The organism is Microlunatus sagamiharensis (assembly GCF_900105785.1).
GTDB classification, from domain to species: domain Bacteria; phylum Actinomycetota; class Actinomycetes; order Propionibacteriales; family Propionibacteriaceae; genus Microlunatus; species Microlunatus sagamiharensis.
Map to the genome: position 1 here is coordinate 4,051,710 of NZ_LT629799.1, position 55,547 is coordinate 4,107,256.

Below are 55,547 nucleotides of genomic sequence, written 5' to 3' on the forward strand. Positions count from 1 at the left end.
CCGACAGCTCGTGGGGGTAGGAGCGCATCCGCTTCTCGGGGGCGTCGATGTGCACCTGGTGCATGAGCTCCACGGCGCGGGCCCGCGCAGCGGCCTTGTCGAGCCCGGGCTGCGCCCGGCGGATCGACTCGGCCAGCTGGGCCCCGACCGTGGAGATCGGGTTCAGTGCCGTCATCGGGTCCTGGGGGATCAGGCCGACGGCGCGGCCGCGGAGGGCCCCGAGGTGCTTGCGGGTGCCGACCACGTCGTTACCGACGATGCTCGCCGTCCCCGAGATCACGGCCAGGTCGTCCGGCAGGAGACGGAGCAACGACATGGCGGTGGTCGACTTGCCCGAGCCGGACTCGCCGATGATCGTCACCGTCTCGCCCGGCTCGATCCGCAGGCTCACGCCGTCGACGGCCCGCACGATCCCGGCCGGGGTCATCAGCTCGACGACGAGGTCGTCCACCTCCACCACGGCGCTCATGCCTGCGCCGCCTTGGTGCGCCGGGTGCGGTCGCGCAGGCCGTCGCCGAGGAGGTTGACGCCCACGACGAGCAGCGCGATCGCCACGCCGGGAAGCGTGACCAGCCACCAGGTGCCGATGACGAAGAGCTCGCGGCCGTCGGAGATGATCCCGCCCCACGTCGGGTACGGACGCTGGACGCCGGCGCCGAGGAAGCTCAGCGCGCTCTCCAGCAGCACCGCCTGGGCGAGCAGCAGGAGCACGACGACCAGCACCTGCGGGAGGATGTTGGGGATGATGTGCCGCAGGACGATCAGCGGACGACTCAGCCCCAGCACCTGGGCCGCGGCGACGTAGGGCTTCTCGCGCTCCACGAGCACCAGGGCCCGGGTGAGGCGGGCCGGTTCCGGCCACTGGGCGATGGCGATCACCAGCGTGATGACCGGTACCGACGGCCCGAAGAGGGCGACGACGAGCAGCAGCATGAGCAGCAGCGGCAGGGACATCTGCGCCTCGAGGGCGCGAGAGACGAGGACGTCGACCCAGCCGCCGTAGTAGCCGGCGAGCGAGCCCGCCACCACGCCGATCAGTCCCGACAGGACGATCGCGAGCACGCCGATGAGGAGGCTCGTCTGGCCGCCGTGCAGGATCCGTGAGAGCAGGTCGCGCCCGTTCGGGTCGGTGCCCAGCAGGTGCCCGGGGGAGAGCGGCGGCAGGGAGCTGTCCGTGAGGACGCCCTTCACGGGATCGGGCAGCGGGAGGACCCCGGCGAGCAGGACGGGCAGCACCACGACGGCGGCGCAGACCGCCCCGATCCACATCTTGATCGTGCTGTGCCGGGCGCGACGCGCTGCGGCGGAGCCCCGGAGTTGACGGGGCGTGACGGCCGAGGGCCGGCCGAGGTCGGCTGCTGTCAGCTGCTGAGCCATCAGCGGGCTCCCCTTCCCAGACGGACCCGCGGGTCGAGCAGCGGGTAGAGCAGGTCGACCCCGAGCTGGACGACCAGCGCGAGCAGGACGGTGACGAGAACGGTCGCCTGGATCACCGGCAGGTCGCGGCGTTCCAGGGCGTCGACGACGAGCGAACCCACGCCCGGCCACTGGAACACCACCTCGACGATCACGACGCCGTTGAGCATGGCCGCGAAGCGGGTGCCAAGCGCGGTCACGACCGGGATGGCCGAGTTGGCGAAGGCGTAGCGCCACGTGAGCCGCGGTTCGCTCGCCCCGCGGGAGCGGGCGATCGTCACGTACGGGGCGGCGAGGTTGGTGCTCATCTCCCGGCGCACCAGCCGGGAGATGAGGGCGACCTGCAGGATCACGATCGTCGCCGTGGGCAGGATCAGCGAGGACAGCGAGGTGAAGCCCGACGGTGGCAGCACCTGCAGGTTGACCGCGAACACGATCAGGAGCACGAAGCCGATCCAGAAGTCCGGCATCGACTGGCCCGCGATGGTCGCGATGTTGGCCCCCAGCTCGCCCGCCGTGTTGGCCCGACGAGCCATCCAGATGCCGAGCGGGATCGCCAGCAGGGCGGTCACGACGATCGCGGCGACCGCGAGGGTGATCGTGAACGGCAGCCGCTGCATGACGACGTCGAGCGCCGGCTCGCGGAACTGGAACGACTGGCCCACGTCGCCCTGCAGCAGGTGGGACAGGAACGTCCCGTACTGGGTGATCAGAGGCTTGTCGAGGCCGAACTCGGCCCGGATGACGTCGAGCTGGGCCGCCGTCGGGTTCGGCGGGGCGTAGCTCACGGCCGGGTCCCCGGGCGCGAGCCGGAGCAGCAGGAAGACGATCGTCACCGTGACCCAGGCGGTCAGCAGCGTCTGCCCGATCCGTTTCAGCAGGTAGAGGGCCATCGGTCAGTCGGAGACGCGGACCGTCGAGAGGTCGTAGAAGTTGCCCGGCGACAGGTCGAGGGTGGTCACGCGCTTGCGGTGCGCCAGCAGGTTGTTCGGCGTCCAGGCCCACATGGCCGGCCAGAGCGCCCAGATCTTCTCCTGCGCGGTCTTCAGCAGGGCGTCGCGCTTCGCCTGGTCGGCCTCCGAGCCGGCCTGGTCGAGCAGGTCGGTGACCTCGGGGACGACGAAGCCCTGGTAGGTGTCGCGCGTCTTCTCCTTGGCCGCCGTCCCGCCGTACTGCCCGATGAGGTTGGTGATGGCCAGCCCCGTCTGGTTGCCGTAGCCGTTGGCCAGGACGTCCCAGTCGCCGGACTCGCCCCGGCGCCAGCCGTTGATGTCGCCGCCCTTGGGGATCTGCTTGAGCGTGACCTTGACCCCGACCGCGTCGAGCATCTGCCCGACCGCCTCCAGCACGCGCGACGCCCCGGCGAACTCGGAGTCCTCCCAGATGAAGGTCAGGTCGAGGTCCGCGACGCCCTCCGCGGCGAGCATCGACTTCGCCTTGTCCGGGTCGAAGGTGTACTCGCCGGTCTGGGCGTAGCCGCTGAGGGTGGTCGGGACCACGCCGGTCGCCGACGTCACCTGACCAGCCATCAGCGAGCCGATGAGCGAGTCGTGGTCGACCGCGTGGCTCAGCGCCTCACGCACCGCGGGCCTGCTCAGCGGGTGCGACGACGGCTTGCGGAAGTTGTAGAAGAGGTGGATCAGGCGCGTGCCCTTGGTCTGGATGACCTCGATGTCCTGCTTGGTCTGCAGGCTCGCCGCCGACTCCGGGGTGATGGTGTCGATGACGTCGGTCTGGCCCGAGGTGATCGCGATGACCCGCGCGCCCTCGTCCTCCTGGTAGGCCACGTTCACCTCGGCCAGCAGGGCCTTCTCGCCCCAGTAGTTCTCGTTGCGGACCAGCTTGTACGTGCCGGTGCCCGAGTCGGCGGCCGCGACGGTGAAGGGCCCGGAGCCGATGCCCTCGCGCAGCTCCTCCGCCTTGTTCGCCGCGGCCGGGGTGATGAGGATGTTCGACATCAGCGCGTCGAGGGTCACCAGCGGCTTGGCGGTGGTCAGCGTGAAGGAGCGGTCGCCGGTCTTCGTCAGCTTGGGCTGCTCGGAGAACTGCGAGGCCACGTAACCGGCGGACACCTGGAAGTAGAGCTTGAGGGCGGTGTCGACGTCCTCCACGGTCACGGGCGAGTTGTCCGAGTAGTGGATGTCGTCACGCAGCTCGACGGTCCAGGTGGTCGGGCCGGTCTGCTCGAAGGACTTGGCCAGCACGAGCTCGGGCTTGAGGTCCAGCCCGATGCGGGTGAGGGCCTGCCGCACGGCCCGCTGCACGGTGACCGCGGCGTCGTACTGGTTGAGCTTGTTGTCCAGGCTGACCAGGTTGCGGTTCAGCATGATGCTGATCGAGCCGCCGGCGCCCCCGGAGCTCCCGGACGAGGAGGTGCTGCTGCTCTGCGGCCCGGCGCAGGCGGCGAGCGTGGGTCCGAGGGCGACTCCTGCGCCGAGGATCCCGGCCAGCTGCAGCAGCGAACGGCGGGACACGTTGCGCGTGGCGACGGAGACGTCTCCGCCGGCCAGTGAGATGTCGTCAGTCATCGAACTTCCTCCTTGAAGTCTCCGGGCACCCCCGGTCCGAGCGGGCGATGCTCGCGGCGGGACCAGGACTATCACCGTTTGCGCGTTGTGCGCAAGAGGTTGCTGAGAAACTGCGTCAAGCGCGCATGGGGAAGGGGATCGTACGCGTGGCTGGCGGCGCCTCGTCACCCGGGATACAGTGCCCGGGACCTGCCTGAGCAGCGGTTCCTGTCCCTTCGGCACGAGGAGAGCCCCGATGACGTCGGCTCGACGAGGACCTCATGTTCCTGCGCAGATCGCGCAGATCTTCCCGGAAGAAGCCCGTTGATGGGTCGCACCCGGTCGGAGGAGCGGCGCGAGGAGATCCTGGCGCTGGCCCTGTCGCACGGCCTGGCCAGCGTGGACGACCTCTCCGCCCGGATGGGCGTCACCCCCTCGACGATCCGGCGCGACCTCGCCGTCCTGACGTCGCGCGGTCAGCTCGCCCGGACCTACGGCGGCGCGCTCAGCCTCGAGCCGCACCCCGAGTCCTCCCTCCGCCAGCGGCTGGGGGAGGCGCACGAGGCGAAGCGGGCGATCGCGGCGTGGGCGGCCGGGCAGGTGACGGACGGCGAGACGGTGGTCCTCGACGGCGGGTCGACCGCCGCGGCGCTGGCCGAGGAGCTCAGGTCCTTCGAGCGGCTGACCGTGGCGACGATCGGGCTGACGTCGCTCGAGGCGCTGGCCGACGCCGACCACCTCGAGGTGGTGCTGCTCGGAGGGCGGCTGCGGCACCCGAGCCAGAGCTTCGTCGGGCCCGTCACCGAGGCGGCGCTCGACCGGATGAGCTTCGACCGCGCCTTCCTCGGGGCCGACGGGGTGCGTGCCGACCGCGGCATCTGCGAGAAGGACCTGGAGCAGACCCGGCTGAAGGAGCTGATGATGAGCCGGGCCGACCACGTCTACGTCCTCGCCCACGGGGCCAAGCTCGGCCATGCCCCCTTCCACGCGTGGGCGTTGCTCCCCCCGCGCTGGACCCTGGTGACCGACGCGTCGGCCGACGCGGCCCAGCTCCGAGCGTTCGAGGCCGTGGGCGCCGAGTGCGTCGTGGTCGAGGTCGGCGAGCAGGCCGTGCCGGCCTGACCGTCAGGCGCCCGTGACGTCCCTGGCCGCGTGCGTGGCGACGAGCTCGACGACGGAGACGCCCTTCTTCTGCGTGCTGCCGCCGTCGGAGAGGGCGGCGACGAGCAGCGGGTGACCCTCGTGCTCGACGCGGCCGACGCTGGTCACGGCCCACCCGCCGGTCCGCGGCAGCCAGCCGTTCTTCACGAAGGCGTGCGTGTCGCCGCGCGAGTCGGCGGCCGTGACGCCCCAGTCCTGGTCGGTCGCGACCCCGCCCATGAGCGACTGCACGTACTTCCGGGACTCCGCGGTGAGCGGGGAGTCGTCGGTGAACACGACCTGGAGCAGGCGCAGCTGGTCGGCCGTCGTCGTGGTCGTCGCGCCCCAGCGGCCCTGCGTGCCGCCCTTCGTCTGCGTCAGCCCGAAGGTCGTGTTGGCCGCGGCCAGCCCCTTCTCCTTGCCGATGGCCTTCCACAGCGTGGTGGCCGCGCCGTTGCTGCTCTGGCGGATCATCCGGCTCGCGACCTCCTTCTGCCCGCTGGTGAGCCTGCCCTGCTCCTGCAGCAGCAGGGTGGCGAGGATGTCGACCTTGACGATGCTCGCCGTGGCGAAGGCGTGGTCGGTGTCGCCGTACGCGGTGGTGCGCCCGGTCGAGAGGTCGGAGACGACGACGGCCAGGTGCCCGTCCTCGGCCGCGTGCCAGTCGCTGACCGCGTCGGCGACGACGGCGGCGGGTGCGGGCGGCGGGGCGGGTGCCGGAGCGGGCGCCGACGCCGCGACGACAGCCGGGAGCGCCGCGTCCGAGCGGTCGAGCAGCTGCACGACGGTGTTCACGAGGGCCACGGCCAGCATCAGGATGGTGAAGGCGCGCAGGCGCCGGAAGCCCAGCGAGGGCAGCGGGGCTGGCGCGGTCCGGACCGACATGACCGCACCGTAGGACCGAGGACCGACAGGAACCTCGCGGCACGCCGGTGCCTCGAGGGCCGCTGCGCGCTTGGCCGCCCACGTAGGGTGCTGGTCTTCTCTCGGCCGTCTCGTCCGTTGCACGCCCGTAGCCCGGGTCCGGAAGGATGGCGGCATGATCGACCTCGACGTCATCCTCCTCGTGGGTGCCGTCGTGCTGATCGTGGCCATCCTCGCCGCCCGCCTCGGGTCCGGCTTCGGCCTCCCGTCGCTGCTGCTGTTCCTCGGGCTCGGCATGCTGCTGGGCACCGACGGGCCCGGCGGCCTCGCCTTCGACGACGCCGACCTGGCGCACGCGCTCGGCTTCGCCGCGCTGGTGCTGATCCTGGCCGAGGGCGGTCTCACCACCAAGTGGAGCGAGATCAGACCGGTCATCGGCCCGGCCCTGGTGCTGGCGACCATCGGCATCGTCGTCAGCGTCGGCGCCGTCACCGCGTTCGGCTACTACGTCCTCGGCCTCGACATCTGGGTCGCGGTCCTGCTGGGCGCGGTGATCTCGCCGACCGACGCGGCCGCGGTCTTCTCGGTGCTCCGCCGGGTGCCGATCCCGTACCGGATCAGGGGCATGCTCGAGGCCGAGTCCGGCCTGAACGACGCCCCCACCGTCCTGCTCGTCACGCTCGCCAGCGGTCTGGCCGCCGGCCACGAGGCCGAGGGGGGTCCGCTGCTCGTCGGCACGCTGGTCGTGCTCGAGCTGGTCGGCGGCGTGGTGACCGGCGCGGTGATGGGCTGGATCGGCGTGCAGATCCTGCGCCGGGTCGCCCTGCCCTCCTCGGGGCTCTACCCGCTCGCCACGCTCGGCTGGGCCGTGCTCGCGTACGGCATCACCTCGACCGCGCACGCGAGCGGTTTCGCCGCGGTCTACGTCTGCGCGGTGCTGCTCGGCAACGCCCAGCTGCCGCACCGCGCGGCGATGCGCTCCTTCGTCGAGGGGATCGGCTGGATCGCCCAGATCGGGCTGTTCGTGATGCTCGGGCTGCTGGCGACGCCGAGCCGGGTGACCCTCGAGGCCGCGCTGGTCGGGGTGGCGGCCGGGCTCTTCGTGACGTTCGTGGCGCGGCCGCTGTCGGTCTGGGTGAGCCTGCGGTGGTTCAAGGTGCCGCTGCGGGAGCAGGCGTTCCTGTCCTGGGCCGGGCTGCGCGGTGCCGTGCCCATCGTCCTGGCCACGGTCCCGCTCGCGGACGGGATCGACGACGGGCTGTTCTTCTTCGACGTCGTGCTGGTCTTCGTCGTGGTGTTCACCTGCCTGCAGGCGCCGACCCTGCCCTTCCTCGCGCGTCGGCTCGGCCTGATCGACGACCGCGCCGCCCGGGACGTGGAGGTCGAGGCCGCGCCGCTGGACCAGATCGCCGCCGACCTCCTGCAGGTGCGGGTCCCGACGGGCTCGCGGCTGGCGGGGATGGAGGTGAGCGAGCTGAGGCTGCCGGTCAACACGGTCGTCTCGCTGATCATCCGGGACGCCTCGCCCTTCAACCCGGGCTCCGGCGAGCGCATCAAGGTCGGCGACGAGCTGCTGATCGTGACGCCGGCGGCCAGCCGTGCGCTCGCCGAGGAGCGGCTGCACGACCTGGCGCAGGGCGGCCGGCTCGCCCGCTGGCGCCGCGCACGGCCCGCCTCCTCCTGAGCCGCCCGACCGCGGTCCGCGAGACGGGAGCCGTACGGGTCGAGGGTCAGGCGGGCGTCGGGGACGCCGAGACGGTCTCGGGCGCGGGCAGGCAGACGGTGCCGGACTCGACCGCGAGGGTCGTCTTGGCGCTCTTGTTGAACCCGCCGTACTTGTTGCCCACGAGCACGTCGACCGAGTGGTCGGCGCGGCCGTCGGCCCGTACGGTCGCGCCCTTGAAGAAGCGCTTGGTCAGCTGGACCTCGGGGTCGTTCTCCCCGGCGCCGACGATGACGGTCTCGTCGATCTTCTCGATCGTGTTCGCCGTGCCGCTGACCTTGAAGCCCTTGCCCCGCAGCGAGCGGCTGACGTTGGCGGCCAGCCCCCGGCTGTTGCCGCCGTTGAACACCTTCACCGAGACCTGCGAGCTCGCCAGCTGGCCCTTGGGCAGCGTCTGCTGCACGCACGGCGTGGGTGGCGGCGGGGGCACCGGCGCGATGACGTTGGTGTAGCCCCAGTACGCCGCGTACACGAGCGCCGCGAGCAGCACGATGAGGGTCACGGGGGTGCGGATGACCCGGAAGATCCGACCGATCACCGCAGCGAGCTCCTCAAGGTGTCTCGACGAGCGTGCCGCGTCGCACCCCGTCGGGTCGCCGCGCTGGTCCGGTCACCGTGACCGAGGCCTCCCGAGCGGCTGAGCGCGAAGCCTAACCCGCGGCGCGGGCCGTCGGCCCCACCCGCAGAGGTCCCCGTGTCACCGCAGCTCAAGGACCCGGGCGTGCATCGTCTGCCGCTGCTGGAGCGCTGCGCGGAGGGCGCGGTGCAGGCCGTCCTCCAGGTAGTACTCGCCGCGCCAGGACACGACGTGCGCGAAGAGGTCGCCGTAGAAGGTGGAGTCCTCCTCGAGCAGGGCCTCGAGGTCGAGCGTGCGCTTGGTGGTCACCAGCTGGTCCAGACGCACCTGGTGCGGCGCGATGGCCGCCCACTGCTTCTGGACGTAGCTGTGGTCGGGGTAGGGGCGACTGTCCCCGACGCGCTTGAAAATCACGGCGTCAGCGTAGTCAACGAACCTCTCGGGGCGCGAAAGCGCCTCGTTACGATTCGGTCTATGACCTCGGCTCCCGGCTACGTCCCGCCGACCGCGTCGGGGGCGCCCGCAACCCCGGCGCCCGCCACGACGGAGACCGCCGCTCCGCCACCACCACCGCCGCTGAGCGAGGCCGGGCAGGCGATCGCGAAGGGCTACACCTTCGACGAGCCCTCCATCCAGCTCGGCGTGCTGGTGGAGGACGACACCCCCAAGCCGGACGCGCAGGTCCGCATCCCGCTGAGCATGCTGAACCGCCACGGCCTGGTCGCCGGCGCCACCGGTACCGGCAAGACGAAGACCCTGCAGCTCATGGCCGAGCAGATCTCGGCCGCCGGCGTGCCGGTCTTCGCCGCCGACATCAAGGGCGACCTGTCGGGCGTCGCCTCGCCGGGCCAGCCGAGCGACAAGCTCAGCGCCCGTACGGCGAAGCTCGGCCAGGACTGGCACCCGCAGGCGTGCCCGACCGAATTCTTCTCCCTCGGCGGGCAGGGCATCGGCGTCCCGCTGCGGGCGACGATGAGCTCGTTCGGCCCGACGCTGCTGTCGAAGGTGCTCGGCCTCAACGACGTGCAGGAGTCCTCGCTCGGGCTCGTCTTCCACTACGCCGACACCCAGGGCCTGCCGCTGCTCGACCTGAAGGACCTGCGTGCCGTCCTCACCCACCTGACCAGCGACGAGGGCAAGGCCGAGCTGAAGAGCATCGGCGGGCTCAGCGCGGCCACCGTCGGGGTCATCCTGCGCTCGCTGGTCACCTTCTCCGACCAGGGCGCCGACGCCTTCTTCGGCGAGCCGGAGTTCGACACCGCCGACCTCCTGCGCGTGACCGGCGACGGGCGCGGCGTGGTGTCGCTGCTCGAGCTGCCGAACCTCCAGGACCGCCCGGCCGTCTTCTCGACCTTCCTCATGTGGCTGCTCGCGGACCTGTTCCACGACCTGCCCGAGGTCGGCGACGTCGACAAGCCCAAGCTCGTCTTCTTCTTCGACGAGGCGCACCTGCTGTTCGCCGACGCGTCCAAGGCGTTCCTCACCGCGATCGCGCAGACCGTACGGCTCATCCGCTCCAAGGGCGTCGGCATCTTCTTCGTGACGCAGACGCCAAAGGACGTGCCGGACGACGTCCTCGCCCAGCTCGGGTCGCGCGTGCAGCACCAGCTGCGCGCCCACACGCCGAACGACGCCAAGGCGCTCAAGCAGACCGTCGCGACCTTCCCCAGGTCGGGCTACGACCTGGCCGAGGTGCTGCAGCAGCTCGGCATCGGCGAGGCGATCGTCACCGTCATGGACCCCGACGGCGCGCCGACGCCGGTCGCCTGGACGCGGATGATCGCGCCGCAGTCGCTGATGGCACCCACGCCGGAGGACGTGCTCCGCCCGGGGGTGGCGATGTCGTCGCTGATGGGCAAGTACGGCCAGGCGATCGACCGGGACTCGGCGCAGGAGATGCTCGCCCGCAAGCTCGAGGCGGGCGCGGCGGCCGCCGCGGCGGAGCAGCAGCGGGCCGACGAGGCGAAGCGGGCGCAGGAGGCCGCGGAGCAGCAGGCGAAGGACGACGCCCGGGCGCGGACCGAGGCCGAGCGGGCCGAGCGGTCGGCGCGGTCGAGCCAGCCGCGCGCCTCGTCGCGGCGCCAGGAGAAGGGGATGGTCGAGCAGATCGCCGGCTCGACGGTGTTCCGGCAGTTCGCGCGCTCGGCCGGGCGCGAGATCGTGCGCGGCCTGTTCGGGGCGGCGCGCCGGCGCTAGGCCGGGTGCCCCGACGCGTGCGGCCCGGGTCGTCCGAGGTGGACGACCCGGGCCTCCCGGGTGGCGGGCTCAGCGGACCCCGGCGACCAGCCGGGGCAGGCCGACGCGGCGCAGGAGGCCGCGGGGCCGAGTCGGGCCCGGTCGTGGCGGGGCCGCGGACCGGGACGGTTCGGGTCGCTCCGCCGGCCGGACGTCGAGCGCGAGGTGGTCGTACGCGCGCAGGGGCAGGCCGTAGGTGCAGAGGGTGGACACGGGCAGGTGGGACATGGCGGTTCCTCGGGTTGAGGGCGCGCCTGGGCCTCGGTCCGGGCGCGCGGGGACGACCCGGCGCCGGGCGTGCGCCGGCCAGGGTCAGGGGTGGAGGGGCGACCAGGGCGGTCGCGGGTGCACGGTGGGCGTCAGGCGCCCGGGCGGTGCCGGGTCAGTCCCGGCAGGAGCCGAGCAGGGACGCCGGAGCCGTACGGGTGACGTGCGCGTCTCGCGCGGGGGTCATCGGCATGCGGGGTCTCACCTCCTCGTCCTCGGGGTGACGCTCTCGGCGTCGACGAGGACGTTAGGGCGACGCGGCGGTCGGCGGCAACGCAATTAACGCCCCGTCGACGCAGAAGGGAGCGGATCCGGCACCAGGACGGTGCCGGATCCACTCCCTCGTCGCGGTCGGGTGCGGTCCTAGAGGGCGACGCCGAACCAGAAGAGCGCGAACTCGCGGTAGAAGCGCAGGCCGATCGCGGTCAGCACCACGAGGTACCAGACGGCGACCACCGTGACGGTGTACGGGCGCAGCCGCGTGCCCAGCCGTTCGAGCCCGGCGCCGAGGCGGCCGTGCGCCGCGTTGTCGAGCGTGACCGCGACGGTCAGGGGGATCGTCACCGCCCAGACGAGCATGCACCACAGGCAGAGCGCGCCGATGACGTAGAGCGACTGGGTCTGCAGCCAGGTGATGAAGACGGCGGCCAGCAGCACGCCGACCTGCAGCCCGCGGTGGAAGAACCGCGGCAGCGCGACGCCGGAGGTCCGCAGGACGCCCGCGGTCAGCACCACCGAGAAGCCGATGATGCCGAGCAGCGGGTTGGGGAAGCCGAAGAGCGCGCCGGCCCGGGACTCCATGACCGGCCCGCAGGCGATGAACGGGCTGAGGTTGCAGGCCAGCTGCGTGTTCGGGTCCTCGAGCAGGCGGAAGCGGTCGATCGTCAGCACCATCGCCGCCAGCAGCCCGAGGGCGCCGGCGACGACCATGAGCACGCCGACGCCCCGCCCCGAGGAGGGGGCGGGGTCGTCGGCGGTCTCGTCCTCGACCTCCGGGTCGACGAGGGCCGCGCGGGCCTCGCGCTCAGGCACTGGCCAGGGCGTTGACGCGGTCGGTGAGGGCCTGGCCGGAAAGGGTGTCGGTCTGCTGCCCGTTGATGAACATCGTCGGCGTCCCCTTGACCCCGGCCTTGACCGACGCGGCGGTGTTGTCGCCGATCCAGTCGCGGTAGGTCCCGTCGGTGATGCAGCTGCGCGTCGCGTCGCCGGCCCCGCTCGAGGTCGCGAACGAGGCGAACTGGCTCGCGGACCAGCCGTCGGTCTGGGCGCTGTGGTTGGCGTAGAGCGAGGCGTTGAACGCCGGCCAGATGCTCGGGTCGTGGACCGCGACGCACGCGGACGCGCTGCCGGCCTCGGTGCCGTAGTCGGTGACGATCTGGATGTTGTGGTAGGTCACGGCGAGCTTGCCGGAGGCCACGAGGTCGGAGATCGCGGCGTTGTTCGTCGCCTCGAACTCCTGGCAGTGCGGGCAGGAGTAGTCGACCCAGAGGTCCATCGTCACCTTGGCGTCGGTGCTGCCGACGCGGACGCCGTTCGCCGCCTGGCTGCCGCCGATCGCCAGCGGCACCTGGCTCCCGCCGCCGCCGATCGAGGTGGTTCCCGAGAACGACGGGCCGCCGCCGGAGGCGCCGGCCGCCGTCGAGTCGCCGCGACGCCCGACGAGGACGGCGGTGGCGATGATCGCGACGACCACGACGGCCACGCCGCCGATGATCGCGACCTGGGTGAGGGCGCGCCGGCGCTTCGCGCGGGCGAGCGCGGCCTGCTGGGCCGCGCGGGCCTGGCGTCGACGGTCCGAGGCGGCGGGGTCGTGCCGGCCGCCCTGCTTGGTGCTGGCGGTCTTCGCCATCTCAGTCCTCCTGCTGCTTGTTGGCGGCGCTCGCGCGCCGGTTGAGCCGGATCGCCCCGGCGATGACGATCACGCCGGCCACGATCCACGCCCACGACGGGATGAGCGGGTCGCGCCGGGCGGCGTCGGCCGGGGCCGGCGTCGCCGCCGGGGTGCTGGCCGGTGCGCCGGACGGGGTCGCGCCCGCCGAGGCGCCGGTCGCGGCGCCCTCCGCGGTGAAGGCGAAGCGCCCGGAGACCGGGTGCCCGTCGTCGGAGGTGACCCGCCACTCCACGGAGTAACGACCGGCGGGGGCCTGGGGTTGCACGGTCTGGACGACGTCGTCGCCCTGGATCCGCGCGTCGCCGGAGGAGACGGAGCCGTCGGGGCCGGTGACGACCACCTGGAGGCCGAGGTCGACGGGCGGCTCCTCGAAGGTCAGGACGACCTCGGCGGGCGGCTGCGCGAGGGTGGCGCCGTCGGCCGGGTTGCTGGACCGGAGCTCGTCGTGGGCGTACGCGGGCGCCGTCAGCCCGAGGGCGAGGACGAGGCCCGCCCCGAGCGCGGCGAGCAGGCGGCGTCCGGGCGGGGCGGTGCTGGACAGGGTGGAGCGGGGCATGGAGGGGTCCTTCGAGACGTGGCAGTCGGGTGACGCCGGCAGCGGGCTGCGGGCGGAGGCCGGTCCCCGCGGGGACGGCCTGGCTTTGGCTGGGCCGGTCAGGCGAAGGAGAGCGGGGGGCCGCGTGGCGTCTGCGGCCGGGGCGCGCGTCGCAGCAGCGCGCGGACGAGGGCGGTCGTAGCCGGACGCGGCCGGCGACGGCTGGGGCGGGCGAGGGGACCGGTGTACGCGGCCCGGACGGCCCGGACGGCCCAGGCCCAGCACCAGGCCTCGCCGCGGGACAGGAGCCAGGCCGTGCCGAGCGTGGCGACGACGTGCCCGACGAACATCGGCCAGGCGTAGCCCATCGGGCCCATGCCGTGCGTGGGCATGCAGGTCAGCGTCGTCATGGCGTGGTGCGCCGCCTGCACGGGGCTGCACCCGCCGGCGGCGGCCGCGGCCCCGTCGAAGAGCACGTGCAGGGCGACCTGCTGCGGGACCAGGGCGGCCAGCAGCACGGGCAGGCGTACGCGCCGTCGGGTCAGCACCAGCGAGACGAGGCCGAGGACGAAGGCGGCGACGCCCAGCACGCCCGGACCCGGCAGCGAACCACCACCCGACAGGTGCGCGGCCGTGGCCAGCAGCAGCGAACCGCCGCCGAGCAGCCCGACCCGCAGCGCGCGGGCCCGGCCGCTCACTGCTCGGGCTTCCGCTGCGGCGTCCCCGCCTGGCCGGACATCGCCGAGAGCCGGGCGTTGTACGCCTTGAGCTCGGCGTCGTCGTCGCGGTCGGCCTGACGGTCGAGGCGCTTGCTGGTCTGCCGGTCGCTGCGCAGCCAGCCGGCGAGCAGGGCGACGCCCAGCGCGAGGGACGGCAGGTCGCCGGCGCCCCACGCGATCGCGCCGCCGCGCTGCTGGTCGGCGAGGAGGGCGGTGGTGTCGGTGCGGCCGAGCGCGGCCCACCACTCGGGCGCCAGCAGCGCCGAGCCCGACATCAGCGCGATGCCGAAGAAGGCGTGGAAGGCGAGCGTGACGAGCAGGATCAGCAGCCGGAAGGGGTACGGCGGGCGCTTGGGCCCGGGGTCGATCCCGACGAGCGCCCAGATGAAGAGGTAGCCGGTGAGCAGGAAGTGCGCCGTCATGAGCACGTGGCCGGTGTGCGTCGCCAGGGCCAGGCCGAAGAGCGGGGTGTAGTAGAAGACCGTGAGCCCGCCGGTGAAGAGCACGGCGGCGACGACCGGGTTGCCGAGGAAGGTCAGGACCTTGGCGTGCACGAGGCGCAGCAGCACCTCCCGCGGGCCGAAGCTGCGGTCGCGGCGTGCGTCCAGCGCCCGCAGCGCCAGCGTGACCGGCGCGCCGAAGACGAGCAGGAACGGCACGAGCACCATCAGGGCCATGTGCTGCACCATGTGCAGGCTGAAGCCGAGCCGGCCGTAGACGCCCGGGCCGCCGCTGGTCACGTAGACCAGCGCGACGCAGCCCAGCGTCCAGAAGAGGGTCCGCTGCACGGGCCAGCGGTCGCCGCGTCGCATCAGCTTGACCGCGCCGGCCGCGTACAGCCCGACCATGAGCAGCGCGACGACGAGCCAGAGCAGCTCGGGGTAGAAGGCCGTGAGGTAGCGCCCGACGGTGAACGGCGGGGGCTCGGGGTAGCCGAGCAGCGAGGCGACGCGGTCCGTGCCGGACGCCTCGGCGGTCTCGGGGACGGGCGGCGCCGAGCGGGACAGCGCGACGGCCAGGCCGACGGTCGCACCCATGACGACGAGCTCCACCGCGGCGATCCGGGCGAAGGCCGACCGGTCGGTGCCCAGCCGGGGGATGGCCCGGCGGCGGTGCAGGTAGCCGGCGACGCCCAGGAGCCCGAGCGCGACGACCTTGGCGACGACGAGCAGCCCGTACGGCGTGGCCAGGTTGGCGACCGAGCCCACGCGCAGGGCGGCGTTCACGACGCCGGACACGGCGACGAGCACGAAGCAGGCGCCAGCGAGCATCGAGTAGCGCCGGACCACGGCCTCCTGCTGGTCGCCGAGCCGGCGGCCGACGAGCACGAGGGCGACGAGCCCGCCGACCCAGAGCACGGCCCCGACCAGGTGGATGGCGAGGCTGTCGACCGCGTTCATGTGGTCGTCGGAGCCGGCGGCGTGGCCGACGAGGGAGAGCGGGAGGACGGCGAGCAGCGAGAACGCGGCCGCCCAGGCGACGGCGACCACCCGCGTGGCGAGGGTGCAGAGCACGGCGACGAGCAGGACCAGCAGCAGGCTGACCAGCAGCGCGCGGCCCAGCTCGAGCTGGGCGGTGAAGGAGAAGAGGACGACGCTGAAGCCCGAGGCCGTGGGGGAGAAGCCCGCGACGTCGGCGGCGGTCAGGACCAGCACGACGAGCCCGGCGCCGGCCCAGACGAGCGAGGCCACCGTGGCCGCGCGGACCATGGTCCGGCGCGGGCCGGCGAGGCTGTCCACCGACTTGCCGGCGGCGGGAGCGACGAAGAAGGCGGCGAGCACGAGCAGCCCCACCGTGGCTGACGCTGCGAGGTCGTGGACCGCGCGGGCGGCCGGGAGGCCGTAGCGGGTGAGCGCGCCCGGGTCGAGCAGCCCGCCACCGGGCGCGGCGAGCGAGCCGGTCACCCCGAGCAGCACCAGGCTGACGACGACCGCGACGGCGCCCGCCGTCACCACCACCAGGCGCCCGGACGTCGGACGGTCCTGCTCGCGGCGCTCGACGCGTGCCGCCGTGGTCGTGGCCATCAGCGCGGACCCGTCAGGGCGCGTCGGCGCGTACGCCGCTGCCCCAGCCGTCCGTCCGCGCCCACCAGGCCAGTGTAGGAACCTCCACCGCCCGGGCACCGCGCTGCGGACGAGCGTTGCGCCACGTCCGCTCATCGCTAGGGTCGGGCCGTGGCCGAGCACCGCTACGAGACCCGGCTGAGCTGGGCCGACCCGGCCGGCACGGTCGACGTGCGCTCGTACACCCGCGAGCACGAGGTCGTCGCGCCCGGGCGCGCGGTGCTGGTGGGGACGGCGGACAAGCCGTTCCGCGGCGACCCCGCCCTGTGGAACCCCGAGCTGCTGCTGCTCGCCGCGCTCTCGGGCTGCCACCTGCTCTCCTACCTCTCCTTCTGCGCGCGGGCGGGCGTCGTGGTGACGTCGTACGCCGACGCCGCGAGCGGCGCGATGCGCCAGGAGGGGATGGGCGGCCGCTTCACCGAGGTCGTCCTGCGCCCCGAGGTCGTCGTCGCCGACGCCTCGATGCTCCAGCAGGCCGAGGCGCTCCACGCCCCGGCCCACGACGCGTGCTTCATCGCGTCATCGGTGAACTTCCCCGTCCGGCACGCAGCGACGGTCCTCGTCGCCGGTGCTGGCCGCGACGCAGGTGGCAGAGAGGTCGGCAGATGAGCAGCTGGGACGACGCGGCACCGGTGCTGGAGGCCTTCGAGGCCGCCGCGGGCGCCTTCACGGGCCTGGTCGGCCGGATCGACGGCGGGTGGGACCGGCCGGGGCTCGGTCGCTGGGACCTGCGGGCGCTCGTCGGGCACACGGCCCGCGCGCTCGTCACGGTCACCACCTACCTCGACCGGCCCGCCGAGCGGGAGGACCTGACCTCGGCGGCGGCGTACGTCGGGCTGACCGGCACGGCCGACGTCGACGCCGACGCCGTGAACGCCCGTGGGGTCGCCGCGGGCGCCGAGCTGGGCGACGACCCGTACGCCTGGGTGACCGAGGCGGCCGAGCGTGCGGTCGCCCGCGTCCGCGCCGCGGACCCCGAGCAGCTGCTGCAGACGATCGGCGGCGGGATGCGGCTGCGCACCTACCTGCCGACGCGGACCTTCGAGCTCGTGGTGCACGGCCTCGACGTCGCCACGGCGACGAGCCTCGACCTGGAGGCACCGCCGGCCGCCCTCCGTGAGGCCGCCGGCCTGGCCACCGAGGTCGTCCTGCAGCGCGGGCGCGGCAGCGACCTCCTGCTCACCCTCACCGGCCGGGCCGACTGGCCGGCCGACCTCGTCGTGGTTCGGTAGCCCGATCCCCAAGGGCTGCGCGGTTCCCGGACACGATCCCTGAGCCGGTCAGAACCCAGCCACGATCCCTGAGCCTGTCGAAGGGCTGCGTACGGGCGAAGGTGGCCCTCCGACAAGTTCAGTGGTCGTGTTCGCGGGAGCCGGTGCCGAGGGTCAGGAACCCTCCTCGACCTCGCGCTCCAGCTCGTCGACCTTGGCGACGTACTCCTTCGGCTTCGCCTTGCGCTCCAGGCCCGCGGCGTTCATGTAGCGGACCTTGCCGAACACCGGCCGCTCGGTCCAGCCGCGGTCGTGCTGGCCGTAGACCCAGGCGACGTTGGAGAAGGAGTTCGCGTCGCGGCCGTCGATGAAGTACTTGTTGTTGAGGTAGAGCGTCGTGGCGTGCGCGTGCTGGGGCGTGCTCGACCACTCGAGGATCTTCTTGCCCCAGTACATGCGCATGTAGTTGTGCATGTAGCCGGTGGCCTTCATCTCCCGCATCGCCGCGTTCCAGTACTCGTCGTGGGTCTCGGCGTCCTCGAGCTGCGCGCGGGTATAGACGTGCTCGCGCTCGTCGTCCTCGTGCTCGGACAGGGTCTTGCGCGCGAAGTCCGGGATCGCCGTGTACTTGTCGTAGCGCGGCTGGTGGTAGACGAAGTTCATCGGCAGCTCGCGCCTGATGATCAGCTCCTCCAGGAAGTCGTCGCGGTTCTCGCTCTCGGGCATCTTCTGCGCCTCGAGGGCGATGTAGACCGGCGACAGCTGGCCGAAGTGCAGGTACTTGCTCATGTGCGAGACGTCGTCGGTCTGCGGCTGGTTGCGGTGCTCGGCGTAGACGTCGAGGTGGTCGGAGAGGAAGTCGCGGAGCACCTTCTTGCCCGCGGTCGTCCCGCCGGTGAAGAGCCGGACGACCGGCACCTCGTCGTCGAGCCCGAGGGCGTCGAGCAGGGCGTCGACGTCGGAGAGGTCCTCGCCCTTCACCTTGGTCGCCGTCGTGTCCTTCAGCGTCGCCTTCGGCAGCGGCGCCAGGAAGCGCTCGAGGTGCTTGGTGATCTTGGGGCGGATCGTCCGGGCCGCGGTCTCGACCTTGTCCGAGACGAGCTCGACCGGCACGACGACGTCGCTCTCGACCTGGACGACCGACCGGCCGGCCTCCTTCGCGACCTTGTCGCGCCACTCCCGCTGCGGGCGCAGGTAGCCGCGGTCGCAGACGACCAGGCTGGCCTCCTTCGCCAGCCGCAGGGCCACCTCCGCGGGGTTGCCGCGCTGGAGCACGAAGGGGATGTCCCGCTTGGCGAGCGCCTCCGCGACGTCGGCCAGGCCCTGCAGCATGAAGTGGTAGTGCCGCCGGTTGGCCTCGGGGTAGTCGTCCATGAGCCCGAACGCCACGAGCAGCGGCTGCCCGTCGTCGTTCGCGCGCCGGACCGCGTACTCGAGGGCGTGGTTCAGCTCGGTGCGCTGCGCCTGCTGCATCCAGTAGAGGACGTACGCGCCGTCCTCGGCGACCTCGTCGTCGTTGAGGAGCTGCACCCGTTCGGCCTGGATGCCGGGGTAGACGTCGTCGGGGGCGCTGCCGGTCGAGGCCGGGCTCTTCTTCGGGCTCACACGACAACCTTCCCCTGGCGACCCCTCGACGGATCACCCAGCCGGGCGGCCGAGGTCCCGCAGCTGGTCGAGCTGGCGCCAGTAGCGACCGATGGCCTCCCACCCCGCCGGGGTGAGCGAGGCGCTGGTCTGGGGCTTCTTGCCGACGAACTTCTTGGTGATCTCCACCAGCCCGCCCTGCTCGAGCTTGCCCAGGTGGCTCGACAGGTTGCCCTTGCTGAGGCCGAGCGTGCTCTGGAGGAAGAGGAACTCCGCGCTCCGCACCGACGACAGCACGGTGAGGATGCCGAGGCGGGCGGGCTCGTGGACGAGCCGGTCGACCTCGAAATCGGGTGGGAAGTCGGGTGCGGCCTCGCCCTGGTCGCGGGCCGCGTCAGTCACGCGGCACCGGCTTCATCGAGCCGACGAGCCGCGCGTGGTCGACGAGGCCGATGACGACGAGCGCCACCCCGAGGGTGAACAGGCCGGGACGGGCACCCAGCGCGTCGAGGCCGACGAGCGGCGCGAGCGTGGTGACGGCGACGAGGGCGAGGGCGGCCCAGTGCGCCGGTCCGACGCCGACGTGGCGGTAGCCCCACCGGAAGCCGACGGCCAGGAACGCCGCCGCGAACAGGGGGAGCAGCAGCACCGGCAGCCCGAGGGTGCGGTCGATCGAGTACGCCGTCCCGCAGACGAGCACGGAGACGAGGGCGTAGGTGATGGTGAGGACCGCCGAGTGCCGGCTGACGGCCTTGCCGAAGCGCTTCTGGTAGTAGCCCACGCCGACGGCCACGCCGAGGGCGATGACGATGCTCGCCCACGTCGACGAGCCGAACGCCCACACCAGCAGACCGGCGCCGGTGGTCGCGGTGACCAGGCCCTGGAGGACCTCGTAGTCGGCGGCGACGGCCGCCGTCCTGCGCAGCTCTGCTGCCTTGTCCAACTGGTTTTTCATGCAGACCAGTCTGGTGATGGAGGCGCTCGCTGTCAACCGGTTTGCGTCGCAGACCTCAGGTGGGCTGCGTTCAGCGGTGGTGGCCCTTCGACGAGCTCAGGGATCGCGATCGGGACCTGTCGAAGCGTGCAGCCAGGTCACGCTGACCCAACCACGCTCCCTGAGCCTGTCGAAGGGCTGCGTTCAGCGGTGGTGGCCCTTCGACGAGCTCAGGGATCGCGATCGGGCCTGTCAAAGCGTGCAGCAGGTCACGCTGGCCCAGCCACGCTCCCTGAGCCTGTCGAAGGGCTGCGGTCGGCGGTGGTGGCCGTTCGACGAGCTCAGGGATCGCGGTTGGGCCTGTCGAAGCGTGCAGCCAGGTCACGCTGACCCAGCCACGCTCCCTGAGCCTGTCGAAGGGCTGCGGTCGGCGGTGATGGCCCTTCGACGAGCTCAGGGATCGTGCCGGGGTCGGCCCAAGCGTGAGGGTCAGCGACGGGACGCGCAGGCCACGCAGGTCCGCGCTTCCGGTCGGGCCTCGAGGCGTGCGGGGGCGATCGGGCGGCCGCAGCGCTCGCAGGTGCCGTACGTGCCCTCGGCCAGCCGCTCGCGCGCGGCCTCGAGCTCGACGACCGTGCGCCGGACGGTCGCCAGCAGGGCGGTGTCGCGGACCTGGTCCATCGACGCCGTCGAGCCCTCCGGGTCGTGCTCGTCGTCGCTGAACATGAGCAGCCGGGCGTCGCGCGTCTGCTCGATCGCGGCCCTGAGCGCCGCCTCCTGCGCCCGCGCGGCGAGGAGGCGCTCCTCGAGGAGACGGCGGGGACCGGGTGCTTTCAGCGTCCGATGAGGCGGCGCAGGCCGCCGCGGACCGAGGGGGCGGGCTGGGGCGGCGGGGACGACGCCCCCGTCGTCGAGCCGGCCGACTGCACGGGCGAGGGGGTCGCCAGCTCGGCCGGCGTGTCGATCTTGCTGACCAGGCCCGGGACGTCGAGCAGCGAACCCTTCGCGTCGGCCTCGCGGGGGGCGATCTCGCCCTCGACGCTGTAGAGGGTCAGCGTCAGCACTGCGGTGCACCGCGTGCCGTAGCCGTGCTCCATGACCTCGCAGCCGTAGCACTTGACCTGACCCTCGTGGACGACCAGGTCGGGGTTCGCGGCGGCGAGCCGCTCCTCCCGCTCGGTCGCCCGGCCGGCGAAGGCGCGCACGGCGTCCCCGTTCCAGCAGGCGACGCCGTCGCCACCACTCCGGATATCCACCCGCATGGGCACCTCTTCGTCGAGTCTTCGTCGAATCGTCGAAATCGCCTGCACGGGTGCAACGACCCGCGAGGACCGATGGTGCCACCCCCGGTCCGGGCGCGTGGGCTCAGCCCCTGGTCGCGCACGCCCTCCGGGCTCGTCGGGCGGGGCCGCGCTCAGCCGAGGTCGTACGCCATCCCCATCGCCCGCCGCACCTCGTCGAGCGTCGCGTCGGCGACCTCGTTGGCCCGGGCGTTGCCGGCCGCCAGCACCTCGAGGAGGTGGCCCTGGTCGGCCTCGAGCTCGGCCCGGCGGGCCCGGATCGGCGCGAACGTCGAGTTGACGGCCTCGGTGACCACGGCCTTGAGCCGTCCCGCGCCGCCGTCGCCGATCTCGTCGGCCCACTCCTGCGGCGTACGCCCGGTGCAGAGCGAGGCGAGCAGCAGCAGGTTGGCGACCTCGGGGCGGCCGGCGGGGTCGTAGGTGATGTTGCGGTCGGAGTCAGTCACCGCGCGCTTGATGATCTTGGCCGTGGCGTCGGCGGTCATCCCGATCTCGATGGTGTTGCCGCGCGACTTGCTCATCTTCTGCCCGTCGGTGCCGAGGATGTTCGGCGCCTCCGACAGCAGGGCGTCCGGCTGCGGGAAGACGGACTCCTCGGCCCGCGCGCGGCCGTAGACCTCGTCGAAGCGTCGCGCGACGACCCGGGTCTGCTCGAGGTGCGGCAGCTGGTCCTTGCCGACCGGCACGACGTTGGCCTTGCAGAACAGGATGTCGGCGGCCTGGTGCACGGGGTAGGTGAGCATCAGCCCCGACATCGGGCGCTGGCTCGCGGCCAGCTCGGCCTTGACCGTCGGGTTGCGGCGCAGCTCGGAGTCGGTGACCAGCGACAGGAAGGGCAGCATCAGCTGGTTGAGGGCCGGCACGGCGGAGTGGGTGAAGATCGTGCTGCGCGCCGGGTCGATGCCCACGGCGAGGTAGTCGACGAGCAGCGACAGCACCCGCTCGCGGATCGGCCCGACGCCCTCGCGGTCGGTGATGACCTGGTAGTCGGCGACCAGGATCCAGGAGTCCACGCCCAGGTCCTGCAGGCGTACGCGGTTGGCCAGCGAACCGAAGTAGTGGCCGATGTGCAGCCGTCCCGTGGGCCGGTCGCCGGTCAGCATCCGGTAGCGCCCGGCGTCACGGGCCAGGTCGGACTCGATCTGGCGGGACCGGCGCTGGGCGGCGTCGTAGGAGCTCGACTCGACCTCGGCCTCCGCCGGGGTGGTCTCGCTGCTCGTGCTGACGTCCGTCACCGGGTCTCCCTCGCTGGGCCAGGTCGTGGCCCGACCGCTCACGACGGCCTCACATGCTAGTGCTGAGATGGACGGGCGCCCCGGCGATCCCGGGCCGCCGAACCTTCCCACGCACCGAACAGGAGCACCCATGGCGTACACCGCCGAGCAGACCGCGATCCTCGAGCGCGAGCCGCAGCCGCAACAGGGCACGACCAGCGCCGAGGTGGCGTACGAGGTCGACGGGACGGCCTGCTCGGGCTACGTCGCCCGTCCCGACGACGACGCGACCCACCCGGGCGTGCTCGTCGTCCACGACTGGCTCGGCGTCACCGACGCGGCCCGCTTCCGCGCCGACATGCTCGCCCGTCTCGGTTACGTCGCCTTCGCGGCGGACGTCTTCGGCGCTGACACACGCCCGAGCGAGTCCGAGGCCCCGCAGGTGGCGGGCCGCTACTACGGCGACCAGGAGCTCTTCCGCGCACGGCTCACGGGCGGACTCGAGCAGCTGCTGGCCCAGCCGGGCGTGGACGCGGCGCGCGTCGCCGCGATCGGGTACTGCTTCGGCGGCTCCGGCGTGCTGCAGCTCGCCCGGACCGGTGCCGAGCTCAAGGGTGTCGTGACCTTCCACGGCGGGCTCTCCACCGGGCCCGAGGGCGAGGCGGAGCAGATCAAGGCCAAGATCCTCGTGCTGACCGGCGCCGTCGACCCGATCGTCCCGCCCGAGGCCGTCGACGCCTTCGAGGACGAGCTGCGCCGCGTACCCGACCTGGACTGGCAGGTCGTGACCTACTCCGGCGCCATGCACGCCTTCACGATCCCGGGCGCCGACGCACCGGACCACGGGGCGCAGTTCCAGGCCGCGGCCGAGGCGCGCAGCTGGCAGGCGATGAAGTCCTTCTTCGCCGAGGTGCTCGTGTAGCACTCCCTCGTAGGAGACCGTCGGCGGACGTTCAGCCGGCGGTCTCCGCGAGCTCGTCGTCGCCCTCGAGGTCACCGATCAGGTCACGGAGCTTGGTCATGAGCCGCGACAGGAGCCGGGACACCTGCATCTGGGTGACCCCGACGACGGCGGCGATCTGCGACTGGGTCATCTCCTCGAGGAAGCGCATCCGCAGCAGGTCGCGCTCGCCGTCGGTCAGGCTGCGCAGCGCGCGCCCGAGCAGCACCCGGGTCTCGACGACGTTCCACTCCGGCGGGTGCTCGGGCATCCACGCCTCGCCGACGAGCGCGTCGATGCTTGTGGCGTGCAGCCCGAGCTCGGCGGAACGGGCGTCCTCGACCGCCTGCGGGGTCCAGCCCAGGTAGGTCGCGAGGTCCGCGGTCCGCGGCACGCGTCCCAGCTCCTGCGACAGGTCGGGGACCGCTCCGCGCAGGACGTTGGCCGCCTCCTGCACCGAGCGCGGCGGCCGCACCGACCACCCGTGGTCGCGCAGGTAGCGCCGCAGCAGCCCGGTCATCGTCACCCAGGCGAAGTAGGCGTACGTGGTCTGGGTCGGGTCGTAGCGGTCGAACGCCTCGACCAGGCCGCCGCGCGCCACCTGCACCAGGTCGTCGTACTCGCTGCGCGGCCCGTAGCGCCGTGCCGCGCTGGTGGCCAGCCAGAGGTGCAGCGTCACGACCTCGTCGCGGATGGCCTGCCGCTCGCTCGGCGACGCGTGGTCGAGCTGGCCGAAGAGGTCCTGCGTACGGGCGCGCTCCGCCTCCCGCTCGCGGCCCCGCGGCGGTGTGTTCGGGTCGCGCGTCCTCTGCGGGGGCTCGGGTTCGGTGCCGTGGTCGGCTGCGTGGTCGAGGTCGTCTCGGTCGTGGGTGCGGTCGGGAGCGTGGTCGGGGAGTGGCGCGATGCGCACCGGCTCGCTGCCACCGACCTCCAGCAGGCTGTCGTGGGGCGGCTCGGGCCGCCCGGAGTCAGCGCGCACGTCGGGGTCCCGCGGCCCCCTCACCCCCGGTCGTGACGGCGGGTGCGGCGGGTGCGGCGGGCGTGACGATCCGGACGGACCTCTCGTGATCGTTCTTCACGCTATCGAGTAAACCCACCCGCACGGGGGGTTAGGTACACCCCTTGGTGGGTAGTGTACGTCCATGAATCCCCCGATCAGCGTGGCTGTCGTCGACGACTACGACGTCGTCGTCCTCGGTGTCGCCCGGATGCTCGAGCAGTACCCCGACCGGGTGGTGGTGGCGGACCTGTCGACCGAGTCGACGCTGGACCGACCGGTCGACGTCGTGCTCTACGACGCCTTCGCGCAGCCGGAGAGCGACACCGCCGACCTCAAGGTGTTCCTCGACAACCCCCTGGCCGGACGCACCGCCGTCTACACCTGGAACTTCCACCCGCGGCTGGTCGAGCGGGCGCGGGAGGCCGGCGTGCACGGCTACCTCTCCAAGGCGCTGCCGGCGCGCGACCTCGTCGCCAGCCTCGAGCGGGTGGCGGCGGGGGAGACGGTCGTCAGCGACCCGCCGGGCCGGGCCCGCAGCGCCACGGGCCTGGACTGGCCGGGGCGGGCGGAGGGCCTGAGCGACCGGGAGGCCGAGATCCTCGCCCTGATCACGCAGGGCAAGAGCAACGCCGAGGTGGCTTCCTTCACCTTCCTCAGCCCCAACACCATCAAGTCGTACGTGCGCACGATCTACCGCAAGATCGGCGTCTCGAGCCGTACGCAGGCCGTGCTGTGGGGCGTGCGGCACGGGTTCGTGCCGGGGGACAGCCGCCAGGAGCCCTGGCGCTGAGCGTCGGGACGGGCGGAGGGTCCAGGGGCTACTGCACCGCGGAGGTCAGGCGCATCACGTTGTCGATGACGCTGCGCCAGAAGCCGCGCCGCTCCCAGTCCACGAGCTGCAGGGGCTTGGAGAGCCGCCGGTACTCGTCCTCGACCGCCTTGACCTGGTCGACGAACGTCCGTCCGCAGACCATCAGCATGACCTCGAGGTCGAGCTGGAAGGAGCGGATGTCCATGTTCGACGAGCCGATCACCGCGACCTGGTCGTCGACCGACACGTGCTTGGAGTGCAGGATGTGCGGCGCCGGGTACAGGTAGATCTTCACGCCCGCCGACAGCAGCTCGGAGTAGTACGAGTGCTGCGCGTGGAAGACCATGAACTGGTCGCCGATCTCGCCCACGAAGAGCTCCACGTCGACACCGCGCCGGGCGGCCGTCGTGATCGCGCCGAGCAGGGACTGCTCGGGGACGAAGTACGGGCTCGTGATGCTGATCCGTCGCTCCGCGTGGTACAGCAGGCTGTTGAACAGCGCGAGGTTGTTCTCCTGGTCGTACGCGGGTCCGCTCGGGGCGACCTGGGCCAGGAGGGTGCCGCCGCGCTGCTCGTCCGAGGCCTGCTCGCGCGAGCTGTCGAGCAGCTCGTCGGTCTCGCAGAACCAGTCGGTGACGAAGAGCGCGTCGATCTCGTGGACCACAGGGCCGTGCACCTCGCACAGCTCGTCGACCCACTGCAGCCCGCGCCGCTTGTTGCCCCGCTTGTCGTAGCTGGGGTCGATCATGTTCAGCGAGCCCACGAACCCGACGTCGCCGTCGGCCACGAGCAGCTTGCGGTGGTTGCGCAGGTCGGGTCGCTGCCAGCGGCCCTTCAGCGGCTGGACGGGCAGCATCAGGTGCCACTGCACGCCCATGGCGGTCAGGGCCTTCAGGGTCTTGCGGTAGCCGGGGTAGGGCCGCGTGCCCATGTGGTCGAGCAGCAGCCGTACGGTCACGCCGCGCTCGACCGCGCGGCGGAGCGCGTCGAAGAAGGGTTCCGTGGTCGTGTCGCGGATGGTGATGTAGAACTCCGAGTGGACGTAGCGCTCGGCGGAGTCGATGGCCTGGACGAGCGTGCGGAGCTGCTCGTCGAAGCCCATGACCATGCGAGCGTCGTTGTCCTGGAGCAGCGGCATCGCCCCGACCCGGTCGACCAGCGCCGACACCGAGGGGAACCACGCGGGAGCGTCCTCGCCGGGACGCACGGGGCCCACGGCGCGGGCGGCCTCCTCGATGAGCCTGTCCATGTCCTGCTGCTTCTCGCGGCGGCGCTGCGGGAGCTTGGGGCTGCCGATCAGGAAGAACAGCAGGATGCCCAGCAGGGGCAGCACGGCCATCAGCAGCACCCACGCCAGGGCCGAGCTCGGGGCCGGTTGCGCGGTGTGATGATCAGGGCGACGACGACGAGCGCGACCTCGAGGCCCACCAGCAGGCCGGTGCCGCTGAGACCGTTGAAGAGCTCGATCACGGGCGCAACCTATCGGGGCGGTTCAGGGTCGCTTTGCCAGCCTGGACACAGGTCGACCCGCTACCTTGGAAGCATCTGGTGAGCATCGGTCGCTTCACGACACGTCGATTTCTGCTTGCATCCCGGCTGGGAAGCCTCGCGAGACCGACCCAGGAGCACCCATCGCCATTTCGCCTGTCGCTGCCGTGACCCCGATGAGCAGGGCCACGGCCCGGCTCGCCGGACAGCCGCTCACCCGCAGCTTCACCGCCCTCACCGCCCAGGTCCGGACCGCCGGGCTGCTCGGGCGGACCCGCATGTTCTACGTCCTGGTCTTCTCCGGCCTGGTGCTGGCCCTGGGTGGCATCGCCACGGGGATCATCCTCCTCGGCGAGTCCTGGCTGCAGCTGCTGATGGCCGGCGCGCTCGGGCTCGTGCTGACGCAGTTCGCGTTCCTCGGGCACGAGGCCTCGCACCGCCAGATCTTCGCCTCCGGCAAGGCGAACGACCGCAGCGGCCGCATCCTCGCCGTCGGGTTCGCCGGGCTCAGCTACAGCTGGTGGATGACCAAGCACACGCGGCACCACGGCAACCCGAACCGCGTCGGCAAGGACCCCGACATCGCGCGCGACACGATCTCGTTCGTGGACGAGGACGCCGCGAAGCAGCGCGGGATCATGGGCTTCATCACGCGTCGCCAGGCCTGGCTCTTCTTCCCGCTGCTGCTCCTCGAGGGCGTCAACCTGCACCTGAAGTCGGTCCAGGCGCTGCTCGCGCGCGGACCGGTCAAGGGCCGCGCATGGGAGCTGACGCTGCTCGGGCTGCGGTTCGGCGTGTACGCGGGGCTGCTGTTCTGGATCTTCCCGCTGGGCATGGCCGCCGCCTTCCTCGGCGTGCAGCTCGCCGTCTTCGGCTTCTACATGGGCTTCTCCTTCGCCCCCAACCACATGGGCATGCCGATCGTCCCGGCGGACGCCAAGCTCGACTTCCTGGCCAAGCAGGTCCGCACGTCGCGCAACATCCGCGGCGGGTTCTGGATGAGCGTCCTCATGGGCGGGCTCAACTACCAGGTGGAGCACCACCTCTTCCCGAGCATGCCGCGACCGCACCTGCGCAAGGCGCGCACGATGGTGCGCGAGCACTGCCGCGCCCTGGACGTCCCCTACACGGAGACGAACCTGGCCCACGCCTACCGCTCGGTGCTGGCCCACCTCGACCGCGTCGGCCTCGCCGCCCGCGACCCGTTCGACTGCCCGGCCGCCCAGAACATCCGTTTCAGCTGAGCCTGACGAAGGGCCGGGGACGCTCCCTGAGCCTGTCGAAGGGCCCCGAGGACGCTCCCTGAGCTTGTCGAAGGGCCCCGAGGACGCTCTCTTGTCGAAGGGCCCCGAGGACGCTCCCTGAGCTTGTCGAAGGGCCCCGAGGACGCTCTCTTGTCGAAGGGCCCCGGGGACGCTCCCTGAGCCTGTCGAAGGACCCCGAGGACGCTCCCTGAGCTTGTCGAAGGGCCCCGAAGGGGTTGGCGTCCACGCCACGAAGAACCTGACGCAACCGACCCCCGGCGTGATCGCGCCGGGGGTCGCTGCACGTCCACCGCCTAGCGTGTGACCGACGCGAAGGAGCACCCATGAGCCTGCAGGACCTGGTCGAGCGCGGCCGGTGGACCCACGAGCCCGAGGCCGTACGCCTCGAGGGCGACGAGCTGCACGTGACTGCGGTCGAGGGTAGCGACGCGTGGCGCACGACCTCGTACGGGTTCGTCCACGACTCCGAGCACGCCCTGCTGGAGGACCTGAGCGGCGACTTCGGGCTCGAGGTGTCCTTCCGGCTCGACTACACCGAGCAGTTCGACCAGGCCGGGCTGTTCCTGCGGGTCGACGACCGCGAGTGGGTCAAGGCGGGCGTCGAGGTCTCCGACGGCGTCGCGCAGCTCGGCGCCGTCGTCACCCACGAGACGTCGGACTGGTCGGTCGCGCCGGTCCCCGAGTGGGTCGGCCGCGTGGTGACGGTCCGGGCGAGCCGATCCGGCGACGCCGTGACGATCCGGGCCCGCGTCGACGACGAGGACCTGCGCCTCGTCCGACTCGCCTGGCTCGACCCCGCCGCCTCCGTCTCGGCCGGGCTGCTCTGCGCGGCGCCGACCCGCGCCGGGCTCACCGTCACCTTCACCGGGCACGTGGTCGGCGAGCCGGACGCCGCCCTCCACTGATCTGACGTCTGGTGGGATGAGACGACCATGAACCGCACCGCCGCGCCCGACGCCACCCACCTGCGGCCGGGCCTCCGGCTGGTGATCGCGGGAACGGTCGGCCAGCACCGGACGACGCGCTACTACGCCGGGCCGGGCAACCGCTTCTACGAGCTGCTGCACGGCAGCGGCCTGGTCGACGAGCGGCTCGACCCCGACACCGCCTTCCGGCTCCCCGACCTCGGCGTCGGGATCACCGATCTCGTGCTCGAGCGGGTCGAGCGGGCCGGCCACGAGCCCGAGGTGCTCATCCACCGCCGCGAGTTCGACCGCGCGATCCGCATGGTCGGCCCGACGGCCGTCGCCTTCGTGAGCAAGACGGCCGCGACCTGGTACGCCCGCGGGGCGGGGGAGCGGCTCCCGCAGGGCTACGGCGAGCTGTCCTGGACCGTCGCCGGCGTGCCCGCCTTCGTGCTGCCGGGCCCCTCCGGCGCCAACAACGGCATGCCGCTCGCCCTGCGCCTGGCGCTGTGGACCGACCTGGCCGACTTCCTCGAGCACCTGGAGGGCACCGGTGACCCGAGCATGAGGACCCGAGCATGAGGACCGCGTGACGGAGCCCGAGCGGCCGCCCACCGACTGGGAGGCGCGGGTGGCCAGGGCCAAGCGCGACGGCACCTGGAGCCGCGACCCCGACGAGCCGCCCAGCCCCTATCCGACGGCGGTCAAGAGGCGTCGGTTCCTGGTCGGGTTCCTGCTCACCCTGGCCGCCGGGATCCTGCTGGGTGCGCTCGTCGAGGTCCTGCTCGGAGACCCGGGCTCGCCCTGGGCTCCCGGCACGCTGCTCGAGGGCTTCATCAGGAGCGTCTTCCCGGCAGCGCTCGTGGGCTGGGGCTGCACCCGTGGGCCACGGACGAGGCGCTAGCCGCACCCGGCGGCGGTGGCGGAGGATACGAGATTCGAACTCGTGAGGGCGTGAACCCAACCCGCTTTCCAAGCGAGCGCCATAGGCCTCTAGGCGAATCCTCCGCGCGGAACCTTACCTGCTGACGCCACCTGGTCCGAACCCGTGCGCGAGGGTCGGACTCCGGCGGTCGGTGGAGCCGGTCCCCGCGCGGCTCGCGTACAGTTGTTCCCGGTCCCCCGCGTGGCGGCACCTCACCCAACTCCCCCAGGGCTTGACGGCAGCAAGGGTCAGTGAGCTCTGTCGGGTGCGCGGGGGGCTCTTTGCTTTCCGGGTAGAGCGCGAAGACGCTCCCCGATCGTGACCCGGGCCGAAGACGCTCCCTGAGCTTGTCGAAGCGCTGTCCTGAGCTTGTCGAAGGGGGCCTCGAAGAGGTCGGCGTCTTCCGGTGCACTCCTGGTGGGACGCCAACCCGCTCCGGGCCCTTCGACAGGCTCAGGGAGCGTCCGTCGGGCCCTTCGACAGGCTCAGGGAGCGTCCGTCGGGCCCCTCGACAGGCTCAGGGAGCGTTCTAGCGAATCCCTGCGCCGGCCCGCTACGCAGCGAGGCGCTCCGCGAGGCCGTGGAGGGCGAGGATGCGGTCGAGCTCGGGTCGCCCGGCGTCCTTGGCGAACTGCTCCGCGACGAGCCCCACGGAACGTGCACCCTCCACGTTGGCGAGGACGTCGTCGACGAAGAGCACCTGCTCGGCCGGCAGGCCGACGCGCTCGACCGCGACCTCGAAGAAGCGGGGGTCCGGCTTGGCCACGCCGATCTCGGCGGAGATGACCATCGGCTCGAAGATCGAGTCGTAGCCGAGCGCCGCCCGCATGTACGCGGCGCGCTCGCGGTGCTGGTTGGTGCCGAGCGCGCACTCCACGCCGGCGGCCTCGAGGTCGCGGGCCGCGTCGAGCATCGCCGGGTCGACGAGCAGGTGCTGCCAGACCTGGATCAGGTCGGCGGGGTCCACGTCGAGGCCCTCGCGCCGGACGACCTCGCCGAGCACGTCGAGGAACGGGCGCGAGCCGTCGAGGATCGGCTGCTCGGCGTCGCTGATGGTGTCGAGCAGCTCCGAGAGCCGGTCGCCCTCGAAGCCGGTCGAACGGCCGATCTCCCCGGCCCAGTCGTTCGCGGGGCGCTGAAGCACCCCGTCGCAGTCGAACAGGACGGCTCTGATGGGCGCGTTCACACGACCCATCCTCTCAGCGTCGCGGAGCCGCGTCCGGCGGAAGACCCGCCGGTTCACGTGATGTGCGCCCCGCCTACCCGCGACAGCAGATTGATCGCGTCGAACGGCGCCCGCACCTTGGCGTCGTTGTCGCAGTAGACGTAGGCGTCCAGCCCCGCCGCGTCCCACTCCCGCAGGCGCGCCGCCCAGGCGTCGAGCTGGTCGTCGTCGTAGCCGCTGGCGTACAGCTCGTCGTGGCCGTGCAGGCGTACGTAGGCGAACGGCGCGGTCACCTCGTCGAAGACCGGCCACGTCCCCGGGTTGTCCGAGTGCACGAGCGCGACGCCGTGGTGGCGCAGCAGGTCGGTGAAGGCTGAGGTGCGGAAGCTCTCGTGGCGCACCTCGACGGCGTGGCGCAGCGGCAGGTCGGGCAGGGGAGCGGTGGTCAGCGCCCGGTCCTCCGGCACCCGCGCGTCGTGCTGGACGGCCAGGGCCGCCGCCTCGCCGGCGGTGCGGGGCAGGGCATCGAGGAAGGCGGCCAGCCTGGCCTCGTCGAAGCGGAAGGTCGCGGGCAGCTGCCACAGGAAGGGCCCGGTCCGCGTCCCCAGGGCGAGCACGCCGGAGGCGTAGAAGTTGGCGAGGGCGTTCGCCGGCTCGACGAGCTTGCGCATGTGGGTGATGAAGCGGCTGCCCTTGACCGCCAGCACGAAGCGCTCTTCGGCGACCGGGGCGACGGCCTCGACCCAGCCGGCGTAGCTCGACGGGCGCAGCAGGCCGTAGAAGCTCCCGTTCACCTCGACGCTGGTCATCCGCTCGGCGACGTACGCGAGCTGGCGGCGGACCGGCAGGCCCTGCGGGTAGAAGGTGCCGCGCCAGGGCCCGTACGTCCAGCCGGAGATGCCCACCCGGATCACGTCCTCATCATGGGTCACGGCCGTTCCTGCAGCAGGTCGGCGGGGGCGTGCAGCCGGTCGGAACTGTCAGCCGGCGGGCATAAGGTCTGGTGCGTGGACGAGGTGCTCGAGGGGTCGGTGGTGGGCGGCCTCGCGGCCGAGCCGGACGCCTGGGACGGCCCCGACGAGGAGCCGGCCGAGTACGAGCTGACGACCCAGGACGAGGCGCTGTTCGGCGAGCCGGAGGACGGGGCCAAGCCGTCGGGGACGGCACCGCTGGCGCTCTACCGCCGCTACCGTCCCGACACCTTCGCCGACGTCATCGGCCAGGACCACGTCACCCAGCCGCTCCAGCGGGCCCTGGCCAACAACCGGGTCAACCACGCGTACCTCTTCTCCGGCCCGCGCGGCTGCGGCAAGACGACCTCGGCGCGCATCCTGGCCCGCGCGCTCAACTGCGAGTACGGGCCGCGCGCCGAGCCGTGCGGGCACTGCCGCTCCTGCCGCGACCTGGCGACCGGCGCCTCCGGCAGCATCGACGTGATCGAGATCGACGCGGCCAGCCACGGCGGCGTGGACGACGCGCGCGACCTGCGGGAGCGGGCCTTCTTCGCCCCGGTCCAGAGCCGCTACAAGATCTACATCGTCGACGAGGCGCACATGGTGACCACGGCAGGGTTCAACGCCCTGCTCAAGCTGGTCGAGGAGCCGCCGCCGCACGTCAAGTTCATCTTCGCCACGACCGAGCCCGAGAAGGTCATCGGCACCATCCGCTCGCGGACGCACCACTACCCCTTCCGGCTCGTCCCGCCGCGGATCCTCACCGACTACCTGGGCAAGCTCTGCGCCGCCGAGGGCATCACGGTCGAGCCGGCCGTCCTGCCGCTGGTGGTCCGGGCCGGTGCCGGCTCGGTGCGCGACGCTCTGTCGGTGCTCGACCAGCTGCTCGGCGGCGCGGACGAGACCGGCGTCTCCTACCGCCAGGCGACGGCGCTGCTCGGCTACACCCCCGACTCGCTGCTCGACGAGTTCGTGGACTCCTTCGCCGCGGGTGACGCCGGTGGTGTCTTCGCCTCGGTCGACAAGGTGATCGAGGTCGGCCAGGACCCGCGCCGCTTCGCCGAGGACCTGCTGCGCCGGCTGCGTGACCTCGTCATCGTCGCGGCAGTGCCGGACGCCCTGTCCTCCGGCCTGGTCGACGTCGCACCCGACCAGGCCGACCGGCTCTCGACCCAGGCCGCCTCGCTCGGCCCGGGTGAGCTGACCCGCGCCGCCGAGGTGATCTCGACCGGTCTGACCGAGATGCGCGGCACCACCGCGCCCCGGCTGCACCTCGAGCTGATGTGCGCACGGGTGCTGCTGCCCGGTGCCGACGTCGACGACCGCGGGTTGCACGCGCGGCTCGACCGCATCGAGCGCCGCCTCGACATGGTGAGCGGCACCGACGTCCCGGCGCGTCCGGAGGCGCCTGTCCGCTCCGAGCCCGGTCGACCGGTCCCGGCGGCGGAGCCGGCCCGGCCGCAGGCCGAGGCCGACGACGACGGGCCGGCGCCCGCCCGCGAGCCCGACCGCACCCAGCTGCGCGCGGAGCAGCGCGACGAGACGCCCGCTGCGTCAGGACCGCCCGCTGCTTCAGCACCTCCCGCGCCGCCCAGGACCGGCCCGGTCCGGGCGACCACGCCCAAGCCCGTACGCCCCGAGCTCGCCGCCCTGCAGCGCGACCACGACGCGCCGCCGCCCGAGCCCGAGACCGAGGCGGTGGTCGAGGACTTCCGCGGGCCGTCCGGCGGCGGCACCGACGACACGATGCTCGGCTCGAGCCAGCCGCCCGAGCCCCCGGCCGCCTCGACCGGCTCGCGGATGACCGTCACCGACGTCCGGCGCCTCTGGCCGGAGGTGCTCGAGGAGGTCAAGAGCAAGCGGCGCTTCACCTGGATCCTGCTCAGCCAGAACGCGCAGGTCGCCGAGGTGCACGACGGGGTGCTGCTGCTGGCGATGGCCAACACGGGGGCGCGCGACAGCTTCGGTCGCGGCGGCAGCGAGGACGTGCTGCGCGAGGCCCTGGTCGTCGTGCTCGGGACCGACTTCCGCATCGAGACGATGGTCGACGCCGGCTCCGCCGGGGCGTCCGGCACCGCCCGTGAGCAGGGCCGTCCGGCACCCGCCGTGCGCCCGGCCGCGGAGGTCGTGCCCGAGGCGCCGCCCGGCCAGGCGCCCGTCGCGACCCCTGCTCCGTCGGGACCCTCGGCGCGCGAGCGGGCCATCGCCAGCGTCCAGGCAGCCGGGCCGGCGGAGGTGAGCGACCCCGACGAGGCCGCCCGTCGCGACGACACCGACGTCGACGACGGGGTCGAGTCGCACCACGAGCTGCTCGCGCGCCAGCTGGGCGCGCAGATCATCGCCGAGGACGAGCCCGGCGCCTGAGCCGCGCAGCCGTCCGTGCTCCTGCCGAAGGGGCCTCAATAGGTCAGCGATGCGCTCGCGACCACGCTCCCTGAGCCTGTCGAAGGGCCTCGAAGAGGTCGGCGTGGTGGTTTCGGACGACGCCAACCCGTTCCGGGCCCTTCGACAGGCTCAGGGAGCGTCTGGTGCAGCGTCGGCTCGGCGGCCCCGCGCGCTGCCGGGGCTTGTCGGTGGCGACAACTAGGCTGAGCGCATGATCCCCGACGGTGGCGACATGTCCGGCCTGCTCGCTCAGGCGCAGGCGATGCAGGCCCAGCTGGTGGCCGCGCAGCAGGAGCTCGCCGAGGCCACGGTCGAGGGCAGTTCCGGCGGCGACATGGTGACCGCCACGGTCACCGGCGCCGGTGAGCTCGTCGGCCTCGTGATCAAGCCCGAGGCCGTCGACCCGGAGGACACCGAGACCCTCGCCGACCTCGTGCTCGCCGCCGTCCGCGACGCCAACCACCAGGCCCAGGCCCTCGCCGCCTCCAAGCTCGGGCCGCTGGCCGGCGGGCTCGGCGGCGGCGGGCTGCCCTTCTAGGCCCCGCGGTGTACGAGGGTCCGGTCCAGGACCTCATCGACGAGCTCGGCCGGCTGCCGGGCATCGGGCCCAAGAGCGCCCAGCGCCTCGCCTTCCACCTCCTCGCCGCCGACGCGGAGGACGTGCTGCGCCTCGCGGCCACGCTCCAGCTGGTCAAGGAGACGGTGAAGTTCTGCGAGGTCTGCTTCAACGTCTCCGAGGACACGCGCTGCCGCATCTGCCGCGACCCGCGGCGTGACCAGACGGCCATCTGCGTGGTCGAGGAGTCCAAGGACGTGGTCGCGGTCGAGCGGACGCGTGAGTTCCGTGGGACCTACCACGTGCTCGGCGGCGCGATCAGCCCGATCGACGGCGTCGGTCCGGCCGACCTCAAGATCCGCGAGCTCTGCCTGCGCCTCGCCGACGGGACCGTCACCGAGGTCATCCTCGCCACCGACCCCAACCTCGAGGGCGAGGCCACCGCGACCTACCTGTCGCGGCTGCTGCTGCCCATGGGCGTACGGGTCAGCCGGCTCGCCAGCGGGCTGCCCGTCGGCGGCGACCTGGAGTACGCCGACGAGGTCACCCTCGGTCGGGCGTTCGAGGGGCGGCGCTTCGTCGAGGCGAGCTGACCCCTCGCCTCAGACGCGCTCGCGCAGGTCGAAGGTCGTCGGCGCGGCCGCCTCGCGCGCACGGCTGACGTAGAGCCAGCCGCCCACGCCGGCGAAGACGACGACGAAGAGCGCGGACGGGTAGCCGACCAGGTGCGACCACCGCTCGTAGGTCAGCGGGCTGGTCCGGTGCCGGCCGAGGACCGTCGCGTTGATGATCAGCGCGACCACGAAGGTGACCAGCGCACCCGTCAGGGCCGCCCGCAGCGGACCCTGCCGGTCCCAGGTCTGGGTGATGACCAGCCCCACGAGCCCGCCGAGCAGGGCCCCGGCCAGCAGCGCCGGCCCGAGGCTGATCAGCGACGGCAGCAGCTCGCGGCCGATGAAGGCTCCTCCGCTGGGCAGGCCGACCGGCGCGGTCGCGCCGGCGTGCACGGTCACCCGGCCCGCGACCCAGAAGCCGAGGCGCACGAGCTGGAACACGACCATGGCGGCCAGCGCCGAAGCTGCACCCGTCACGACCCCGGGCAGCACCGCCGTGGGCACCGGGGTGCCGCCGGCGAGCTCGCGCGACGTGGCCGCCGCTCCGTCAGACGGCAACGCGCTCGTCCTCCTCGTGGTGGACGCCGAGCTGCTCGGCGGCGTCGTTGAGCACGCGCTGCACGGCGAGGGTGTCCGACAGCGGCATGACCTCGCTCTCCGTGCGCCCGGCGCGCAGGCAGTCGTTGACCTCGATCAGCTCGTGGCTGTAGCCGACCCCGAGCGGCGGGAGCTCGAACCGCTCCGGCTCGGCCCCCGACCGGCCGAGGGTGAAGGCCTTCGGGTGGTGGAAGCGTGGATGGATCTCGATCCAGCCCTTCGTGCCGTGGATGCGGGCGGAGCCCGGCGTCGCGTGGCGCAGCGACATCAGCAGCGAGGCGGCGCGGCCGTCGTCGTAGCCGAGCAGCAGCCCGGCCTCGACGTCCGCCCCGGTCGGGGCCAGCGAACCGCTGACCGACACCGAGGTCGGGTCGCCGAGGAAGTGCTGGGCGATCGAGACGACGTAGACGCCGAGGTCGAGCATCGCGCCGCCGCCCTGGGCGAGGTCGAAGAGCCGGTCCTTCGGGTCGTACGGGCGGTCGACCCCGAGGTCGGCCTGGACCTGGCGGACCTCGCCGATCGCGCCGTCCGCGACGAGCTCGCGGACCTTCACCAGCACCGGCTGGAAGCGCGTCCACATCGCCTCCATCGCGAAGACCTGCTCGGAGCGGGCGAGGTCGATCACGCGCTGGGCGCCGGGCACGGTGGCGGTGAACGACTTCTCCACCAGCACCGCCTTGCCCGCCGCGATGCAGGCGAGCGCGACGGCCTCGTGCTGCGGGTGCGGCGTCGCGATGTAGATCGCGTCGACCTCGTCGTCGCCGAGGATGCCGCCGTAGCCCCCGTACGCCCGCGCGGCGCCGTGCTTGTCGGCGAAGGCCCGCGCCCGCTGCTCGGAGCGGCTGGCGACCGCCACGAGCTCGGCGTCCTCGACGTGCGCGAAGTCCGGCGCGACCGACTCGGCGATCCGGCCCGGTCCGACGATGCCCCAGCGGATGACGCGGTGCGGGTCCGCGGACGGTGCTGTGCTCACGCTCGCCACTGTAGTGAGGGGCCTTGGACCGCCCTCAGTCGCCGAGGGCCCGGCGGCGCCGGTCGAGCTTCTCCTGCTCCTGCGCGATCCGCTTGCGCTCCTTGTCGCGCTCGGACTCGTTCTTGCCGGCCACGGAGGAGACGACCAGCGGCACGAAGATCAGCCACCAGAAGTGCGGCCAGCCCAACCAGGGCACGAAGGTGATCACCAGCGGGACCACGACCCAGAGCACGCCGGTCAGGCTGTTGAGCGCGGTGGCCCCGGGCGCGCGCGGCTGCATCACCGGGTCCGGGGGCACCGGCGCCGCGGCCGGCCTGCTCGCGCGCTGCCAGGGCGGGGTCGCGTACGCCTGGGTGGCGACGTCCTGCCCGGGCCGCGGCCCGGGGAGGTCGGTGAAGAGCGGGTCGAGGTCGGTCGCGACCTTGGCCTTGAGCGCGGCCTCGATGCGCTCGTCGAACTCCTCGGCGCTCAGCCGCCCCTGGGCCATGTGCTCGCGCAGCAGCTCGGCGGCGCGGTCGCGCTCCGCGTCCCCGATGCGCTGCGGTGTGGGGCCCTGCTCGCTCACGCGCTCAGTGTTTCACCGCAGGGGGCCGTCGGGGACCGGGGGAGGGCCGGGGTCTTGACAGGCAGTCCGGGCGGGGGAGCACCATGGCCCTCGCCCGCCGGTGCCCCCGCCGTCGGCCGACGAGAGGATGGCAGCGTTGCCGCCCACAGCCCCCGCACGTCCCGCCGACCCCCGCGATCGGGGTCGTGCGGGCCGCAGACCCTCCGCGGCCGCCCTCGTCGGCGCCGCAGCCCTCGCGCTCCTGGTCCCGCTGCTGCCGTCCGTGCCCGCCGCCGCGGCCACCCCGACGGTCGCCCTGGTCGGCACGCTGCAGTCCGAGCTCGGGTGCCCCGGTGACTGGCAGCCCGACTGCCCGGCCACCGAGCTCCTGCCCGTCGACGGGCAGCCCGGCCTCTACCGCGCCACCTTCGTCGTGCCCCAGGGCACCTACGCGTACAAGGTCGCGCTGGACGACTCGTGGGACGTCAACTACGGCGCCGGGGGTGCGCCCGGCGGCGGAGACATCCCGCTCAGCGCACCCGGAGGACCGGTGACGTTCACCTACGACGACAGCACCCATCGCGTGACCGACGACGCGCCCGTCGCCGTGGGCTCGGAGTCGGCGGCGCAGTGGCTGCGCAAGGGGACCGTCGCCCTCGACCTGCCCGACGACCGGGCGGGCTGGACCTACCGGCTCTGGTCGGCGCCCGAGGGCGGGCTGACCCGCGACGGCGACGAGATCACCGGCGGCACCTCCACGCCGCTCGAGCTGCGCGGCGAGCTCAGCGCCGGGCTGCGCCGGGCCTACCCGCACCTGGCCGCGTACGAGTCCCTCCGCGTCCCCGCGGCGGTGCAGCGCCGGCTGCCGGCCCTGCTGACCGGCCAGCTGGCGGTGGCCGCGTACGACGCCTCCGGCGCGCTGCAGCTGGTCACCGGCGTGCAGCTGCCCGGCGTGCTCGACGACGTCTACCCCGGTGCGCGCGAGCGCACGCTCGGGCCGACCTGGAAGGGTTCGACCCCACGCGTCTCGGTCTGGGCGCCCACCGCGAAGACGGTCGCGCTCCGCCTGCAGGCGGGCGGCGAGGACGGCGAGCGAACCGTGGCGATGCGCCGCGACGACGACGGCGTCTGGTCGGTCAAGGGGAAGAAGAGCTGGCGCGACGCCCGCTACCGCTTCGAGGTCGAGGTGTACGCGCCGACGACGCAGAAGATCGAGACCAACCTCGTCACCGACCCCTACTCGCTGGGGCTCACCACCGACTCCGAGCGCTCGGTCCTGGTCGACCTGCGCAGCCGCGAGGTCACGCCGTCGGGATGGAAGAACCTGCGCAAGCCCGCCTTCCGCCGCGACGAGACGCCGACGGTCTACGAGCTGCACGTGCGTGACTTCTCGATCAGCGACGAGACCGTCCCGGCCGCGCACCGCGGCACCTACCTGGCCTTCACCGACCGGCGCAGCGACGGGATGACCCACCTGCGCCAGCTCGCGGACGCCGGCATGGGCTACGTCCACCTGCTGCCGGTCAACGACATCGCCTCGATCGAGGAGGACCGCGCGAAGCAGCAGACGCCGGACTGCGACCTGGCCTCGTACGGCCCGGCGAGCGAGGAGCAGCAGGCCTGCGTCACCGCCGTCGCGGGCAAGGACGGCTTCAACTGGGGCTACGACCCGCTGCACTACACCGCGCCCGAGGGCTCGTACTCCACCGACCCCGACGGCACGGCGCGCAACCGCGAGTTCCGTCAGATGGTCGCCGGGCTCAACGGCGCCGGGCAGCGCGTGGTCATGGACGTCGTCTACAACCACACCCCGGCCTCGGGCCAGGACCCGAAGTCGATCCTCGACCGGGTCGTGCCCGGCTACTACCAGCGGCTGAGCGCCACGGGTGCGGTGGAGAACTCGACGTGCTGCGCGAACACCGCGACCGAGCACCCGATGATGGAAAAGCTCATGATCGACTCCGTCGTCACCTGGGCGAAGGAGTACAAGGTCGACGGATTCCGCTTCGACCTCATGGGCCACCAGCCCAAGCAGGCCATGCTCGACCTGCGCCGCGCGCTCGACCGGCTGACGGTGAAGCGCGACGGCGTCGACGGCAAGCGGGTCATCCTGTACGGCGAGGGCTGGAACTTCGGCGAGGTCGCGGACAACGCCCGGTTCGTGCAGGCCACGCAGGCCGAGATGGCCGGCACCGGCATCGGGACCTTCAACGACCGGCTGCGCGACGCCGTCCGCGGCGGCGGGCCCTTCGACGAGGACCCGCGCGTGCAGGGCTTCGCCAGCGGGCTCTACACCGACCCGAACGGTGACACGGTCAACGGCAGCGAGGCCGACCAGCTCGCCGCGCTGCTGCTCGCCCAGGACCGGATCAAGGTCGGGCTGGCGGGCAACCTCAAGGGCTACCGGTTCGTCGACCGCACCGGCGCGCGGGTCCGGGGCGACCAGGTCGACTACAACGGCCAGCCCACCGGCTACACCGACCGGCCCGGGGAGTCGGTGAACTACGTCGAGGCGCACGACAACGAGACGCTGTTCGACGCGCTCACCTACAAGCTCCCGGTTGCGACGTCGATGGACGATCGGATCCGCATGCAGTCGCTCGCGCTCGCGACGACCGCGCTCAGCCAGGGCACGTCCTTCTGGACCGCCGGGGGCGACCAGCTGCGCAGCAAGTCCTTCGACCGCAACAGCTACGACTCCGGCGACTGGTTCAACGTCCTCGACTGGTCCAAGACCGACAACGGCTTCGGCCGGGGGCTGCCTCCGAAGGCGGACAACGAGGCCAAGTGGGACGCCATGCGCCCGCTGCTGGCCGAGGCGGACCTGAAGCCGGGCCGGTCCGACATCGCCGAGGCCAGCCGCCAGGCCGACGCGCTGCTCGAGATCCGCCGCAGCACGCCGCTCTTCGCGCTGCGGACCCGCGCCCAGGTGCAGCAGAAGGTCTCCTTCGGCGCCGGCGGGCCCGACCAGACGCCGGGCGTCATCACGATGCGCATCGACGACACCCGGGGTGCGCGCGTCGACCGGCGCTGGAAGGGCGTGGTGGTGGTCTTCAACGCGAGCCCCGAGACGACGACGCAGCCCGTGGCGGGCGCGGCCGGGAAGCGCTTCGCCCTGCACCCGGTCCAGGCCGGCGGCAGCGACGCGGTCGTGCGGACGGCGGCGTACGACCGGGCCGACGGCACCTTCACGGTGCCGGGGCGGACGGTGGCGGTGTTCGTGCAGCGGTGAGCGGCGGTCGCGCCGGGCGCTGAGCCCGGGCTGAGCGCAGCGGTGGACGACGGGTCCCCCCTCACGCCCGGCGCGGCTAGTGTTTCTGCGCGTGAGAGTGGTGCAGAAGTACGGCGGCTCGTCGGTCGCCGACGCGGAGAGCATCAAGCGCGTCGCCAAGCGGGTCGTGGCCACCAAGCAGCTCGGGCACGACGTCGTGGTCGTCATCTCCGCGATGGGTGACACGACCGACGAGCTGATGGACCTCGCCCTCCAGGTGACCCCGCAGCCGCCGCCACGTGAGCTGGACATGCTGCTGACCGCGGGCGAGCGGATGAGCGCGGCGCTGCTGGCCATGGCCATCGCCGACCAGGGGCTGCACGCGCGGTCGCTGACCGGCTCGCAGGCCGGCATCATCACCACCGGCACGCACGGCAACGCGCGGATCATCGACATCACCCCGGGTCGTATCACCAAGGCGCTCGACGCCGACGACATCGTCATCGTCGCCGGCTTCCAAGGCGTCGCCCAGGACACCAAGGACGTCACCACCCTCGGCCGCGGCGCGTCCGACACGACCGCGGTCGCGCTCGCCGCGTCGCTCGGCGCCGACTACTGCGAGATCTACACCGACGTCGACGGCGTCTACACCGCCGACCCGCGCATCGTGCCGAGCGCGCAGCGCATCCCCGAGATCTCCTACGAGGAGATGCTCGAGATGGCGGCGTGCGGGGCCAAGATCCTGCACCTGCGCTGCGTGGAGTACGCGCGGCGCGAGCGGGTGCCCGTGCAGGTGCGCTCCTCGTTCTCCGACAAGCCCGGCACGTGGGTCCGTGACCCTCAGCCCGTGGACCCCGACGCCCAGCCCGACCCCGAAGGAGCTCCCGTGGAGCAGGCCATCATCTCCGGCGTCGCGCACGACCGCGGCGAGGCCAAGATCACCATCGTCGGCGTGCCCGACAAGATCGGTGAGGCGGCCCGCATCTTCGAGGCCGTCGCCGCGACCGAGATCAACATCGACATGATCGTGCAGAACGTGTCGGCCGTCGCGACCTCGCGCACCGACATCTCCTTCACGCTGCCCAAGACCGACGGCGTCACCGCGATCACCGCGCTGAACGCGCTGCAGGAGGAGGTCGGCTTCACCGACGTCCTCTACGACGACCAGATCGGCAAGGTCTCCGTCGTCGGCGTCGGGATGCGCTCGCACCCCGGCGTCACGGCGAAGTTCTTCTCCGCCCTCGCCGCGGCGAACGTCAACATCGGGATGATCTCCACCTCCGAGATCCGCATCTCCGTCGTCGTCGACCAGGACGACGTCGACCGGGCGGTCGCGGCCGCGCACACCGCCTTCGGCCTCGACGCCACCGAGCAGGCCGTGGTGTACGCGGGGACCGGCCGCTAGGGCGACCTGGGACACCCATGACGGCGCGGTCGGCGACCTCGGTCCTGGCCGCGCTCGTCGTCGCCCTCGGTCTGGTCGCGGGCTGCGGCTCCACGGAACCGCAGGCCCGATCGCCGCTGCCCGCACCGCCGCGGACCGTCTTCTCGCCCGAGCCGAGCGCGGACGGCCCGAGCAGCTCGAGCCCGACAACGCTCGCCGTCCCCTCGCCGAGCCCGAGCGAGGCCGCCACCCCGAGCGCGACGCCCACGCGTACGGCGACGGCTCCGCTGGTCGTGATCGACCCCGGGCACAGCGGCCGCTCGATCCGCAGCACCGACCGGGCGACCGGGCTGCGCGACGTCGACTACCCGAACTACCCCGAGATCTACGAGACGTTCGACGTCAGCACCTGCGTGGCCGCCGGCCTGCGGGCCGACGGCTACCGCGTCACGCTGACCAAGCGCCGGGCCCTCGACAGCGTCAGCCTGGCCGACCGCGCGCGCGTCGCGAACGAGGGTCGCGCGGCCCTGGCGATCAGCGTCCACGACGACCACTCGCAGGGACCGGCCTTCCAGGCGACCTACTCGCAGCGCGGCGTGAAGCACGGTGGCGCGTACCACGCGATGTACCGGGGGACCGGTAGCAAGCGGACCGTCTTCCGCGACGCCGACGTCGCGCGGGCGAGCGAGGAGGCCGCCGCGACCATCGCCCGGGAGCGCACGCGGGCGCAGGGTCGGCCGGTGTCGGTCCGCGAGAACACCTTCACCGGCCGGACGCCGCTCGAGCCGGGCAACCTGGCCCTGGTGCAGCTGCTGGCGAAGGTTCCGTGGGTCTACGACGAGGCCGGCGCGCGCAGCGGGTCGAGCACGACGCGGGCGATGAGCATCGCCACCGAGGAGGCGTACGCGAAGGGCCTCCTGCTCGGCGTCGAGGCCGCGGTGCCGCTCGCCACCGGCCGCGTGGCCCAGCCGAGCGCCGGGGTGAGGCAGCTCCGCAGCTGCCTCGTCACCGCCGCCGAGCCGGGCGACGGCCGCGCCACCCGACCCGCGCGCTACCGTCCGGCAGCGTGACCCCAGCACCCGGCAGGACCGTGCTGCCGCTCGACGGCCACGTGCACAGCGAGTGGTCGTGGGACGCCGTCGCCGGCGACATGGAGGCGACCTGCGCCCGGGCCGTGGAGCTCGGCCTGCCGGCCGTGGCCTTCACCGAGCACGTCGACCACACGCGCTGGCTGGTCTCCGAGGGCCAGCTCGACGAACGCGCCCGGGGCGAGCGCCGCGAGGGCACCTTCGCCCCGGGCCCGCTCGCCGTCGAGAGCTACCTCGCCGCCGTCGAGCGCTGCCGGGAGCGCTTCCCCGGGCTGACGGTCCTCAGCGGCGTCGAGCTCGGCGAGCCGCACTGGCACGCCGACGCGGTCGCGCGCGTCCTGGCCTCCGGCCCCCTCGACCGCGTGCTCGGGTCGCTGCACTCGCTGCCTGAGGGTGCGTACGCCGCCGAGCCCCCCGAGCTCTTCCGGCGCCGGGACGCCGACGCGGTCGTCCACGCCTACCTCGCCGAGCTGGCGGTGATGGTCGCGCAGACGCAGACGTTCGAGGTGCTGGCCCACGTCGACTACCCGCTGCGGCACTGGCCCGCGGCGGCCGGTCCCTTCGAGGTCCACCGCTTCGAGGACGCGTTCCGGCACGCGCTGCGCACCCTCGCGGACAGCGGCCGCGTCCTGGAGGTCAACACCAAGGGCCCGATGCTCCCCGAGGTCGTGCGGTGGTGGCGCGAGGAGGGCGGTCGGGTGGTCACGTTCGGCAGCGACGCGCACGCACCCGCCGGGCTCGGCCTGCGGCTCGCCGAGGCGGTCGCCATGGCCGAGGCCCACGGCTTCCGGCCCGGGCGCCACCCGTACGACCGCTGGACGCTGCCCGGCTGAGGCGCCGGTCGCGGCGCTAGGGTCCGGACGGGAGCCGCGCGCGGGCGCGGCGAGGAGGGTGGACGACGTGGCGGACGACCGGACGGCGGCGCTGATCGAGCGGCTGCGAGCGGTGGACTCGACCTCGCTCGCCGACGCCGGGCCGGCGCTGCGGGTGCTCCCGACCGGGATCGCCGCGCTGCGACCGGGCGCGAGGGTCGTCGGCACCGCGGTCCCGGTCGACTCCCGCGACGACCTCGTGCCGGTCCTCGTGGGGCTGCGCTCCGCCGGCCCGGGCGACGTCCTCGTGGTCAGCGGCTCGGCGGACCTGGCCCTCGCCGGTGAGCTCTTCGCCACCGAGGCGCTGCGGCGGGGGCTGGCCGGCATCGTCATCGACGGCCTGTGCCGCGACAGCCGGACGCTGCGCACGATCGACCTGCCCGTCTTCGCGCGCGGGACGAGCCCGCGGGCGTACGGGGCGACCAAGCTGCCGGTGACCGACGCGCCGATCGTCGTGGGCGGCGCCGAGGTGCGCCCGGGCGACCTGGTCCTCGCCGACGACGACGGGGTGGTCGTCGGGTCGCCCGAGGAGGTCCTCGCCGCGATCGAGGGCGCGGAGGGGATCCAGCGGCGCGAGGAGGCGCTCCGTGAGGCGATCGGGCGGGGCGAGTCGATCTTCGACCACCTGAACCTCGACGAGCACCTCGCCGCCCTCCACGAGGGCGGCGACAGCCGCCTGCGCTTCTCGTGAGCCGCACGTGACCCTCCGCCTCGCGCGCCGGATGTCCGGCGTCCGGCCCTCGGCCATCCGCGACCTGCTCCGCTTCGGCGCCGACCCGAGCGTCATCTCCTTCGGCGGCGGCTACCCGGACGCGTCCCTCTTCCCCGTCGACGAGCTCGCCGACGTCTACGCCCGCCTCCTCGTGCCGGAGCGGTCCGCGGCGCTGCAGTACACGACCTCGAACGGGCTGCCGGTGCTGCGCGCCCAGGTCGCCGAGCGGCTCACCCGCGACGGGGCCTCCGTGACCGCCGACGACGTGCTGATCATCCAGGGCGGCCAGCAGGGCCTCGACCTCGCCGCCAAGCTCGTCGTCGACCCGGGCGACGTCGTCGTGACGGAGGACCCGACCTTCCTCGGGGCGCTCATCGCCTTCGCGCCGACCGAGCCGACGTACGCGGCCGTGCGCACCGACGAGCACGGCATGGACACCGACGACCTCCAGCGGGTGCTCGAGGCGAACCCCGGCGCCAAGCTGCTCTACACGGTCCCGGACTTCCAGAACCCGACCGGGGCGACGCTGTCCTTCGAGCGACGGCGCCGCCTGCTCGAGCTCGCGAACGAGCACGACCTGCTCGTCGTGGAGGACACGCCCTACCGCTCGCTGCGCTTCGAGGGCAGCCACCGGCCGACCCTGCTGAGCCTGGACACGGAGGGGCGGGTGCTGCACCTCGGCAGCTTCTCCAAGATCCTGGCGCCGGGCCTGCGGCTCGGCTGGGCCGTGGGCAGCCCCGAGGTGGTCGAGCGGCTCGGGCTGCTCAAGCTGGCCGCGGACACCCAGAACAGCACCCTGAACATGGCCGCGACGTCGGCGTACCTCGAGACGTACGACATCGACGCCCACGTGGCGCGGATGCGTCCGGTCTACCGCCACAAGCGCGACCTGATGCTCGCGACGATGGACGAGACGTTCCCCGACGTGGTCACCCGGACGCGGCCCGAGGGCGGGCTGTTCGTGTGGCTCGGCTTCCCCGAGGGGTTCGACGCGACGGACTTCCTGGGGCGCGTGCTGCTGCCCGAGGCGTCGGTGGCGTACGTGCCGGGGGCGACCTTCTTCCCGGTCACGCAGCAGCCGAACCACGCCCGCGTCAGCTACTCCGGCGTCCCCGACGACCGGCTGGTCGACGGCATCACGCGGATGGGCCGGCTCCTGCACCGCGAGCTCTGACCGCCCCGCCCCTGGATCGCAGGGGGGCGGTCGGAGCCGCGGGACCTACTCCTGCGGCGAGGTGCTCACGGGCGGACGGCGCATGCCAGCACCCGGACGCCCGGCGGTGCCTGCCGCCGCGACGACGCTGCGGCCCACCGCGCTCGCCAGCCGGGTGAGCCACGTCTGCGGCTCGCCCGAGATCTGCGGCGGCATCACCACGACCGGGCAGGGCACGGTGTAGACGAGCCGGTGGGCGAACATCGGCCCGGTCAGGAGCTGCCGCGGCGCGTCGATGACCAGCACGTCGGCGTCGCGCGCCGACTTGGCCAGCACCCGGTAGCGACCGCCCTTGACCAGCCGCAGCTCGACGCCGTGGTCGGGCCCGAGCGTCCGCGCGACGTCGGCCGCGAGCGCCTCCTCGGCCTCGCGCTCCACGTCGGCCTCGTGGGTGATGCGCGTCGCCGGCGTGCCCGCCGGCGTGGCCTGGGGGATGCTCGGGCGCCAGGCGCGGACGGCCACGACCCGGCCGTCGTTGTGGTCCGCCTGGGCCCGCGCCCAGGCGAGCGCGGTCGGGGACCCGGACGTGCCGCTGACCCCGACGACCACGGTGTACGGGCGTCGTACGACGTCCGTCTGCGTCTCCTGCTCCTCGGCGGGCTCGGTCATGTCAGCACCCCTCTCAGACCGGCAGCTTGGTGAGCTGGTTGCCGTTCTCGTCGTACGTGCTGAGCGGCGGGGCGATGTCCTCCAGGGCCTTGCCCTCGGCGTCGACGCCGAACTTGAAGGCCACGAGACCGCCGATCAGCATGATGATCGACGCCCCGACGTAGCCCCAGAACAGCGGGCCGCGGTCGGTCCCCTCGCCGATCAGCGCGCCGAAGATCAGCGGGCCGACGGCGCCGAAGATCTGCGCGATCGAGAAGAAGTAGGAGATCGCCTGCCCGCGCACCTCGAGCGGGAAGATCTCCGAGACCGTCAGGTAGCCGGCCGAGGCGCCCGCGGAGGCGAAGAAGAAGGACAGGCACCACAGGGCGGTGTGGGTGCCCGCGGACAGCAGGTCGGCCTGGAAGAGCAGCGACGAGACGAAGAGCACGGCAGCCGCGATCGAGTACGAGCCGCCGATCATCTTGCGCCGCCCGACCGTGTCGAAGAACCGGCCGAGGATCAGCGGGCCGAGCAGGTTGCCGATGGCGAAGGGGAAGAAGTACAGCGCGGCGCTGGCGGGCGTCTTGCCGTAGAAGTTCTGCAGCACCAGCGACGAGGTGAAGAAGATCGCGTTGTAGAGGAAGGACTGCGTGATCATCAGCGTCAGTCCCAGCACGGTGCGCGTGGGGTAGAGCTCGAGGAACACGTAGCGCAGCTGGCGGAAGGTCACGCCCTCGTGCGCCTTGATCCACCACGCCTGCGACTCGTCGAGGTGCGGCGGCTCCTTGCCGTTCTCGCGGACCGACTGCTCGATCCCGGAGACGATCCGCTCGGCCTCCTCACCCTGGCCGTGGGTGACCAGCCAGCGCGGGCTCTCGGGGATGTGACGGCGCAGGAAGATGATGATCAGGCCCAGGACCGGACCGATGAAGAAGGCGATGCGCCAGCCGATGTTCTCGGCGAAGCGGTCGGTGTCGAGCAGGAACGAGCTGCCGAGGGAGCCGAGCACCGCGCCGGCCCAGTAGGTGCCGTTGATGGCGAGGTCGACGCGGCCGCGGTACTTGCCCGGCATCAGCTCGTCGATCGCGGAGTTGATCGCCGAGTACTCGCCGCCGATCCCGGCACCCGCCACGAAGCGGAAGATCCACAGGAACCACATGTTCGGGGCGAAGCCGGCGATGCCGGAGCCGAGCAGGTAGACGGCGAGGGTGATGATGAAGAGCTTCTTGCGTCCGAGCTTGTCGGTCAGCCGCCCGAAGAAGAGCGCCCCGACCACCTGCCCGATCAGGTAGACCGTCGCCGTCGCACCGACCTCGGTGCTGTTCATGTCGAGGTCCTTGGCGTAGCCCGCAGCGGCCACGATCTGGATCTCCAGCCCGTCGAGGATCCACGCCGTCCCCAGGCCGAAGATGACCATCCAGTGGAACCGTGACCACGGCATCTTGTCCATGCGGACCGGCACGAGGCTCTTGACCGGTCGTTCCTCCACCGACGTCGTCATCGTCGTCTCCTTCGCGTCAGCCGTCGACGTGCGCGCCTGATCGCCCGCGTCGGGATGGGAAGTTACTCGTCCTAACGGGGGCGCGGCTGCGGGGGTCCTCCGCGTCGCGGCCGAGCAGCAGGTGCAGGCTCTGACCACGGCGCGGACGGTCTCCGAGGGAGGGGCGCACGATGGAACGGGTGGCGCGACGGCTGGTCTGCCTCGTCCGCGGGCACGGGTGGCAGGTCGTGCACGACCGGGAGACCCAGGGGACCCGGGAGACGTGCCGGCGGTGCGGGAAGCGGCGGTCCACCTTCCCCGGTGGGGACGGCGGGACCCGCCAGCGCGAGCGGGGCGGGGGCACGGACGTCCGCGGCCCGATCGGTGGCTGGGACGTTTGAGGGCCGTCGTCCTCCAGGTACGACGAGAGGCCGCCGGCGCCTGCGCGCCGACGACTTCCGGTCCTGCTCACGGTCGGGGTGACAGGATTTGAACCTGCGACCTCTTCGTCCCGAACGAAGCGCGCTACCAAGCTGCGCCACACCCCGTGGGCCCCTGCGGGCCTCGCAGAGTCTAGCCCATCACGCCGGTCGTCCGGACCCGTCGTCCGCGGGCCTGGACGTCAGCGTCAGCAGCGTCGCCTCCGGCGGGCAGGCGAACCGCACCGCGGAGTACGGGGACGTGCCCAGCCCGGCGGAGACGTGCATCCAGGCGGTGCGGCCGCCGGCCGTGTTCTGCGACAGGCCCTTGACCCTCGCGGTGTCGAGGTCGCAGTTCGTCACCAGCGCGCCGTAGCCGGGGATCGCCACCTGCCCGCCGTGCGTGTGCCCGGCCAGCACGAGGTCGAGGCCGTCGGCGGTCATCGCATCGATGACCCGTCGGTAGGGCGCGTGCGTCACGCCGATCGCCACGTCGACCTCGTCGCGGTCCACCGGCCCGGCGACCTCGGCGTAGTGGTCGCGGCGCAGGTGCGCGTCGTCCGTACCGCGGAACCCCAGCCGCACGCCCTGCACCTCGATCGTGGTGGTGGTGTGGGTGAGGTCGGTCCAGCCGCGGCGCGAGAACGCCTCGCCGAGGTCGACCCAGGGGAGCGCGCGGGCGGGCTCGGGGTCCTTCGCATGGGCACCCCGGTGGGTGAGGTAGCGCAGCGGGCTCTTGAGCACCGGCGCCGAGTAGTCGTTGGAGCCCCAGACGTAGACGCCGGGCACGTCGAGCAGCCGGCCCAGGCTCTGCAGGACGAAGGGCACCGCGTCGGGGTGCGCGAGGTTGTCGCCGGTATCGACGACCAGGTCGGGCTCGAGGCCCGACAGCTCGCTGAGCCAGCGCTGGCGCCGGGTGCGCGTCGGCGTCATGTGGATGTCGGAGACGTGCAGGACGCGGATGTCGCGCGCCCCCGGCGGCAGCACGGGCACGGAGAACCGGCGCAGGCGGTAGGCGTCGACCTCGTACAGGCCGGCGTACGCGAGCGTCCCGGCCCCGACCAGCCCGGCGACGCCCAGGCCCTGCAGCCCGCGGCGGGCCCATCGAGGAGGGGTCGGCACGCGCTCAGGCTACAGGTGGCGCCCGGCGGTCGAGCCGCTCCGGACGGGCGCAAACCCGTACGGCGTGCAGGCCGCCTGCTGCCAGACTGGGCCCCATGCCCGACACGACGACCCCGCTCAAGGAGCGCCTCCGCACCGACCTGACCGCCGCCATGCGCAGCCGTGACAAGCTGCGCTCCGGCACCATCCGCATGGTCCTGGCCGCCATCCAGGAGGCCGAGGTCGCCGGCAAGGAGGCTCGCGCGCTGACCGACGAGCAGGTGCTCGACGTCGTCGTGCGCGAGGCGCGCAAGCGGCGCGAGGCGCACGAGGCGTACGCCGCCGCCGACCGCCCCGAGCTCGCCGAGAAGGAGCAGGCCGAGGCCGAGGTGCTCTCCGACTACCTCCCGCAGGCGATGACGCCGGAGGAGATCGCCGCGGTCGTGACCGCGGCGGTCCAGCAGACCGGCGCCGCCGAGCTCGGCATGAAGGGCATGGGCAAGGTCATGGGCGTCGTGACGCCGCAGACCAAGGGCCGTGCCGACGGCGGCGCGGTCGCCGCCGAGGTGCGACGCCAGCTCGCCGGCTGACGCCTGGCCCCGGACGCACGAGAGGCCGGCTCCCCATGCGGGGAGCCGGCCTCTGCCGTACCAGGGGGACGGGTCAGCCGTCGCCCTTCTTCTTGTCGTCCTTCTTCTTGTCCTCGGCCTTCTTCTTCGCGTCGGCCTTCTTCTTGGCCTCCGCGGCGGCCTTGGCCCGGGCGATGGCGGGGTCCTTGCCCTTGCTCACGAGCTTGTAGACCGTGCTGAACTCCGACACCCGGGCACCGGCGCCCGGCGACCAGCCGAGGAAGGTGTACTTCGGCCGGTTGCTGTAGACGTACTGCGTGGAGACGTCGAAGCCGGCCTTCTCGAGCTTCTTCGTCGCCGCCGCGATGCTCAGGTTGCCGACGTAGGGGACCGTGACCTTCTTGCCGGTCTTGATCCGGCTCGCCGGCTCCTCGAACTTCGTGCGCGGGACCGACTTGAAGTACTGCTCCATGACGGGCTTCCAGATGTACTGCCCGGAGTCGCCCGAGCCGGAGCCCTCGAGGTAGCGACCGGTCGAGGGCACCCGGTAGCCGGTGACGCCGTGGCTGCGGAAGCCGGGCTTGCCCTTCATGAACGGCTTCTTCTGGTTGTCGATCGAGATCATCGCGACGCCGGCGATCTCCGGGGTGTAGCCCGCGAACCAGACTGCCTCAGCGCTGTCGATCGTGCCGGTCTTGCCCGCCTGGTCGCGCCCGTCGCGCACGAGGGCCCGGGTGCCGGTGCCCTTGTAGATGACCGACTTGAGGACCTTGTTGACGCCGTCCGCCACGTCCTCGTCCATGACCCGCTTGCAGTTCGCGCTGGGGGCGTCGAGCTGCTTGCCCTTCCGGTCGACGATCTTGGAGACGATGATCGGGCTGCAGTGGATGCCGCCCGAGGCGAAGGTCGCGTACGCCTCGGCCACCGACATCGGCGCCACCTCAGCGGTGCCGAGGGTGAACGACGGCTTGTCCTGGTACTCCTTGACGATGTTGATCGGCTTGGCGCCGAGCTGGTGACCGACCTTGATCCCGGTCTTCTCCGCCATCTTCGTGACACCGCACATGCCGGTGGCCAGCTCGAGCTGGACGAAGTAGGTGTTCACCGACCACTCGGCCGCCTCGGTCATGCCGATGGTCTTGCTGTGGCCGACCGAGTTCTTGACCCGCCACTTGTCGTAGACCTTGCCGCGACCGTCGCAGGTGTCGAAGGTGCGGCCGGTGAAGTCGTAGGGCGACTTGGCGTTGAACTTCTTGCTGATCGGGATGCCCTTCTCCAAGGCTGCGGCCATGGTGAAGGCCTTGAAGGTCGACCCTGCCTGGTAGCCCTGGATGCCGCCCATCTCGCTCGGGGCCGACAGGTTGAAGTAGGTCTGGCCCTTCTTCTTGTCCGAGCCCATGACCGGGCGGCTCTGGGCCGAGGCCACGATCAGGCCGGTGCCGGGCTGGATCATGTTCATGGTCGAGATCAGCGGGTCCTTGGCGCCGACGAAGGCGCTGACCTTCTTCTGCGCCAGGTCCTGCGACTTGGGGTCGATGGCGGTGTAGATCTTCAGCCCACCGCGGTCGAGCATCGTGTTCCGCTCGCGGACGTTGTCGCCGAGGCTGGGGGACTGCTCGAGCGTGCGGCGGACGTAGTCGCACAGGAACGGGTATCGCGTCCCGACGCAGCCCTGGACGATCGACTTGACCGCCTTGGTGTCGAAGCCCTGCTGCTTGGCCTTCTTGATCTCCGCCGGCGTCGCGAGCCCGAGCTCGCCCATCCGGTTGAGCACGACGTCGCGGCGGTCGAGCGCGGCCGCGCGGTTGTTCATCGGGTTGTTGGCGTCGGGGTTCTGCACGAGGCCGGCGAGCATGGCCGCCTGGCCGAGGTTCAGCTTGGAGGCCGAGGTGTTGTAGTAGTGCTTCGCCGCCGCCTCGACCCCGTACGCCCCGTCGCCGTAGTAGGCGATGTTCAGGTAGTTGGAGAGGATCTGGTCCTTGGTGAGGCGCTTCTCCAGCGCGATCGCGTAGCGCAGCTCGCGGACCTTGCGCTCCATCGTCGGCGCCTTGGCGTCCTCGACGCACTTCTTGATCTTGGCGTCCGAGGCGCCCTTGCTCTGGCACGACTCGATCTGGACCATCTTCACGTACTGCTGCGTGATGGACGACCCGCCCTGCGTGCCCACGTCGCTCGTCGAGTTGCGCACCAGCGCGCGCAGGGTGCCCTTGACGTCGAGGGCGCCGTGCTCGTAGTAGCGGTGGTCCTCGATCGCCAGCTGCGCCTGCCGCATGACCGGCGCGATCTTGTTCAGCGCGACCGGGATGCGGTTCTCGTCGTAGAAGTAGGCCAGCACCTTGCCGTCGGCCATGTAGACCGTCGAGCGGGTGGGCGGCGTCGGCGTCGCGAGCTCGGTCGGCAGGCTGTTCAGCTCGTCGGCGGCAGCCTTGCTGCCCATCCCCGCCAGCCCCGCGTACGGGACGAAGAGGCCGGCGACCAGCACGCCCGCGAGCACGCTGACGATGGCGAACATCGTCAGCGAGTAGGCGACGCTCCCGACTCGTTTAGGACTTGGCACCGCTTGAGGGTACGCGAGCAGGGTCCGCGCGGCACAACCCCGCGCGGACGACCCCCGGATCGTTGCACACCCCGCCCGGTCCGCCGCCGGCGGTCTTGCCCCGAAATCCTTCGGAGACCGACCAATCCGCGGGGCAGCGTGCCACCGAAGTCAGGGAAAGATCACGATCTCATCAGTTTCTCAGCGCGAATCCAGAAATGGTGGCGTAACGAATCCGGTGATCGTACGATTCACCAGTCGACCCACCAGGGCCGGGGATAGCCCGGGTCGGCAGCCACAACCAAGGGGAGAATCAGCATGTCTGTCATCACGCACGCCGACTGGACGATCGACGCCAAGTGCCGGGGCATGGAGGACGCCCTGTTTCCTGAGGCGTCGGAGCAGAAGCGGGTCCGCCAGCTCTGCATGGGTTGCCCGGTCCGCATGAACTGCCTCAGCGAGGCCCTCGACAACCGCATCGAGTGGGGTGTGTGGGGCGGCATGACCGAGCGCGAGCGCCGTCAGCTGCTGCGCCAGCGCCCCGACGTCTCCTCCTGGGCCGACCTCCTCATGGGTGGTCAGCGCTCGGTCGAGCGCGCAGCCTGACGCTTCTCGTCCTCGTCCCGGTGCCCGCTTCGGGTGCCGAACGGCTCGACGAGCACGCCGCTTCGCAACCATCCGCCCGGGCGCCGTCTCGTACGGCGTTCCCGTGCGGTCGGTGGTGCCCGGGCTCCCGCCAGACCCATCCACGCTCAGCGGCGTGCTCGTCGAGCCGCCCTTCAGGGTGCGGTTCGGCGTCGGCCAGCCGCGGTCGGGCTGCCCGACGTCCGTGCGCTGCCGCCTGCGGCTTCGGCCCGGAGCCGTCGGGGCGCTGACGCGCGCCAGGTCCTCCGCGCTCGGCTCCGTCAGTTGCTCCCTGCGCTTGTCGAAGGGCCCCCACGCTCAGCCGGCTGGCGACCCCTGAGCGGGACCACGACCCCTGAGCCTGTCGAAGGGCCCTACGGCTCAGCCCGGACCACGACGGCTGAGCTCGCTCGACGCGTGAGGCTCAGTCGTCCTTCTCGGCGAGGAGGGCGCCGACCTGGCGGAGGTCGGCGAGGGCGGTGACGTCGCTGGGGAGCGCCGGCACGCGGGTCTGCGGGACGGTCGGACGTGCCGTCGCGAAGCGGTCGAGCAGGACGGCCTCGGCCTCGGCCACGCGCATCAGGTCGGCGTGGCGGCGCAGGGCCTCGGCCTCGAGCCGGGTCGGGCCGGCCTCCTCGAGGTCCTCGGCGAGGGCCACGGCACGCTCGGCCGAGACGTCGAGCTCGCTGCCGTGGACGCGGTTCACGACCAGGCCCCCGAGCGGCATGCGCTCCTCGGTGAGGCGGTCGACGAAGTACGAGGCCTCCCGCAGCGCGTCGCGCTGGGCGGTCGCGACCACGAGGAACACCGTGTGCTCGGAGCTCAGCCGGGCGAACGTCTCCTCCGCCCGCTGACGGAACCCGCCGAAGATCGCCTCGCACGCGCGCACGAAGGTCTGCACGTCGGTGATGATCTGGCTGCCGAGGATCTTGTTCATCGCGTTCGAGACCAGGGTGAAGCCGACGCCCATCAGGCGTAGCGGTCCCTTGGCCGGCGCGAGCAGCAGGCGGATGAACCGCCCGTCGAGCAGCGAGCTCAGGTGCTCGGGGGCGTCGAGGAAGTCCAGCGCCGAGCGGGCCGGCGGGGTGTCGACGACGATCAGGTCCCAGGCGGGACGCCCGGCCCTCGCGTCCGCGGCGGCCTGCGCGTGGAGCTGGCCGAGCCGCTCCATGGCCATGTACTCCTGCGTCCCCGAGAAGGAGGACGAGAGCGCCTCGTAGAAGGGGTTCGCCAGGATCTGCTCGGCCTTCTCCGGGGTCGAGTGGGTGAGCACGACCTCGTCGAAGGTCCGCTTCATGTCGAGCATCATCGCGTCGAGGCTGCCGCCGGCGGAGTCGTCGACGCCGAGCACCGGGCGGGGGGTGTTGTCGAGCTCGCCGAGGCCCAGCGACTGCGCGAGCCGGCGGGCCGGGTCGATGGTCAGCACGACGACACGACGGCCGGCCTCGGCCGCGCGGACCGCGATCGCCGCGGAGGTCGTCGTCTTGCCGACGCCCCCGGAACCGCAGCAGATCAGGATCTCGATGCTGCGGTCGCCGATCAGGGTGTCGACGTCGAGGAAGGGAGCTGCAGGGGTCGGTCGGGCGCCGTGCGCGCGGCCGGGGGTCTGGGCTCTCACGCTGCCTCCAGGGCGAGCTGGTCGGTGAGCTGCTCGGCGACCGCGAACAGGGACTCGGCATCGATGCCCAGCGGGTCGAAGTCGACCTGGACGAGCGGCAGCCCGAGGCGGAGCAGGCGGTCGTGGCGGACCTGCTGCTCGAGGGTGCGTGACGCCTCGACGGCGAACTCCGCCGCGAGCGCGCGGTTGTGGGTGTCGTCCCAGCCGGGCACCGCGAGGTCGACCGAGCCCGCCGCGACGTCGGCGAGGACCGCCGGCTCGAAGGGGGAGGGGTTGACCATGTTCTCGATGATCGTGCCGACCCGGGTGCCCGAGGGCTGCAGCGCCGCGACGGCCTCCTCGGTCTCGCTCACGGGCATGTCCTCGAGCAGCGTCACCAGGTGAGTGATCGTCGTGCGCGCCCGCAGCAGCGCGGCGACGGAGTCGGCCTGCGCACGGATCGGGCCGACCTTGGCGATGCCGGAGACGGCGTCGTGGATGTTGAGGAACTGCCCGATGCGGCCGGTGGGCGGGGCGTCGAGGACGACGGCGTCGTACGCGGTCGGCAGCCCCTTCTCCCCGCGGCGGACCGCCTCGTAGACCTTGCCGGTGAGCAGCACGTCGCGCAGGCCCGGGGCGATCGAGGTGACGAAGTCGATCACGCCGAAGCGGTCGAGCGCGCGGCCGGCGAGACCCAGGTGGTAGAAGGTCTCGAGGTACTCGCGCAGCGCGTCCTCGGCGTCGATCGACAGCCCGAAGACGGTGCCGCCGGCCGGCGTACGCGTCAGGCGACGCTCCTCGTCGCCCTCCAGCGGCGGGACCCCGAAGAGCTCGGCCAGGCCCTGGCGGCC

General features: G+C 72.5%; 55 protein-coding genes, 2 tRNA genes and 1 other RNA gene (2 of these 58 cut by a window edge). 23 read left to right on the forward strand and 35 right to left on the reverse strand.

Annotated features, from left to right (window positions below):
• The 4 genes in view from BLU42_RS18730 to BLU42_RS18745 are tightly spaced (at most 3 nt apart) and all read right to left on the reverse strand, a layout consistent with a single transcriptional unit that may run on beyond the window.
• Positions 1-469, reverse strand: partial view of an ABC transporter ATP-binding protein gene (locus tag BLU42_RS18730; protein ID WP_091078036.1) — the 5' portion only. Its footprint begins 473 nt before the window's first position; 469 of the gene's 942 nt are visible here — the first part of the coding sequence; its start codon is at positions 467-469; its stop codon lies beyond the left edge, outside the window.
• Entirely contained in the window at positions 466-1,377 is a 912-nt protein-coding gene (locus tag BLU42_RS18735) for an ABC transporter permease (protein WP_091078040.1), read from the reverse strand. The genes BLU42_RS18730 and BLU42_RS18735 overlap by 4 nt, the downstream gene beginning before the upstream one ends.
• Positions 1,377-2,309, reverse strand: coding sequence for an ABC transporter permease (locus BLU42_RS18740; protein ID WP_091078044.1), 933 nt, complete (start codon positions 2,307-2,309; stop codon positions 1,377-1,379). Before BLU42_RS18740 ends, BLU42_RS18735 begins: the two co-directional genes overlap by 1 nt.
• 3 nt (positions 2,310-2,312) lie before the next feature.
• Positions 2,313-3,944, reverse strand: coding sequence for an ABC transporter substrate-binding protein (locus BLU42_RS18745; RefSeq protein WP_091078047.1), 1,632 nt, complete (start codon positions 3,942-3,944; stop codon positions 2,313-2,315).
• Between the two features lie 306 nt (positions 3,945-4,250).
• On the opposite strand from BLU42_RS18745, the gene BLU42_RS18750 reads away from it, so the two are divergent.
• Complete coding sequence (locus BLU42_RS18750; RefSeq protein ID WP_091078051.1) at positions 4,251-5,045, forward strand: DeoR/GlpR family DNA-binding transcription regulator; 795 nt, start codon at positions 4,251-4,253, stop codon at positions 5,043-5,045.
• A 3-nt stretch (positions 5,046-5,048) separates the two neighbouring features.
• On the opposite strand, the gene BLU42_RS18755 is transcribed toward BLU42_RS18750, so the two are convergent.
• Positions 5,049-5,948 carry a serine hydrolase gene (locus BLU42_RS18755; protein ID WP_091078054.1) on the reverse strand — a complete coding sequence of 300 codons (900 nt, stop codon included), beginning with the start codon at positions 5,946-5,948 and terminating at the stop codon, positions 5,049-5,051.
• 154 nt (positions 5,949-6,102) lie between these two features.
• On the opposite strand from BLU42_RS18755, the gene BLU42_RS18760 reads away from it, so the two are divergent.
• Positions 6,103-7,611 carry a potassium/proton antiporter gene (locus BLU42_RS18760; protein WP_091078058.1) on the forward strand — a complete coding sequence of 503 codons (1,509 nt, stop codon included), beginning with the start codon at positions 6,103-6,105 and terminating at the stop codon, positions 7,609-7,611.
• Positions 7,612-7,657: 46 nt separating this feature from the next.
• Here BLU42_RS18760 and BLU42_RS18765 read toward each other — a convergent pair whose 3' ends face one another.
• Both BLU42_RS18765 and BLU42_RS18770 read right to left on the reverse strand, forming a co-directional pair.
• Entirely contained in the window at positions 7,658-8,188 is a 531-nt protein-coding gene (locus tag BLU42_RS18765) for a LytR C-terminal domain-containing protein (protein ID WP_091078061.1), read from the reverse strand.
• A gap of 159 nt (positions 8,189-8,347) precedes the next feature.
• Entirely contained in the window at positions 8,348-8,641 is a 294-nt protein-coding gene (locus BLU42_RS18770) for a type II toxin-antitoxin system VapB family antitoxin (protein ID WP_091078065.1), read from the reverse strand.
• Between the two features lie 60 nt (positions 8,642-8,701).
• Here BLU42_RS18770 and BLU42_RS18775 point away from each other — a divergent pair, with 60 nt between their 5' ends.
• Entirely contained in the window at positions 8,702-10,423 is a 1,722-nt protein-coding gene (locus BLU42_RS18775; RefSeq protein ID WP_091078068.1) for a helicase HerA-like domain-containing protein, read from the forward strand.
• 69 nt (positions 10,424-10,492) lie between these two features.
• On the opposite strand, the gene BLU42_RS18780 is transcribed toward BLU42_RS18775, so the two are convergent.
• The 6 genes from BLU42_RS18780 to BLU42_RS18805 all read right to left on the reverse strand — a co-directional run bounded on the left by BLU42_RS18780 (position 10,493) and on the right by BLU42_RS18805 (position 15,898).
• Positions 10,493-10,690: a hypothetical protein gene (locus BLU42_RS18780; protein WP_091078070.1), complete on the reverse strand. Its 198-nt coding sequence runs from the start codon at positions 10,688-10,690 to the stop codon at positions 10,493-10,495.
• A gap of 402 nt (positions 10,691-11,092) precedes the next feature.
• On the reverse strand, positions 11,093-11,761 hold the full coding sequence (locus BLU42_RS18785; RefSeq protein ID WP_197680514.1) for a vitamin K epoxide reductase family protein: 669 nt from the start codon (positions 11,759-11,761) through the stop codon (positions 11,093-11,095).
• Complete coding sequence (locus tag BLU42_RS18790) at positions 11,754-12,578, reverse strand: DsbA family protein (protein ID WP_091078074.1); 825 nt, start codon at positions 12,576-12,578, stop codon at positions 11,754-11,756. The genes BLU42_RS18785 and BLU42_RS18790 overlap by 8 nt, the downstream gene beginning before the upstream one ends.
• 1 nt (position 12,579) lies before the next feature.
• A complete protein-coding gene (locus BLU42_RS18795; protein ID WP_091078078.1) occupies positions 12,580-13,176 on the reverse strand; it encodes a copper resistance CopC family protein in 597 nt (198 codons plus the stop codon).
• Between the two features lie 98 nt (positions 13,177-13,274).
• Positions 13,275-13,853, reverse strand: a complete 579-nt coding sequence (locus BLU42_RS18800) for a hypothetical protein (protein ID WP_091078082.1) — start codon at positions 13,851-13,853, stop codon at positions 13,275-13,277.
• Positions 13,850-15,898: a cytochrome c oxidase assembly protein gene (locus BLU42_RS18805; protein WP_197680515.1), complete on the reverse strand. Its 2,049-nt coding sequence runs from the start codon at positions 15,896-15,898 to the stop codon at positions 13,850-13,852. Before BLU42_RS18805 ends, BLU42_RS18800 begins: the two co-directional genes overlap by 4 nt.
• A gap of 150 nt (positions 15,899-16,048) precedes the next feature.
• Between BLU42_RS18805 and BLU42_RS18810 the strand changes: the two genes are divergently transcribed.
• Positions 16,049-16,546 (forward strand): OsmC family protein, encoded by a 498-nt coding sequence (locus BLU42_RS18810; RefSeq protein WP_091078088.1) that lies wholly within the window; start codon positions 16,049-16,051, stop codon positions 16,544-16,546.
• Positions 16,543-17,169 carry a maleylpyruvate isomerase N-terminal domain-containing protein gene (locus tag BLU42_RS18815; RefSeq protein WP_091078092.1) on the forward strand — a complete coding sequence of 209 codons (627 nt, stop codon included), beginning with the start codon at positions 16,543-16,545 and terminating at the stop codon, positions 17,167-17,169. The genes BLU42_RS18810 and BLU42_RS18815 overlap by 4 nt, the downstream gene beginning before the upstream one ends.
• A gap of 153 nt (positions 17,170-17,322) precedes the next feature.
• On the opposite strand, the gene BLU42_RS18820 is transcribed toward BLU42_RS18815, so the two are convergent.
• The 6 genes from BLU42_RS18820 to trpS all read right to left on the reverse strand — a co-directional run bounded on the left by BLU42_RS18820 (position 17,323) and on the right by trpS (position 22,202).
• Positions 17,323-18,753, reverse strand: a complete 1,431-nt coding sequence (locus BLU42_RS18820) for a deoxyribodipyrimidine photo-lyase (RefSeq protein ID WP_197680516.1) — start codon at positions 18,751-18,753, stop codon at positions 17,323-17,325.
• 33 nt (positions 18,754-18,786) lie between these two features.
• Positions 18,787-19,134: a winged helix-turn-helix domain-containing protein gene (locus BLU42_RS18825; RefSeq protein WP_091078096.1), complete on the reverse strand. Its 348-nt coding sequence runs from the start codon at positions 19,132-19,134 to the stop codon at positions 18,787-18,789.
• Entirely contained in the window at positions 19,127-19,687 is a 561-nt protein-coding gene (locus BLU42_RS18830) for a hypothetical protein (protein WP_157720090.1), read from the reverse strand. The genes BLU42_RS18825 and BLU42_RS18830 overlap by 8 nt, the downstream gene beginning before the upstream one ends.
• Before the next feature lie 468 nt (positions 19,688-20,155).
• Positions 20,156-20,392: a TraR/DksA family transcriptional regulator gene (locus tag BLU42_RS18835; RefSeq protein ID WP_091078103.1), complete on the reverse strand. Its 237-nt coding sequence runs from the start codon at positions 20,390-20,392 to the stop codon at positions 20,156-20,158.
• Positions 20,393-20,499: 107 nt separating this feature from the next.
• Positions 20,500-20,928 (reverse strand): hypothetical protein, encoded by a 429-nt coding sequence (locus tag BLU42_RS18840; protein WP_157720091.1) that lies wholly within the window; start codon positions 20,926-20,928, stop codon positions 20,500-20,502.
• Positions 20,929-21,080: 152 nt separating this feature from the next.
• On the reverse strand, positions 21,081-22,202 hold the full coding sequence (gene trpS / locus BLU42_RS18845; RefSeq protein WP_231918298.1) for a tryptophan--tRNA ligase: 1,122 nt from the start codon (positions 22,200-22,202) through the stop codon (positions 21,081-21,083).
• 130 nt (positions 22,203-22,332) lie between these two features.
• Here trpS and BLU42_RS18850 point away from each other — a divergent pair, with 130 nt between their 5' ends.
• Complete coding sequence (locus BLU42_RS18850; RefSeq protein WP_091078116.1) at positions 22,333-23,103, forward strand: dienelactone hydrolase family protein; 771 nt, start codon at positions 22,333-22,335, stop codon at positions 23,101-23,103.
• A gap of 31 nt (positions 23,104-23,134) precedes the next feature.
• Here BLU42_RS18850 and BLU42_RS18855 read toward each other — a convergent pair whose 3' ends face one another.
• Positions 23,135-24,100: a sigma-70 family RNA polymerase sigma factor gene (locus tag BLU42_RS18855; RefSeq protein ID WP_157720092.1), complete on the reverse strand. Its 966-nt coding sequence runs from the start codon at positions 24,098-24,100 to the stop codon at positions 23,135-23,137.
• A gap of 163 nt (positions 24,101-24,263) precedes the next feature.
• On the opposite strand from BLU42_RS18855, the gene BLU42_RS18860 reads away from it, so the two are divergent.
• Complete coding sequence (locus BLU42_RS18860; protein WP_091078123.1) at positions 24,264-24,911, forward strand: response regulator transcription factor; 648 nt, start codon at positions 24,264-24,266, stop codon at positions 24,909-24,911.
• Positions 24,912-24,939: 28 nt separating this feature from the next.
• Here the strand turns inward: BLU42_RS18860 and cls are convergent, their stop codons facing one another.
• A complete protein-coding gene (cls, locus tag BLU42_RS18865; protein WP_231918300.1) occupies positions 24,940-26,271 on the reverse strand; it encodes a cardiolipin synthase in 1,332 nt (443 codons plus the stop codon).
• Positions 26,271-26,402: a hypothetical protein gene (locus tag BLU42_RS21660; protein ID WP_269458000.1), complete on the reverse strand. Its 132-nt coding sequence runs from the start codon at positions 26,400-26,402 to the stop codon at positions 26,271-26,273. The genes cls and BLU42_RS21660 overlap by 1 nt, the downstream gene beginning before the upstream one ends.
• A gap of 194 nt (positions 26,403-26,596) precedes the next feature.
• Here BLU42_RS21660 and BLU42_RS18870 point away from each other — a divergent pair, with 194 nt between their 5' ends.
• From BLU42_RS18870 to BLU42_RS18885, 4 genes are all read left to right on the forward strand, one after another.
• A complete protein-coding gene (locus BLU42_RS18870; RefSeq protein WP_091081029.1) occupies positions 26,597-27,664 on the forward strand; it encodes a fatty acid desaturase family protein in 1,068 nt (355 codons plus the stop codon).
• Between the two features lie 344 nt (positions 27,665-28,008).
• A complete protein-coding gene (locus BLU42_RS18875) occupies positions 28,009-28,590 on the forward strand; it encodes a DUF1349 domain-containing protein (RefSeq protein WP_091078127.1) in 582 nt (193 codons plus the stop codon).
• 27 nt (positions 28,591-28,617) lie between these two features.
• Positions 28,618-29,172, forward strand: coding sequence for a mismatch-specific DNA-glycosylase (locus BLU42_RS18880; RefSeq protein ID WP_091078129.1), 555 nt, complete (start codon positions 28,618-28,620; stop codon positions 29,170-29,172).
• A gap of 7 nt (positions 29,173-29,179) precedes the next feature.
• The gene (locus BLU42_RS18885; protein ID WP_091078133.1) at positions 29,180-29,494 is read left to right on the forward strand and encodes a hypothetical protein; all 315 of its coding nucleotides are present in this window, start codon (positions 29,180-29,182) and stop codon (positions 29,492-29,494) included.
• Between the two features lie 16 nt (positions 29,495-29,510).
• On the opposite strand, the gene BLU42_RS18890 is transcribed toward BLU42_RS18885, so the two are convergent.
• Positions 29,511-29,598 (reverse strand) — tRNA-Ser (locus BLU42_RS18890).
• Between the two features lie 105 nt (positions 29,599-29,703).
• Between BLU42_RS18890 and ffs the strand changes: the two genes are divergently transcribed.
• Positions 29,704-29,800: signal recognition particle sRNA small type (ffs, locus tag BLU42_RS18895), an RNA gene on the forward strand.
• Between the two features lie 268 nt (positions 29,801-30,068).
• On the opposite strand, the gene BLU42_RS18900 is transcribed toward ffs, so the two are convergent.
• Both BLU42_RS18900 and BLU42_RS18905 read right to left on the reverse strand, forming a co-directional pair.
• Complete coding sequence (locus BLU42_RS18900) at positions 30,069-30,701, reverse strand: HAD family hydrolase (protein ID WP_157720093.1); 633 nt, start codon at positions 30,699-30,701, stop codon at positions 30,069-30,071.
• Positions 30,702-30,754: 53 nt separating this feature from the next.
• Positions 30,755-31,612, reverse strand: coding sequence for a DUF72 domain-containing protein (locus BLU42_RS18905; RefSeq protein WP_197680517.1), 858 nt, complete (start codon positions 31,610-31,612; stop codon positions 30,755-30,757).
• Positions 31,613-31,801: 189 nt separating this feature from the next.
• Here BLU42_RS18905 and BLU42_RS18910 point away from each other — a divergent pair, with 189 nt between their 5' ends.
• The 3 genes from BLU42_RS18910 (at position 31,802) to recR (ending at position 35,167) form a co-directional block, all read left to right on the forward strand.
• Positions 31,802-33,997: a DNA polymerase III subunit gamma and tau gene (locus BLU42_RS18910; protein ID WP_231918623.1), complete on the forward strand. Its 2,196-nt coding sequence runs from the start codon at positions 31,802-31,804 to the stop codon at positions 33,995-33,997.
• A 232-nt stretch (positions 33,998-34,229) separates the two neighbouring features.
• Positions 34,230-34,556, forward strand: a complete 327-nt coding sequence (locus tag BLU42_RS18915; RefSeq protein ID WP_091078144.1) for a YbaB/EbfC family nucleoid-associated protein — start codon at positions 34,230-34,232, stop codon at positions 34,554-34,556.
• A gap of 8 nt (positions 34,557-34,564) precedes the next feature.
• Entirely contained in the window at positions 34,565-35,167 is a 603-nt protein-coding gene (gene recR / locus BLU42_RS18920; RefSeq protein ID WP_091078147.1) for a recombination mediator RecR, read from the forward strand.
• Positions 35,168-35,176: 9 nt separating this feature from the next.
• Here the strand turns inward: recR and BLU42_RS18925 are convergent, their stop codons facing one another.
• Genes BLU42_RS18925 through BLU42_RS18935 form a run of 3 tightly spaced genes read right to left on the reverse strand, consistent with a single transcriptional unit; the run spans position 35,177 to position 37,323 of the window.
• Entirely contained in the window at positions 35,177-35,746 is a 570-nt protein-coding gene (locus BLU42_RS18925) for a hypothetical protein (RefSeq protein WP_091078150.1), read from the reverse strand.
• Positions 35,736-36,758 carry a Gfo/Idh/MocA family protein gene (locus tag BLU42_RS18930; protein ID WP_231918302.1) on the reverse strand — a complete coding sequence of 341 codons (1,023 nt, stop codon included), beginning with the start codon at positions 36,756-36,758 and terminating at the stop codon, positions 35,736-35,738. Before BLU42_RS18930 ends, BLU42_RS18925 begins: the two co-directional genes overlap by 11 nt.
• A 34-nt stretch (positions 36,759-36,792) precedes the next feature.
• On the reverse strand, positions 36,793-37,323 hold the full coding sequence (locus tag BLU42_RS18935) for a DUF1707 SHOCT-like domain-containing protein (protein ID WP_091078154.1): 531 nt from the start codon (positions 37,321-37,323) through the stop codon (positions 36,793-36,795).
• A 136-nt stretch (positions 37,324-37,459) separates the two neighbouring features.
• On the opposite strand from BLU42_RS18935, the gene pulA reads away from it, so the two are divergent.
• From pulA to BLU42_RS18965, 6 genes are all read left to right on the forward strand, one after another.
• Positions 37,460-40,534 carry a pullulanase-type alpha-1,6-glucosidase gene (gene pulA / locus BLU42_RS18940; RefSeq protein WP_197680518.1) on the forward strand — a complete coding sequence of 1,025 codons (3,075 nt, stop codon included), beginning with the start codon at positions 37,460-37,462 and terminating at the stop codon, positions 40,532-40,534.
• A gap of 91 nt (positions 40,535-40,625) precedes the next feature.
• Positions 40,626-41,918: an aspartate kinase gene (locus BLU42_RS18945; RefSeq protein WP_172825830.1), complete on the forward strand. Its 1,293-nt coding sequence runs from the start codon at positions 40,626-40,628 to the stop codon at positions 41,916-41,918.
• Between the two features lie 17 nt (positions 41,919-41,935).
• Positions 41,936-42,967: an N-acetylmuramoyl-L-alanine amidase gene (locus BLU42_RS18950; RefSeq protein ID WP_091078166.1), complete on the forward strand. Its 1,032-nt coding sequence runs from the start codon at positions 41,936-41,938 to the stop codon at positions 42,965-42,967.
• The gene (locus BLU42_RS18955; RefSeq protein ID WP_231918304.1) at positions 42,964-43,818 is read left to right on the forward strand and encodes a PHP domain-containing protein; all 855 of its coding nucleotides are present in this window, start codon (positions 42,964-42,966) and stop codon (positions 43,816-43,818) included. The genes BLU42_RS18950 and BLU42_RS18955 overlap by 4 nt, the downstream gene beginning before the upstream one ends.
• A 67-nt stretch (positions 43,819-43,885) precedes the next feature.
• A complete protein-coding gene (locus BLU42_RS18960; RefSeq protein ID WP_197680519.1) occupies positions 43,886-44,548 on the forward strand; it encodes an RraA family protein in 663 nt (220 codons plus the stop codon).
• A gap of 7 nt (positions 44,549-44,555) precedes the next feature.
• The gene (locus BLU42_RS18965; protein ID WP_231918306.1) at positions 44,556-45,743 is read left to right on the forward strand and encodes an aminotransferase-like domain-containing protein; all 1,188 of its coding nucleotides are present in this window, start codon (positions 44,556-44,558) and stop codon (positions 45,741-45,743) included.
• Positions 45,744-45,788: 45 nt separating this feature from the next.
• Here the strand turns inward: BLU42_RS18965 and BLU42_RS18970 are convergent, their stop codons facing one another.
• From BLU42_RS18970 to BLU42_RS18990, 4 genes are all read right to left on the reverse strand, one after another.
• The gene (locus BLU42_RS18970; RefSeq protein WP_091078170.1) at positions 45,789-46,391 is read right to left on the reverse strand and encodes a universal stress protein; all 603 of its coding nucleotides are present in this window, start codon (positions 46,389-46,391) and stop codon (positions 45,789-45,791) included.
• Positions 46,392-46,404: 13 nt separating this feature from the next.
• The gene (locus tag BLU42_RS18975) at positions 46,405-47,871 is read right to left on the reverse strand and encodes an MFS transporter (RefSeq protein WP_091078173.1); all 1,467 of its coding nucleotides are present in this window, start codon (positions 47,869-47,871) and stop codon (positions 46,405-46,407) included.
• Positions 47,872-48,324: 453 nt separating this feature from the next.
• Positions 48,325-48,398: transfer RNA gene (locus BLU42_RS18985), tRNA-Pro, on the reverse strand.
• 33 nt (positions 48,399-48,431) lie between these two features.
• Positions 48,432-49,391: a metallophosphoesterase gene (locus BLU42_RS18990; RefSeq protein ID WP_091078178.1), complete on the reverse strand. Its 960-nt coding sequence runs from the start codon at positions 49,389-49,391 to the stop codon at positions 48,432-48,434.
• Between the two features lie 95 nt (positions 49,392-49,486).
• Here BLU42_RS18990 and BLU42_RS18995 point away from each other — a divergent pair, with 95 nt between their 5' ends.
• Positions 49,487-49,960, forward strand: coding sequence for a GatB/YqeY domain-containing protein (locus BLU42_RS18995; protein WP_091078180.1), 474 nt, complete (start codon positions 49,487-49,489; stop codon positions 49,958-49,960).
• 73 nt (positions 49,961-50,033) lie between these two features.
• Here BLU42_RS18995 and BLU42_RS19000 read toward each other — a convergent pair whose 3' ends face one another.
• Positions 50,034-52,496, reverse strand: a complete 2,463-nt coding sequence (locus tag BLU42_RS19000; protein WP_091078184.1) for a transglycosylase domain-containing protein — start codon at positions 52,494-52,496, stop codon at positions 50,034-50,036.
• 297 nt (positions 52,497-52,793) lie between these two features.
• Here BLU42_RS19000 and BLU42_RS19005 point away from each other — a divergent pair, with 297 nt between their 5' ends.
• A complete protein-coding gene (locus BLU42_RS19005) occupies positions 52,794-53,081 on the forward strand; it encodes a WhiB family transcriptional regulator (protein ID WP_091078187.1) in 288 nt (95 codons plus the stop codon).
• A 442-nt stretch (positions 53,082-53,523) separates the two neighbouring features.
• Here BLU42_RS19005 and BLU42_RS19010 read toward each other — a convergent pair whose 3' ends face one another.
• Positions 53,524-54,717: an ArsA family ATPase gene (locus tag BLU42_RS19010; protein WP_091078190.1), complete on the reverse strand. Its 1,194-nt coding sequence runs from the start codon at positions 54,715-54,717 to the stop codon at positions 53,524-53,526.
• Positions 54,714-55,547, reverse strand: the 3' portion of a protein-coding gene (locus tag BLU42_RS19015; protein WP_091078193.1) for an ArsA family ATPase. The gene runs 129 nt beyond the window's last position; only the last 834 of its 963 coding nucleotides appear in the window; its start codon lies off the right edge, out of view; the stop codon is at positions 54,714-54,716. The genes BLU42_RS19010 and BLU42_RS19015 overlap by 4 nt, the downstream gene beginning before the upstream one ends.

What these genes read in the sequence shown, in the direction of transcription:
- BLU42_RS18735 (WP_091078040.1), bottom strand. Translation starts at nt 1,377, where the DNA reads ATGGCTCAGCAGCTGACAGCAGCCGACCTCGGCCGGCCCTCGGCCGTC.
- BLU42_RS18740 (WP_091078044.1), bottom strand. Translation starts at nt 2,309, where the DNA reads ATGGCCCTCTACCTGCTGAAACGGATCGGGCAGACGCTGCTGACCGCC.
- BLU42_RS18745 (WP_091078047.1), bottom strand. Translation starts at nt 3,944, where the DNA reads ATGACTGACGACATCTCACTGGCCGGCGGAGACGTCTCCGTCGCCACG.
- BLU42_RS18750 (WP_091078051.1), top strand. Translation starts at nt 4,251, where the DNA reads ATGGGTCGCACCCGGTCGGAGGAGCGGCGCGAGGAGATCCTGGCGCTG.
- BLU42_RS18755 (WP_091078054.1), bottom strand. Translation starts at nt 5,948, where the DNA reads ATGTCGGTCCGGACCGCGCCAGCCCCGCTGCCCTCGCTGGGCTTCCGG.
- BLU42_RS18760 (WP_091078058.1), top strand. Translation starts at nt 6,103, where the DNA reads ATGATCGACCTCGACGTCATCCTCCTCGTGGGTGCCGTCGTGCTGATC.
- BLU42_RS18775 (WP_091078068.1), top strand. Translation starts at nt 8,702, where the DNA reads ATGACCTCGGCTCCCGGCTACGTCCCGCCGACCGCGTCGGGGGCGCCC.
- BLU42_RS18780 (WP_091078070.1), bottom strand. Translation starts at nt 10,690, where the DNA reads ATGTCCCACCTGCCCGTGTCCACCCTCTGCACCTACGGCCTGCCCCTG.
- BLU42_RS18790 (WP_091078074.1), bottom strand. Translation starts at nt 12,578, where the DNA reads ATGGCGAAGACCGCCAGCACCAAGCAGGGCGGCCGGCACGACCCCGCC.
- BLU42_RS18795 (WP_091078078.1), bottom strand. Translation starts at nt 13,176, where the DNA reads ATGCCCCGCTCCACCCTGTCCAGCACCGCCCCGCCCGGACGCCGCCTG.
- BLU42_RS18805 (WP_197680515.1), bottom strand. Translation starts at nt 15,898, where the DNA reads ATGGCCACGACCACGGCGGCACGCGTCGAGCGCCGCGAGCAGGACCGT.
- BLU42_RS18815 (WP_091078092.1), top strand. Translation starts at nt 16,543, where the DNA reads ATGAGCAGCTGGGACGACGCGGCACCGGTGCTGGAGGCCTTCGAGGCC.
- BLU42_RS18830 (WP_157720090.1), bottom strand. Translation starts at nt 19,687, where the DNA reads ATGAAAAACCAGTTGGACAAGGCAGCAGAGCTGCGCAGGACGGCGGCC.
- BLU42_RS18835 (WP_091078103.1), bottom strand. Translation starts at nt 20,392, where the DNA reads ATGTTCAGCGACGACGAGCACGACCCGGAGGGCTCGACGGCGTCGATG.
- BLU42_RS18840 (WP_157720091.1), bottom strand. Translation starts at nt 20,928, where the DNA reads ATGCGGGTGGATATCCGGAGTGGTGGCGACGGCGTCGCCTGCTGGAAC.
- BLU42_RS18850 (WP_091078116.1), top strand. Translation starts at nt 22,333, where the DNA reads ATGGCGTACACCGCCGAGCAGACCGCGATCCTCGAGCGCGAGCCGCAG.
- BLU42_RS18860 (WP_091078123.1), top strand. Translation starts at nt 24,264, where the DNA reads ATGAATCCCCCGATCAGCGTGGCTGTCGTCGACGACTACGACGTCGTC.
- cls (WP_231918300.1), bottom strand. Translation starts at nt 26,271, where the DNA reads ATGGCCGTGCTGCCCCTGCTGGGCATCCTGCTGTTCTTCCTGATCGGC.
- BLU42_RS18870 (WP_091081029.1), top strand. Translation starts at nt 26,597, where the DNA reads ATGAGCAGGGCCACGGCCCGGCTCGCCGGACAGCCGCTCACCCGCAGC.
- BLU42_RS18875 (WP_091078127.1), top strand. Translation starts at nt 28,009, where the DNA reads ATGAGCCTGCAGGACCTGGTCGAGCGCGGCCGGTGGACCCACGAGCCC.
- BLU42_RS18880 (WP_091078129.1), top strand. Translation starts at nt 28,618, where the DNA reads ATGAACCGCACCGCCGCGCCCGACGCCACCCACCTGCGGCCGGGCCTC.
- BLU42_RS18915 (WP_091078144.1), top strand. Translation starts at nt 34,230, where the DNA reads ATGATCCCCGACGGTGGCGACATGTCCGGCCTGCTCGCTCAGGCGCAG.
- BLU42_RS18950 (WP_091078166.1), top strand. Translation starts at nt 41,936, where the DNA reads ATGACGGCGCGGTCGGCGACCTCGGTCCTGGCCGCGCTCGTCGTCGCC.
- BLU42_RS18970 (WP_091078170.1), bottom strand. Translation starts at nt 46,391, where the DNA reads ATGACCGAGCCCGCCGAGGAGCAGGAGACGCAGACGGACGTCGTACGA.
- BLU42_RS18975 (WP_091078173.1), bottom strand. Translation starts at nt 47,871, where the DNA reads ATGACGACGTCGGTGGAGGAACGACCGGTCAAGAGCCTCGTGCCGGTC.
- BLU42_RS18995 (WP_091078180.1), top strand. Translation starts at nt 49,487, where the DNA reads ATGCCCGACACGACGACCCCGCTCAAGGAGCGCCTCCGCACCGACCTG.
- BLU42_RS19005 (WP_091078187.1), top strand. Translation starts at nt 52,794, where the DNA reads ATGTCTGTCATCACGCACGCCGACTGGACGATCGACGCCAAGTGCCGG.